The sequence below is a fragment of the Paenibacillus sp. FSL R7-269 genome, from assembly GCF_000517865.1.
Classification (GTDB): domain Bacteria; phylum Bacillota; class Bacilli; order Paenibacillales; family Paenibacillaceae; genus Paenibacillus_AQ.
In genome coordinates, this window is sequence record NZ_ASPS01000144.1 from 1 (window position 1) to 57,671 (window position 57,671).

Genomic DNA, 57,671 nt, shown 5'->3' on the forward strand with positions numbered 1-57,671 from the left:
TTTACAAGCTCCTCGTAATTGCGTCCTTGTAAAATTATGCTACGGTTATGCGTTGGAAGCAATATCTAGTTTTAAGACACGCCCTAGAGAAATCCTGCAAAAAATACAACAATGCTGCCACAAACCGATACAAGTGGTGGCAGAGAGTGATAACCATCAAAATTGGCCAGAGATAGGCGGAACATCGCCATGATGTGCAACTGTGGGGAATCGGGGCGAATGTATGCCGAAAACTACATACAATGTGCAACTGAAAGGGTGAACGGGGCGAATGTATGCTGAAAACAACATACAATGTGCAACTGCAAGGGTGAACGGGGCAAATGTATGCCGAAAACAACATACAATGGGTTCGAGTGAGGGTGAGTGAGCCGAAGCGAGTGGAAGGGTATTCTCCTATTCGATTATTTTGCATTCACAGCAAAATTGCATTAAAAGAAATATTGCGTGTTGCGCAAAAATATGGAAAGTGCTAAAATTTGGATAGAGGTTGGATTTCGCTGGACGCCAACACCCGGGCCCGGAATCGCGCCGTAGCCAAATTCCCTCTTCCGCTTCGCGGCTGTTCTGCTGCGGATGCTCTTGAAATCATAGATTTGAGAAGGAGGAGAAGGGTATGGTACAGGTAGACGGGCAAGAGACAAAGGTGGCTGCACGGTTGACGCACAAGGTATTCTTCGAGCGCGATGATATTGAATTCACGTTCCAGTGGCTGCTGTCGTTCGTACATTGCGGCGGTGTGTCGCAGGGTGAAGTATTTAAGCTTGCACGGAACATTGATCCCAGCTCTTTGACCAGCTGGAAGACTGAATTCGAGAAGGAAGCCGTTAAGATCGAGGCAACGGCAGAGCGCTGCCTGAAGAAAGGGCATCTGATCAGTGCCAGCGAGGCCTTTATCCGTGCCCACTCGTATTACCGGGCAGCCTTTTACGGGGCTTTTCCAGATGAACCGGATTTTGCGCGGTACCACGGCAAAAGTGTGGAATGCTTCCGCAAGGCGCTTGATGCGAAGTCTGAGCAGATTCCCCACGAGTGGGTCGAGGTGGAATACAAGGGGTATAAGTTCCCGGGATGCTTCCTGAAGGCGGAGCACGGGAATACGCCTAAACCAACGATTATTTTCCATAACGGCGGGGAAACGCACAAGGAAGATACCTATTTTCTCGGAGGGCAAGCGGCTATTGACCGGGGATATAACGCGCTGATCGTAGACCTTCCTTATGATGTATGTGTCCGGTTCTATGAGCCTGAGGCAACGGCCAAGAACTTCCCGCGCGAGGAGCTGCATAATGTCTACAGAGCCACCACGGATTTCGTCCTGGCCCGGCCGGATGTGGACCCTGAGCGGCTGGTCGTCAGCGGCATGAGCTATGGCGGGGCCAAGACAATGGTTCATGCAAGCTGTGACGACCGCTTCGCAGCGGCAGTGCCGAACTCACCGGTGTACTCCATGGCGTCCTTCATTGAACGAGGCATGCCCTCGTTTCTCAGGGGCAGTGCAGAAGAAGCGGCGGAGCAGACTAAGAAAATGCCGTACACCGGCCAGGTGCTGTTCGCCGGATTGGCCTGGTCCCATGGCTTGGACAGCATTGCCGGGTGGCATGGTTCAGCCGGAGAAGTGATGGAGGTTGACCCTAAGGACGTCAAGTGTCCCCTGCTCTCCATGTATTCGGAAGCGGAGCATCCCGAGATGCAGCGGCAAGCGATCGACACTTACGAGAAGGCTCCGAACAAGAAGAATGCGATCTTCAAGGGGACGGAGGAGGATGGTGCCGACCTGCATTGCCAGCTGAACAATCTGCCGCTCAGCTACCAGGTGATGTTTGACTGGCTGGATGAGGTGCTCGATTATAACATTCAGCTACAACCGGCGCAGTAAGCGATCTTCAGGATTAAGGCCGGATCTGCGGTGCTGAAATGACAGCAACGCAGATCTTGACTACATATAAGGATTGGAGCAATTGAGTGACATGACGAATGAAAAACAGGGCTTGAGAGAACGCAAAAAAGAAGAGACCAGGCGGACGCTGAGCGATGTAGCCTGCAGACTTGCCATGGAGAAAGGGGCCAGCCAGGTTCGGGTGGAGGATATTGCCGCAGCCGCGAATGTCTCCATGCGGACGTTCAATAACTATTTTGCGTCCAAAGAGGCTGCGATTGTCGGCAATGCGTACCAGCGTTCCGAGCGGATAGCGGCTACCCTTGCCGGCCGTCCGTCGGGGGAACCGCTGCAAGACTCGATCCGGGCTGCTGTGCTTGACGGATTCGCCGAGACAACAGACCGGCAGTGGTATGCGCGTATCGTCCTCCTTCGCGATGATCCGGCATTGTTCGGCGCCACACGCAAGGTGGAGATTGAGATTGAGCGGGAGCTGGCCAAGGTGATTGCGGAACGCACACATAAGGATGTGAAGCTCGACCTGTACCCGGACTTATTGGCCGCGCTGCTTATGGCAGCGATACGCACAGCGGTTTTCCATTGGGTAAGTGCACCTCCCGGAGGACGGACGCTGAACGACATGCTGGAACAGGCGATTGGGCAATTGAGGTTTGAGTAATATGCACACGGAGGCGCTCCTGCTACGATAACGAAATCGTGGACAGGAGCGCCTTATTTAAATATAAGAACTTATATGTTTCACATGATAAATTATCCTTCTATTTCTCGCTGAAACGGTACCGTCCTTAAAAGGACGGTAAAGCCGTTTCCACTTGTTGCCGGGTGACAGTTGTCACTTTGAATCGGTGACAGTCCATACTGATGCTTCTCTCCGGTCTCCGGTACTATAGCAATATAGCCAAGAGGGCAGAAGGACACGGAGGGATACATGATGGAACATGTCATTGAAATGAACAATGTCAGCCGCAGCTTCCAGGAGAAGCAAGCGGTGAAGCAGGTGAGCTTTACGATTAGCCGCGGCTCGATCACAGCGGTGCTTGGCCCTAATGGAGCCGGCAAAACCACTACACTGGCGATGCTTCTGGGCTTGCTTGAGCCCTCGGAGGGCAGCGTGAAGGTGTTCGGTCATAAGCCAACAGACGTCAGGGTGAAGCAGCGGACTGGAGCCATGCTCCAGGAGGTCAGCGTTATGGACCGGCTGAAGGTCCGGGAGATTCTGGCCCTGATCCGCAGCTATTATCCGCAGCCCATGGAGATGGAGGTGCTGCTTCAGGCGACGGGGCTGGGGGCGGCGGATCTGAACCGCTATGCGGAGAAGCTCTCCGGCGGGCAAAAGCGCAGTCTCAGCTTCGCGCTGGCGCTGGCGGGCAACCCGGATCTGTTGTTTTTTGATGAGCCGACGGTGGGGCTGGATACGACGGCGCGGCGGCATTTCTGGGATAGGGTGCGGGGACTGTCTGATCAGGGCAAGACGATTCTGTTCAGCACCCATTACCTGCAGGAAGCGGAGGATATCGCGGACCGGATTCTGTTGTTCAACCGGGGAGTGCTGGCGGCGGACGGAAGCCCGGACGAGATTAAGGCGAGACTGGTGAAGAAGTCGCTGTCCTTCCTGGCGTCCGGCGACCCGGCGCTGCTGCGCAATCAATTGCTGGAGCTGCCAACCGTGGAAGGCTGCTACGAGAAGGATGGGCGGCTGCATGTGACGACGGAGAATACGGATGAGGCGCTGCGGGCTATTTTCGTGAACGGGCTGGCTGTGCAGGATGTACGGATCGACCAGGGGAAGCTGGATGAAGCGTTCGAGCAATTGACCCTGAATCAAGAGGAGGCGGCAGTATGATGAAACCTATGTTGGCCCAGTGCAAGGCAGAGCTGCTGCGGATTATCCGCAATCCCTATTATGTATTCTGGTCGCTGCTCATGCCGATTATGTTCTACTTCATCTTCACCCGGGTGGTGAATACGGGCACGGACGATACGAAGCAGTGGCAGGCGCATTATCTGATGTCGATGGCGGCCTTCAGCGTGATGGGCTCGGCGATTATGACCCTCGGCATCCGGCTGGTGCAGGAGCAGACGCAGGGCTGGAATACGTTTATCCGCATTACTCCGCTGCCGTCCCCGGTATATTTTTTCGGCAAAATGTTCGGTCAGAGCGTCATGCATCTGTTCTCGGTTCTGTGTATTTTCCTGGCCGGGTATCTGATCAACGGGGTGTCGCTGACAGCAGCGCAGTGGCTGCTTAGTGGACTGTGGCTGCTTGCGGGCTCACTGCCTTTTCTCGCGCTGGGTACGATTATCGGGTCCATGAAGCGGGTGGATACGGCGAGCGGGGTGAGCAATGTGCTCTATATGGGGCTGGCGGTGGCCGGGGGTATGTGGATGCCTCTCGACATTATGCCTAAGCTGATGCAGAAGATCGGGCACTGGCTGCCGTCCTACAATTATGGAGATGGAGCCTGGGCGATTGTAGCGGGAGGTTCCCCGTCGTGGAAGGCTGTGCTGCTGCTGCTCGGTTACCTGGCCGTATTTATGTTATTATCGGTCTATATAAGGCGAAAACAGGAAGCGGTGTAATGTACAATGGCTAGTAAGCAGTTCCGGTTCTTTCCGCAAAAATTCGGCTTCTTCCCCTACATCTGGCTGATCTATCTGGTGTTCCCGATTCTTAACCTTCAGGGGTATAGCGGGGTCAAGCTGATGGCGGGTTATGGGCTGGTCCTGCTGTTCCTGGTGACGTACCGTCAGCTCTACTGGACGGAGGGTAGAACGTACACGGCCTGGATGGGAGTGCAGCTGCTGATTATTGTCGTGCTAACCGTAGTCTATAGCCCCTACAACATGTATATGGGCTTCTTCTCCAGTAACTTTATTGGCTGGTATACTGATACGCGCCAATTCAGACGGGCTCTTGCGGTGTTCACCGCTGTGCTGGCCGGACTGGGCCTATTCTACCTGCCGCAGGTGTATGGCCCGGATATCCTTTTCATGCTGCCATTTGCGATAATGATGCTGATCACGCCCTTCGGCATCCGCTCCATTAACCGGCGGCGGGTGCTGGAGAAGGAGCTGGACCAGGCTAACGAGCAGATCAAGGAAATGATCAAGCGCGAGGAACGGATGCGCATCGCCCGTGATCTGCATGACACGATGGGGCATACCCTGTCGCTTATTACCTTGAAGAGCCAGCTTGTTGAGAAAATGGTGGTGAAGAATCCCGAGCGGGCACAGGCGGAAGCCCGTGAGATCCAGCGGACCTCGCGGGCCGCGCTGCGCCAGGTCCGGGAGCTGGTCTCTGAGATGCGTGCAGTCTCAGTTGCCGAAGAGCTGGCTGAGGCGGCGGAGATGCTGCGCAGCGCGGAGATCGCGCTTGAGGTAGAGGGAGATGCAGCGCTGCCGGGTGTATCCGATCTGACGCAGAATATTCTCAGCCTCTGCATCAAGGAGGGGATTACCAACATCGTTAAGCATAGCCGTGCGGACCAATGCCGGATTAGCATCGTAATGACACCCGGCGAGGTACAGATCACACTGGAGGATAACGGCATAGGGGTAGAAGCGAGCGGTTCAGGGGGGACGGAGCGCCGGGACGGCAACGGCATGAAGGGGATGGGCGAGCGGCTGGCCCTGATTGACGGCTCGCTGACGCTGGCTCCGGGACCCGGCGGGGGAACCCGGCTAACGGTGGTTACACCAAGAGTAGTGAAGGATGGAAAGGGTGGGGAAACAGCATGATCAGGATCATAATTGCCGAGGATCAGCGGCTGCTGCGCGGCGCGATGGCATCGCTGCTCGATCTGGAGGATGATATTGAGGTGGCGGGCGAAGCCGGGGACGGGGCGGAGGCGCTGGCCCTGATCGAACGTGTCCAGCCGGATGTATGCCTGATGGATATTGAAATGCCGCTGATGAGCGGCCTGGAGGTGGCGGAGATACTGAAATCGTGGGGTTGTGCCACCAAGATTATTATCCTGACCACCTTCGCCCGTCCCGGCTATTTCGAGCGCGGAGTGAAGGCCGGAATTCAGGGGTATCTGCTGAAGGATGAGCCGGTGGATAAGCTGGCGGATGCCATTCGCCGCGTGATGGGCGGAGGCCGTGAGGTCTCGCCCGAGCTGGTCTTCGGCAGCCTGCGCGAAGAGAACCCCCTCTCCGACCGGGAGCGGGAGATTCTGAAGCTGGCCGCAGCGGGCCGCAGCGCCGGTGAGATCGCTGCGGCGCTCCACCTTTCCTACGGTACTGTCCGCAACTACATCTCGGAGATCCTCAGCAAGCTTGCGGTCAAGACCCGGATCGAAGCGGTGCGGCTGGCAGAGGACAAGGGCTGGATGTAGGACGGCCTGGGGTACTCTGTACAACTAAATCATCTGATGTACCGCCGAATCTCTATATAGCTGTATTTGGTGCAATTAAACTAACTGTTTATCCTGGATTTCACCCCTTTGGGGCTAACTTAGTTGTACCAATTGCAGCTACAGAAGACAAACTATGTTTTTGGCTGCTTTTAATCGCACGTAATACAGCTATGGGTGGAATGGTTAGCTCAATTGTATTTTATACAACAGATGTTCCCTGAATCCGCAGCAAATCCGATTCTGTTGTACTCTGTACAGCAGAAATCTGCGAAAGTGGTATTTTTGGGCAAATATACAAAATCTGCTGTACGAAATACAGCAGAAGTGAATTTTGTCCGGAATATTGAAGATTCTATTGCACTAAATACAATCAGGCAGAGTTATGCTGCTACAGGCAAGGCAGTGCCGAGTCACGAGGGCTGTTGTTATGTATAGCAGGGGGCGCCACGCCACCTTTCCTGCTAAGTCACCAGCGCAGCAACCCCTCTTAACTCTGGCTCTTCGCCTGCTCCTCGCGCATCCACTGGGAGAGCTGACGCCGCATCCGAAGGAACTCCGGCGAATCGGCGATCTCTTCACGGCGCGGGCGCGGGAAAGGGACCTCCACGGTGTGGAGGACGGAGCCGGGACGCCCCGAGAAAACATAGATGCGGGTGGAGAGCAGCAACGCCTCTTCGATGTTATGGGTGATGAACAGCACGGAGCGGCGGTTCTCCTCCCACAGCTCCAGCAGCCAGCGCTGCATCTGCTCGCGGGTCAGCGCGTCGAGTGCGCTGAACGGCTCATCGAGCAGCATCAGCTCCTGCGGCGCGAGCATGGCCCGCAGAAAGGCGGCCCGCTGCTGCATGCCGCCGGACAGCATGTGCGGGTAGGCCCGCTCGAAGCCGCCCAGGCCGATCTTCGCCAGCCAGTGGCGCGCAGTCTCGCGGGCCTCCCGCTTGGGGGCGCCTTGCAGCTCGCCGCCAAGCAGAACGTTGTCGAGCGTGCTGCGCCACGGGAACAGCGCGGGCTGCTGCGGCATATAGCTGATCTTGCCGCGCTGCCCGGTCACCGGGAGGCCGTTCATGCTCACCGTTCCGGTATCCGGCAGTGTAAGGCCGCCGATAATATGGAACAGCGTGCTTTTGCCGCAGCCGGACGGGCCGACAATGGAGACGAATTCCTGCGGCTCCACGGTCAGGGACACCTGATTCAGCACCTGCGTCTCCCGGCGGCGGTGCGTGAACGATTTGGAGATGCCGCTGACTTCGAGCGCAGGCGGCACACTCTGAGTGCGCAGGCGTCCGTCTCCGTCCGCCTTCTCCAGTTCAATCCTCGTAAGCTCAGACAATTCGCCCAGCCTCCCTCTGTTCATTATGGTTACTTCTGTTGTGGATGATCCTTCTGTACACATTAAGCATCCTTACGCGGCTTCCAGCGCACCAGCCATCTCTCCAGCAGGGCAATGAGCGCGAATAATACGAGACTCAGCAGCACGATGATGGCGATGGCCACGAACATCCGGTCCGCACGGTAAGAGGACTTTTGCAGCAGCATATAGTAGCCGATTCCCTTGTCGGCGCCGATCCATTCGGCCACGACTGCGCCCATCACCGCATAGGTGGCCGAGATTTTGAGCCCGGAGAACAGGGAGGGCAGGGAGCCGGGAAGCTCCAGCCGGGTGAAGATCTGCCACTTGCCCGCACCGGCCATCTTCATATAATTCATCATCACCCGGTCGCTTTGGGCCAGTCCGCCCATGGCTGCAACAGCTACGGGGAAGAAGCAGACGAGGGTGATCAGGATGATTTTGGGCAGCAGGCCGAACCCGAACCAGATCAGCAGCAGCGGGGCAAGCGCAATAGAAGGCACATTCTGGCTGAGGATCAGGAGCGGATAGAGCGCTCTCTTGAGCCAGGGCAGCAGATGCAGCAGCAAGGCGGTGAGCAGGCCAATGCCTGTGCCGACAGGGAAGCCGATCAGGGTCAGCCGCAGCGTAGCAGCGGTGTGCTCCCAGATCCCGGAGGCGTTGTTCTTCGACTCACGCGCGATATCCGCAGGGCTGGGCAGCTGGTAAGCCGGGATGTCGAACACCATGACCGATAGCTGCCATATCCCGACAAAAAAGAGGACCGCCACAAGGGGCGGCCACACTAGCTTCCAGGTGCTTCTCACGGCCGGTATTTCTCCGTCAGCTTATCCATGCTGATGCCGCCCGGATTATGGGCGATCTTGATCTGTGAGATCACACTCGGACTGCCGGAAGCGATCAGCGCCTCATGCATGTCACGCACAATATCCAACAGATCGGACAGCTCACCTTCCATCGTGGTCTCCAGCGGATTCACCTGATGCTTCACGCCTGACTTCTGAATGACCTCAATGGCCTTGTCCACGTATGGGATAGAATCCTCGTTGTTCGGTGTCTTCGGAATGACCTGAATGCTCAGCAATGTATTAGCCATGATGAATCCTTCCTCTCCAAGTTAAGTATAAGATTCCCGCCATGCGGGTTCATTATGATTCCGGCAAAAATTCATTCGTAAACGTACTCTCCGCATCCAGCGGCTTATCCAGCAGCTTCAGGCCGTACATCCAGTCGGCGTAATTCTTCCAGATCTCAAGCTTCTGCTCACCCCAGCGCGGGGCGTCGTCCTTGTATTTCGGGCTAAGCCATTTCTGGCTGGCCAGCACCAGCTTGGGGTCCAGATCAGGTACAGCATCCGACAGGACCGTCGCGGCTTCTTCCGGGTTATCGATAGCGTACTGATATCCCTTGGACGTAGCCTTAAGGAAGGCCTTCACCACTTCAGGATGCTCGGCGATCTCCTTCTCGCTGGTGGTCAGCACCGGGGTGTAGTAATCGAGCTGCGGAGCGTAATCCTTCAGATACAGCATATCCAGCGGCTCCCCGCGCAGCTCGGCTTCTACGCCGGTCCAGGCATAGAAGATCCAGGCGAAGTCAATATCCCGCTTCACGGCTGTGAAAAAGTCCGCTTCACCGATATTCACCAGCTTCACCTTGGAGACATCCCCGCCTTCGGGGTCCATGATGGCTTTCATGGCAGCCTGCTCCGCAGGGGAGCCCCAGCCTCCGTAGGTTTTGCCTTCGAAATCCTTCGGCGTCTTAATGTTGCGGTCCTTCGGAGCCGCGAAACCGGAGGTATTATGCTGAATGATTGCAGCGATCGACACCAGCGGTACATCCTGCAGACGGGCCAGGGTCAGCGCCTCTTGGGCACTGATGCCGAACTGGGCTTCACCGGAAGTGACCATCGTATCAGATCCGGCAGCGCCAGGCTGTACAATCTGCACGTCAAGACCTTCCTCCGCGTAATAGCCCAGCTCCTTGGCGGCATACAGGCCGGTATGATTGGTGTTCGGCGTCCAGTCCAGGGCAATCTTGACCGGGGTCAGCACCTTAGGTGCATCCGTGGGTGCGGCTGCGGTTGCATCAGGTGCAGCCGTGCTGTTCCCGGCAGCAGGGGCGCTGGCTCCCGCATTCCCGCTGTTGTTCCCGCCGCCACATCCCGCTACAGTGAGCAGCAGCATGGAGCTGAGCAGTAGTGTGACTGTTTTTTTGACTCCCATTTCTCTTTCTCTCTCCTTCCAGCAACCCCTAGTCTTCAGAGCTTACAGAAACCTTATTCCTGTACATCCTTAGAATCAAAAAAGCGTCCCGATGATCGGGACGCCAGTGACTTGCGTGAGGGGACTTCAGCTTCAGTACTGCTTAAGGCACTGTGCCGAATGAAGATTCCTACGCTGGCATTATCCAGATCAGGTATAAGGGTCAGTATCTTGTGGGATACAATCTCAGCCGGCCAATTCCAGCACCCCTGGTTCTATAAAGTTCACGGGTATTGCTATGTTCTTACGGTGTATTATAGACGGCAGCTTCGCCGTTGTCCACCCTCTGTATCTTAATCCCTCGTATAATGCCGCTTCTTGCGGCGGCTGCGGATACCGTTCCAGAGCTCTCTCAGCGTTAAGCCGACACTGACGGTGATCCCCGAGAAGGTCAGGAACAGAGCGAGATACTCGAACGCGGAGTACTCCAGCATTTTGCTCCAGTCGATCTGGCCCTTCAGATCCTCGATTACCTGATTCATCCCGTAGATTCCGCTGATGACCGTAAATACCGTGAGCACCATCAGGAGCGTATCCCGCCGTTTGGCCTGGAATTTGTCCTGATACTGGAATAGGTCATTCAGGGTCATTTTCACCTCATCGAACAAGGCATCATTGCCATACACCTTACGCAGCTGAAAAAAAATCTCACGCCCCTGCGACTGCGAAATCAGCTCCAGGAAGTAGAATTTGGCCGAGAATTTGTTGATCAGGAAGATCAGATTCTCGATCTCGTCGTTATCGTGGTTGATGCGCAGTCGGGAGTGGAGGTTGGCGAGCTTCAGCAGTACGATTTTATGAAAAATACTCAGCAGCATTCCGTAATAATACTCGCCGTACATCTGGCTGATCAGGCCTGCGGCAATCGCAGGCGTAGCCCGGCTCACGCAGCAGAAGGTCTGCTCATTGGTCATATAATAGGTGTCCGGCCCCCAGCGGCTATAGCAATGCTCCCGGGTGTACTGCTTGATATAGTCCGGATCACTCGCACTCATGTAGGGGGTGCCGTCAATGTTCAGACCGTCCACCTGGGAGGCCCGGTAGAGCATTTCAACACTGATCTCTTCCTCATCCTCCTGGAGATTAACGCCGTAGAAGGCCTGCACCAGCATCCGTTCATCGACGAAGAAGGGCAGGGTCTCGAAATAATTGCCATTCGTCTCCGCAGGATCGAGATACGGCTCAAGCCCCGCTGCCAGATGCCTGAACACGAAATCCTCCACCCGGGCAAAAGACTTCTTATGACAATGAATGAAAGTATGCTCATCCTGAACACTGACATCCTCCAGATTGCGGAACCGGTCGGCGAATTCCAGCACCATGCTGAAGGGGAGGTTCTCCTCCTCAATAGCCACTCTTACCGTCAGGAAGCCCAGCTCGAACGGGCAGAGGAACACATCGGTCGAGAGCACGCGGAAGGGAACCGTCCGAAAGGGCATTTGCAGCCCGCACAGCAGATCATTGGCCCGGGAAAAGCGGCGAAAGGAATCCTTGTCCTTCTCACGCGGAAACAAGACATGGGCGGCAAACGGAAGATAGCTTCGCTCCATTTTCTCATGGGATACACAGTGATTCTCCCCGTAATAAGCATGCTCCAGTTCCTTGTTCTCCAGAAAAAAACGCGTAAATCCATCCTCCTGCAGACTCTCAATCAGCTCTTGATCGACTTCCGCCTTAATTGAAAAGGGGAAAATGAATTGCAGCAAGGCGGTATGCAGAGTGGGCTCAGAATGCAGTTCAGCCATGTGTGGGTTCCATCCTTATTCACAGAATATGGACCTTGTCAGCTATAATTACCCGATTCTCCAGGCTGTCACGCTCAGCACGAATAACAGTGCGGCAAAAGCGGCCAAAAGTCCCGAGGTCTGGGCGATCTGCAGATGATCCATGGACCAGCCGGTCAGCAGCGGCAGCACCGCGCCGCCAATTCCGCCGGAGGCGATCATAATGCTGGGCGTCGATTCTTCTGCGCCGGGCAGGAGCTTGCTGGAGAAGACCAGCGCGATCGAGAAGATGCCGGACATGAACAGGCCAAGCAGCAGAATGATCGCAAAGGCGGCAAGCCGGTGACCGGCGAACGGGAAAATGATAAGCAGCAGCAAAGCGGCAAAGCAGCTGACGAGCACATAGATACGGTAGGAAATCTTCTCGGCAATGACACCGGCGAACAGTCTGCCTGCCGACATAGCAAGCCAGAAGAAGGTCACCGTGAGCGCAGCCGTGGCCTCGCTCATGCCCAGCTTCGCGATGAAGATCGCCGGCATGAAATTCACCAGGCTCATCTCGGTGCCTACATAGAGGAAGAAGAACAGAATGAACAAGCCAAGCACGACCCACTGCTTGCCTTTGTAGGGCAAGGATAATCTTCTGGCGGTTCCCGCTGCCGCAGCGCGGTCAGGGCGGGCAGGCCGCTCATCCAGCGCGCTGTCCAGCGGGCCGAATCTGCTCTTCGCCCAGAAGAGCAGCGAGAGGAGGGAGAAGGCTGCAACGATCAGGAAGGCCAGCCGCCACTGCCCTGCGGCAATCAGCGGACTGGCCGCCAGCGGCATGAGCAGCGCCCCGACACCGAACAGCACCTCCAGCCGGCTCATGGCAACTGCTGTTCCTTCGGTGACTGCGGCTATAATAATCGTGCCGATGACGGCTTCGATCATCCCGAAGCCGAACCCTGCGGCTACGGCAATTACGTACATCCAGCCCCAGGGCGGGAGGAAGGCATAAGCAATCTCGGCGCACAGCAGCAGGCCGGTGGCAATCATAATGCCGCCGCGCTTGCCGAACCGCCGGTTCAGCAGCGGCGAGACCAGTACGCCGGCCAGGAAGCCCGCGAATTGGCTGAAGATCAGCTCGCCCCCTGCACTGTAGCTGCGGTCATAATGCTGGAGCAGCACTGGCAGAATGGAGCCCAGGACGACATGGGCAAGGCCGATTACGAAATAGGAGAGACAGCCGATCCAGATTAGTTTTTTCAAGGATAAGACTCCTTATGAATCAATTTATGAGCAGATGGCGGGATTCAGAATGAACGGGAAGGGTACACTATATTAGGCACAGGTTAATCATAAATCCAAACCGCGGACGTGAATATATAAACTTATATTCACATGAATTTGAAGGGAGCTGTGACGTCAATGGACAACAAAGAGCTGGAGAAAACAATCATACAGGTGCTGGACGAGAACAGGTTCGGTTCCTTCGGCACGATTGAGGCCGGTAACAAGCCTAAGGTGCGATACATGGCGGTATTTCATGACGGGCTGTCCATCTATCTCGCAACGAGCCGCAAGACTCATAAGGTAGAAGAGCTTCAGGATAATCCGAATGCTTGTCTGCTGCTTGGTTATGAACAGGGCGGCGGCAAGGAAGTACTGGAGATTGAAGCTACGGTTGCTGTGACGAAGGATGATAGCTTGCGCTCTAAGGTATGGAATGAGTCCCTGGAGAAATGGTTCAAGGGACCGGATGATCCCGATTATGTCATTCTTGAGCTGTCACCTTCACGGATTGAATATATGGGCAAGAACGGCGAGCATGGGGTATGGCAGTCTTAAGCGGGTGTCTCCGGTAAAAGGATGGCCGTGTCCGGTAACGGGTGAGTTCTGCCAAAGCCTGAGCACTATATAGTCTGGCAACCCGAGCCTCTTATGGACCTTCATGGTTCAAAAGAGGCTCTTTCTGCTGCTTCTTTCCGGATTGTGCCGGAGGAATCATGCTATAATGGCCTCAGGTTATCGACATCATGAGGCGGAGGGGATTGCCATGAACTGTGTTGATTGTGCTGACATCGACCCGATAGAGGATCAAGGGGAGTTGAAGCTCCGCCCCTGCTCAGCTCCGCTGGCTGCTGCCATCCGAAATGCCGGTTATGAAGTTTATCAGACAAGCAAGACCTGTATCATTCCATATCATCGTAAGGAAGAGCTGTTGAAGCTTATTGAAATACTGGTGGCGGCTAAGGACATAGCGGATACCTTAACCGTATGCGTTAAGAGTAAAGGTGCCTCTGCGGCCCCGGACCGGTGGCTGACCTTTGAGCAGCTGAAGGTCCGCTTCGCTAATGAGAATCTGGTATCCATCATTATGAGCCATGATTTCTGTAGCCATATGCAGCCGATTGTGAATTTCAGCGAGGAGATTGTCGGTTTTGAATTTCTGCTGCGGCCGCTGGCCCAGGGCAGTTACTTTCAGCCCTATGAGCTATTTGAGATTGCCCGCCGTACAGGGTTTCACTCCTTCCTGGACCGGGCCGCCCGGATCTCGGCGATAGAGACCAGCAGCAGGCTGCTGCCCAAGGGCATCAAGCGGTTCATTAACTTCCTGCCCTCTTCTATTTATAATCCCAAGTATTGTCTTACGCATACCTTCGAGGCGATCCGCAGGCTGGACCAGGACCCGGAGGATTATGTATTTGAAGTTGTGGAGACGGAGCAGATCAGCGATATTCCGCATCTGCGAGCCATCTTCGCCGAATACCGCCAGCAGGGGATGCGGGTTGCGCTGGATGATGTGGGCGCGGGCTATTCGACCATTGAACTGATGTCCAGTCTCCAGCCGGATTATGTCAAGGTTGACCGCAGTCTAATCAGCTTCTGTGACCGGGATGAAGGGAAGCAGCGGATGCTTGGGGAGATTATCTCCAGGGCCGGAGAATTCGGTGCAAGCCTGCTGGCCGAAGGCATTGAACGCCGTGAGGAATTCCTGGTCTGCCGTGATCTGGGCATGGATCTGGGACAAGGCTATCTGTTCGGGCTGCCGGAGGATAAGCCGCCGGGACGGTTCGGAATTATGGCCTGAACAGCAAGTATGAACCTCCCCGGATGCAGGCAGACCTCAAGACTGCTGGTATCCGGGAATTTGTGATGCCATTTGGAAGGAAGAAAGGATGGAGAACAACGTGAGTGTAACCCTATTGTACGTAGAAGATGACCGGGAGATCGGCAGTGCCTTGGCGGCTGATCTGCGGGAACGGGAATATGCTGTGCGCTGGCTGGAGAGCGGGGACGGGGCGCTTGAAGCCGCAGAGGGCTGCCAGCTTGCGATTCTGGATGTGATGCTGCCGGGGCTGGATGGCTTCACCGTCGGCCAGCGGCTGAAGCGGGCGTATCCGGAGCTGCCGGTTCTGATGCTCTCGGCGCGCACCTCCATTGACGATAAGCTTCAGGGGCTGGACTTCGCCGATGATTATCTGACCAAGCCATTTCATCCCGATGAGCTGGCGGCGAGAATAGAGGTGCTGCTGAGAAGAAGCGGTGCTGCTGCGCCCGCCCAGCTCACGCTTAAGCATCTGGTTGTCAGACCGGGAAGCAGTGTGGTCACGGAAGCTGCGACCGGACGGGAGATTATGCTTACCGGCAAGCAGTTCCAGATCTTCTCTTATCTGCTGCGGCATTTGGGCCAGATTCTAACCAAGGAGCAGATCTATGAGGCGGTCTGGGGGGAGAGCTATATCGAAGGCGACAAGACACTGATGGTACATATCCGTTATCTGCGCGAGAAGCTGGAGCTTGATCCTGCAGCGCCGGAGATTATTGAGACGGTCCGGGGGATCGGCTACCGGGTGAGAGGGTGAAGGGGACAGGGCGTTTCCAGCTGCTGCACCGTTCGCTGCTTTTTCGTTATCTGCTGATTATTGTAGCTGCACTGCTGTTCGTGCCCGTTGTTATTCCGCTGACGATTGCTGTGTACAGTATCTTCGGGGGGCTTACTCATACTAGTCCACCTAAGGAGTATGAGCAGTATTCCAGTATAGATAAGCTGGAGATTATGTGGCATGAGGAGGCCCGCAAGCTCCTTGACCAGTCTCCTGCAGATATCACCCGGCGGTTGTCGGCCTTAAGCGAAGCCTATCCGCTGGCGAGAATATTCTGGGTCGATCCTGCGGGGGAAACACAGCTGGTTAGAGAGCTTTCAGGACCGCCGCTGCTTTTGACGGGAGAGGCTCCGGCCGTTCCCGCCCAGTGGAGCGCCGCTGAAGCGGTATCCTTCATGAAGGACAGTGTAGCGCTGAAGCCGCTGGCGATTGTCGCTTTCATAGGGGACCGGGCAGAAGCCGCTGAGGGCTTCATGGTTATGCAGATTCCTGAGGATATTACGAAGAGCAAATATACCGCAGGTCTGGATAAATGGTATACGATTGCCATGCTGGTGTTCTTCCTTCTGTTCATCACCAGCTCCTGGTTCTTCTTCATCATGATCCGCAGAAGGCTGCTGCGGCTGCAGACCGCTATGGTGTTCACCGGGCAGGAGGGCTTACCGCAGATTGTTCCGCCGGGGAAGCCGGATGAGATCGGACGTCTGGAGGAAGCCTTCAATACCATGGTGACGGAGCTTAAGGCAGGCCGTGCCCGAGAGGCGGAAGAAGAGGCGCTGCGTAAGCGGCTGGTGGCCGATCTGTCGCATGATCTGCGGACTCCGCTTACCGTCATTCGCAGCCATCTCCATGTACTGGGCAAGGAGCCTTTGTCACCGAACGGGCAGTCCTCCCTTGACTTGATGGATCAGCGGATCGAGAGCCTAAGCATCCTGATTGAGAACCTGCTGTCCTACAATCTGCTGAACAGCGGGCGCATTGCGCTGCACCCGGAACGCCGGAATGTGCTGAGACTGGTGCGGGAGAGCGCCGCCGCCTGGTATCCGGTGTGGGAGAGGGAGGGGTACCAGATCGATATTGATCTGGAGGCTGTGCCGCTGTACTGGGAGATCGATGACAGCTGGTTCCGCAGAGTGCTGGATAATCTGTTCCAGAACATTCTGCGTCATGCACGCAGCGGATTGTATGTAGGAATACTTACGGAGATCCGTGAGGGCAACCGGGTGATTATCATCTCGGATCACGGCGGCGGCCTTGCGCAGAGCACTGACTCCGCAGGAGCAGGCCTGGGCCTGTCGATTGTTGATCTGCTGCTGAAGCGGATGGACCTGGAATGGAGCATGGAGAGCACGGCGAAGGGAACCGAGGTTGTGATCTGGAAGCGGAACGCCTGAACAATTTAAACGAAATTTAAACTTGCTGCTTCCGTGCTTTTAACCTTGGGGCGTTATGCTGTTACCGAGGTGAAGAGAAGAATGAAGGATACAGTGATAGAGACAAGAGATCTGCTTAAGGAATACCGCGGCCGTGCAGCTGTGAAGAACCTGAATCTCAATATTACAAAAGGGGAAATCTACGGCTTCCTCGGACCGAACGGTGCCGGTAAAACAACAACCATCCGAATGCTGCTCGGTCTGATTAAGCCGACCTCCGGCAGCATTGAAATCTTCGGCAAGGAGCTGCGTGCGAACCGGATGCCCATTCTGCGCAAGGTAGGCTCACTGGTGGAATCGCCGTCCTACTACGGGCATCTGAGTGCATGGGACAACCTGGAAGCGATCCGCCGCATTCTGGCTGTGCCGAAGGTGCGCATTGCCGAGGTGCTGGAGATCGTCTCACTTACCGGGGAGGAGACGCGGCCGGTCAAGGGCTTCTCGCTGGGCATGAAGCAGCGGCTGGGGATTGCGGCAGCTCTGCTGGGCAGCCCGGAGCTGCTGATTCTCGATGAGCCGACCAACGGGCTGGACCCGTCAGGCATACAGGAGATCCGTTCCCTGATTAAGCGGCTGCCCGGAGAGCAGGGGATTACGGTGCTGGTCTCCAGCCATCTGCTGAGCGAGATTGAGCAGATGGCCGGTACGGTTGGCATTATCCGCGAGGGACAGATGGTCTACCAGGATACCATTGCCCATCTCCAGCAGCAGGCGGCCGGCCATCTGCGCCTGGCGTTATCCGAGCCGGAGACTGCGCTGATGACGGCGGTGCGGCGCGGCTGCGGCGGCGAGCTGCAGGAGGGCCGGCTGGTTTTGCCCCGGATGAGTGATGCGAGAGTATCGCTGCTGGTCAAAGAGCTGGTCGAGGAGGGTCACGCGATCTACAGGGTGGAGGAGCACAGGCAATCTCTGGAGGAATTCTTCCTGCAGGTGGTTGGGGGAGGGGAGCTATGATGTGGCGTGCGCTGTCGGCGGACTGGCTTAAGATCCGCGGCAAAGGCATATGGTTCCTCACCTTTCTCGGTCCACTGGGCCTCATCGCCATGCAGGGACTGAATTTTGGCCTCCGCTATGACTATCTTCGCGGGCAGTACCGCGAGGATCTGTGGGGTGGCCTGCTCAGTGAGGTCATACCTTTCGTACCGATTGCCCTTTATCTTGGAGGCACACTAATCTGCTCTCTGATTGCGAATGTCGAGCATCAGACCAGCGCCTGGAAGCAGCTTTTGGCGCTGCCTGTCTCCCGTACGGCAGTATTCATGGCGAAGCTGCTGCTCTGCCTGCTGCTGCTTATCGTGTCCTGCCTGCTGCTGTCGGCGGGAACCGTCATTCTCGGACTGCTGCTCGGCTTCGGTACTCAGCCGATACCGCTCGCAGATGTCCTGCGGATGGGCTTCGCCGCCTATGCTGCGGCCATGCCTATCATTGCACTCCAGCTGTGGCTGTCTTTAACCAGCCGGAACCAGACCCTTCCGGTATCGGTGGGATTGACCTTGTCGCTGGTCAGCCCGTTCGGTTCGTACTTCACGCAGTGGTTCCCGCTCTCCTGGCCGGAATTAGCCTGGAGTGATCCGCGTCCTTGGCTGTTCAGCGGAGCCGGCCTGGTGCTTGGACTCCTGGTAATCCTGCCTGGAGCCATCCATTTCGCGCGAAAGGATGTGGACTGAATATGAGGAATTTTCTGCGAATCATGTCTGCGGAGTGTCTGAAGATAGCCGGATTCCGCACCTGGCTGTTGATTCTGCTCAGTCCGCTGGTCTCCCTGCCGATTGGTGCGCTTTCGGACATGCCGGGAAATCAGACAATCACCTGGCAGGTTCTGCTGAGTACGATGTCAACGCTACATGCGCTGCTGTTTCTTCCGGTGCTCTCAGGACTCTTCGCTGCCTTAATCTGCCGCAATGAGCATAGTGACGGCGGTTGGAAGCAGCTCCTGGCGCTCCCGGTTACGCGGACTTCAGTATACTTTGCCAAATATGTATTGATAATAGCGCTGCTGGGTGCGGTGCAGCTGTTATTTGTTGGAGGGGTTCTGGGGGTCGGATGGTATCGGGGTGCAGAAGGGGGAGTTCCCTGGGAGCTGCTGCTGAGCAGCCTGTTCGGAGGATGGTTTGCCTGCCTGCCCCTGGCTGCCCTGCAACTGGCGGTATCCCAGGGCTGGAGCAGCTTCGGCGCTCCGCTGGCGCTGAATGTCTGCTTCACCATTCCCAATATACTGATTGCCAATTCTGCCACCTACGGACCTTATTACCCATGGGTACAACCGATGCTGGCCATGTCCCCCTTTGGAGAAGAACGGTTCGGCGCCTTCAACCTGCCGCTGGAGAGCCTGATGATTGTCGTGTCGGGCAGCCTGCTTCTGTTCCTGGGTGCTGGCTTGATAGGCTTTTGGCGTAAGGCGGTATAAGGTTAGCAGGTATAGGAATGCGGCTGGTGGGAAATGTTAAATACTAATCCAATGACTACAACTAACACGGAATATTCGAAGCGAACCCGAACGCAACGCTATACACCGCCGCATGTTTGAGTGAAATCCCTTACGCATTTCCCTTCTCCATGGACATTCGACGCCATTTTTCCTATAATTAATCGTAGAAGATACTATTAAGCGCCGGCGATGCCGGATGAGTATATGGAGGAGGGCGGGAGCATGGAACCAGCGGCACTTGAAGAATGCGACAACACCTGTAATGGTTCCGAACTGGAACCGGAATCTATGGCCTTGATTCTGCCGGACCGCGAGACTACAGATAAGATGGCGGAAATGTTCAAGGCACTGGGCGATCCGACAAGAGTTCGGCTGATTTACGCGTTATCCCAGCAGGAGCTATGTGTGCATGACTTGTCCTCCATACTGGATATGGGACAGTCGGCAGTCTCCCATCAGCTCCGCTATCTGCGGAATCTGCGGATTGTGAAGCGCCGCAAGGAAGGCAAGACCGTATATTATTCGCTGAATGATGCACATGTGGAGCAGATCTTCCTGCAGACTCATGAACATATCCGGCATGAATAGATTGTTATGACAGCAAAAGGGCTGTCCCCAAGCCAGGTAATGGCTTGGGGCAGCCCTTTTATATTATGTTGTGCGGTAAACCAAATATATATGTGCCAGTGCGCCGAATGTATGTGGAAAACAGCATATATTCGGCAGGCCTACAGAATCGTTAGGTTTCCTCCGACTATCCCGGACTCCCTTGGACTCGCATACTCCCTCACCCTTCTCCGCGTACCACCTCTTCCTCAAACCGGAAGGTGACCGTGCTTCACAGCAGAATTCTCAATCTGCAGTGTGGTATGCTGGATGCCGAAATTCTCTTCCACTAATTGAAGTGCCTGCTGCAGTACCTGCTCCGTATTCACCCCGTCTCTGATCAGCAGATGACCGCTGAGGGCATCCAGGCCGGAGGTGATGGTCCAGATATGCAGATCATGCACATCTTCAACCCCTTCAATGCCCAGTAGCGCCTTCTTCACCTCTTCAGCATTCACGTTAAACGGAGTTCCTTCCATAAGAATATGGAAGGCTTGCTTGATGACACCCCAGGCGCTGCGCAGGATCAGCAGGGCAACCAGCACACTGATGATAGGATCTGCGACATACCAGGAGAACAGGTTCATAATTAGACCAGCCGCCAGCGCGCCCACGGAGCCGAGAGCATCGCTGATTACATGCAGGTAAGCGCTGCGGATATTGATATTGTCTTTAGCCCCGCTTTTGCGCATCAGTGACCACGCACTGACGAGATTGGCCAGCAATCCGACACTGGCAATCAGCATCATCGTTCCGCTGGCTACCACCGGAGGGGCGGAGAAACGCTGGAAAGCTTCATACATAATGAATCCGGCAATGACGAACAGAGTCACCCCGTTGAATAAGGCCGCCATAATCTCGAACCGGTGGAAGCCGTAGGAGTTCTTGGAGGATGCCGGCTTCACCGCGATAATCATTGCCACAAGGCTAAGGGCAAGGGAGGCGGTGTCACTGAGCATATGGCCTGAATCGGACAAAAGAGCCAGACTTCCCGTAAACAGACCGCCGAAGAATTCAAGGAACATAATGCCGCCGGTGATAATTAAGGCGATTAGCAGCCCCTTTTTATTATCCGGTGCGTGGGAATGTGAATGTGCATGTGAATGAGAGTGGGAATGCCCGCCAGATTGCGAATGAGCATGTGCTCCAGTATGTGTCCCAGAGTGTGAGTGAGCATGTGAGTCACTATGCGTATGCTCTGCATTCTCATGACTTGCGTGCTCCGATCCACTGCTGTTCGAAGCTGTTACATTCGGATGCTGCCCGGAAGGTTTAACGTTGTTCATTTTGGAATTGTTCATTAGATAGGACCTCTTTTCAGTTAACATATGAATGTTTGCTCATATGTTAATATTATGGCGTCTGCAGGTAAATTACAAGCTTTTCTTATTTTTATTTTGCCACAATCTGTGGGCTGAATGCATTGACACTGTATGTTTCAGGAGAATATAATAGGTGTAAGTTAACATATGAACAAATACTCATATATAGGGACGATCAAGGGAGATGAGTCATTTGAGTACGTTAGAAGACAATGTGAAGCGGAAATGGGTACTGGATGGGCTGGACTGCGCGAACTGCGCAATGAAGATCGAGAATAAGGTCAAGAAGATTGAAGGTGTGTCCTCCTGCACCGTCAACTTCGCCACCAAGACCATGACACTGGAGACAACGGCTGCTGCTGCGGATGAGATCGCCGGGCAGGCTGAGCAGACGGTAACCAAGCTGGAGCCGCATGTGAAGCCACGGGCGGTTCAAGCTTCGCGGGCTGTTAAGAAGCCCTTGTCTGCGGAGGATGCAGCTCAGGTGCGCGGCGTAGCAGTTCAAGGACAGGGCCATGTTCATAGCCACGGCGAACCGCACGGTCATGAGCATGCCCACGGAGAAGTGCATTCCCATGAAGACGGGCACAAGCATTCACATGCTGCTGAGCACAGCCACAGTCATGAGGATTCCCATGGCCACGGACACAGCCACGAGCATGGGGAGGGCGATACGCGCCGCATCCTGATGCGGCTGGGCGGTGGTGCCATTCTGGCCGCTGCCGGGATGTTCCTGCCAGTCAGCGGGATCACCGAGCTGCTGATCTTCCTGGCAGCCTATCTGATTGTCGGCGGTGAGGTTGTCTTCTCTGCTGCCCGGAATATTGTAAGAGGCCAGGTGTTCGATGAGAACTTCCTGATGGCCCTTGCGACCATCGGTGCCTTCGCTATCGGCGAATATCCTGAAGGCGTCGCGGTTATGCTCTTCTATCAGGTGGGTGAGCTGTTCCAGGGAATGGCTGTGAACCGTTCACGCCGTTCGATTACAGCGCTGATGGATATACGGCCGGAGTTCGCTTATCTGAAGGAAGGCAATAATCTGCGCAAGGTGTCCCCCGAAGAGGTTAGCGTAGGGGACAGCATCGTGGTTAAGCCCGGCGAGAAGGTTCCGCTGGACGGGATTATTCTTGAGGGCAGCGCGATGATGGATACCTCGGCGCTGACCGGAGAATCGGTACCCCGCTCGACACAGCCGGGAAGCCAGGTGCTGAGCGGATTCATTAACCGCAATGGTGTGATTACCATTGAAGTGACCAAGGACTTCGGCGAGTCAGCAGTCTCGCAGATTCTGGAGCTGGTGCAGAATGCTACGAATAACAAAGCGAAGACAGAGAATTTTATCACCAAATTCGCCCGCGCCTATACGCCGGTTGTAGTGATAACAGCGCTGCTGCTGGCAGTGGTTCCGCCGCTGGTTCTTAGCGGAGCCACCTTCTCGGACTGGATCTACCGCGCACTGGTCTTCCTCGTTATTTCTTGCCCTTGTGCGCTTGTCGTGTCGATCCCCCTTGGGTTCTTCGGTGGTATTGGTGCCGCGTCCAAGAACGGGATTCTGGTGAAGGGCAGCAACTATCTGGAAGCCTTGAATGATGTGAAGATCGTTGTGTTCGATAAGACAGGAACCTTGACCAAAGGCCAGTTCACGGTAACCGGCAATATTCCGGCGGAAGGCTTCACCGGGCAGGAACTGCTGCGGGTAGCGGCTTATGCGGAGAGCCATTCCAGCCATCCGATTGCGGAATCCATCCGTGCAGCCTATGGCGAAGCGATTCCCGGCGAAGCGATTACCGACTATAACGAAATCTCCGGCCACGGCATCGCCGTTACCGTGGAGGGGAAGGCAGTGCTTGCCGGGAATGCGCGGCTGATGGAGCGTGAAGGGATTGCCAGCGTAACCCCGCAGGAGTACGGGACGATCGTTCATATTGCTGTAGATAAGCGCTACGCAGGTTATCTCGTCATTGCAGATGAAGTGAAGGACGATTCTCTTAAGGCTATTCAGGCTCTGAATGCACTGGGAATCCACAAGACGGTTATGCTGACTGGTGACGCCGCTCCGGTAGCCGAGTCTGTCGGCAGACAACTGGGTATTCAGGAGATCCATGCAGAGCTGCTGCCGGGGGATAAGGTCGCGGCGATTGAACAGCTGGAGCGGGAAAAGGGACCGAAGGAGAAGATCATTTTTGTCGGGGACGGGATTAATGATACTCCGGTGCTGGCCAGAGCGGATGTCGGGATTGCCATGGGCGGACTTGGCTCGGATGCAGCCATTGAGGCTGCGGATATTGTAATCATGACGGATGAACCTTCCAAAATCGCCTCCGCCATCGGCATCGCCAAGCGGACACGGACCATTGTCTGGCAGAACATTGCTTTTGCGCTGGGAGTTAAAGCGGTCTTCCTGCTGCTGGGAGCGTTCGGAATTGCCACCATGTGGGAGGCCGTATTCTCAGATGTCGGAGTTACTGTACTTGCTGTACTGAACAGTATGCGAGCTTTACAGCCGCCGAAATCGGTATAATGGTGTAATATGATGCGATAATGAAATAATTATGAAAAGTATAAGCCTTAATGATCCTAATTTTTGGGTCTTAAGGCTTATTTTTATTGCATGTATTATGCTTTTTGTCTATTTATGCCGATATATCAATATATATTTACAGCATATGGAAGACCACAAAGGGTTTCTAGGGGGATTTTGCGGTGAATGAGGCAAGTGTACGGTCCAAATTGAAAATGAATGCAAAGAATGGAAAATCATTGTCGCTACAAAGCAAGTATTCGCTTGTTATTTTGGCAATTGCTATTGTACCTCTGCTTGGTGTCACGATCTTTTTCATGCAGTACTTCGGGGGTGTAACCAGAGACGACAGTGAGGAGCTCGCCCAGAATATTCTGGAGATGAATACCACACGGATCGCAGAGTGGCTGAATACGCGGACATCTGCGGTCCAGGAGCTGATTGCACAGCATCCTGAATTTGATACCTCGAGACCGGATACTATTTTTCCTGTGGTCAAGGTACTCGAAGAGAGCGATACTCAGTCCGAAGGTTACAGCGTCATTAACAAGCAAGGCATTCTGGCCAATTCCCTTAAGCTTACGGCGGATGTAGGCCAATCGGCATATTTCCTGCAGGCAAAGGAGAGTCTTGCTCCGGCTGTAGCGGAGATGTCTTATCTGGAACAGCTCAGTAAATATATTATTCCGGTATTCGTTCCGGTCGTGGACAAGAACAAACAGTTTGGCGGCGGCATCGCCTTCTCGGTGACACCGGACATTCTGATGGAGATGGGCAAAAATATCCACGTGGGCGACACCGGCTACGGATACGTAATCTCGGGCAAGGGTGATTATTACGCCTACTCCGAGACCGAGCGGATCGGCAAGAATATCGCGGATTACGCCAAGACAACAGAGATGAAACAGGCTGTAGAGCATATTCTCGGCAAGGAAGCAGGCTCGGAAGCCTACAGGGGAGAGGACGGCAAACAGGTGATTACCTATTTCCGTAGCGTTCCGGGCACAGACTGGAAGCTGCTGATTACGGTTCCCAAAAGCGAGATTACCGCCAAAGTCACCTCAGCCCAGCGGATATCCACCTTGTTCATTGTAATCATCATTTTAGCGGTCATTGCCTTGGCCTTGTATCTGACCCGTCTGATTGTGAAGCCGATTGCAGCGATCTCCGGGGTGATGAAGAAAGTGGCGGACGGCCATCTCAGCGAACGGGTGACCGTACGCTCCAGTGATGAGATCGGCCAGATGAGCCAGAGCATTAATGATATGATCGGATCATTATCCGGCATTGTCGGCAAAATCGATGCTACAGTGGCCCAGGTTGCTGTCTCAGCAGAAAGTGTGCTGAAGTACGCCAATCAGACCTCGAATACGTCGGCTGAGATTGAGACGGTCGTCCAGGAAGTCGCCCAGGGCATGGGCGAGCAGTTCAAGGGCTCGGAACAGGCGGCAAGAGCTACGGAGGAGATGGCGATCGGGCTGCAGCGGATTGCGGAATCCTCCGTCAATGTGTCCGACCAGGCAGAGACGGTCAGCACCGAGGTCGAGAACGGATATGTAGAGATTCAATCCACACTTAAGCAGATGACTGTCATCAGCGGCGCTGCGGAGGAGACCTCGGCTCTGATCAGCAATCTGAGCGGACAATCTGAACAGATTGGCCAGATTGTTGATGTAATCTCTGAAATCTCCAACCAGACGGGGCTGTTATCCCTCAATGCGTCGATTGAAGCGGCCAGAGCAGGCGAGCATGGGCGCGGGTTCGGCGTGGTGGCGAATGAAGTGAAGAAGCTGGCGGAGCGCACGAACAGCGCCATTGTGAATATTGTGGAGCTGATCCGTCAGATTCAGGAATCCACCAGAGCGGCTGAGGTCTCTATGGGGAAGAGCATTGCTGAGATCGGAGACGGAATGGGTAAAATGCAAAACGTAGGCACCTCCTTCGACCATATCCGCTCGTCCATCCGTGAGGTATCGGTTCAGATCCAGGACGTCTCTGCCGTCAATGAACAGATGTCCGCCGGGACAGAGGAGATTACAGCCTCCATCTCCGATATGCTGATCATTGCCAGAGATTCTGCCGAGAGTGCCGAGATGGTGGCGGAGGCTTCCACCGAGCAGCGGAATCTGATGGGCCGGGTCGTCACCTCAGCCGAATCCCTCAACCAGTTAATGAGCGAATTGCGGAGCGAGATCGAGAAGTTTCAATAATATCAGGTGAAATCATCGCAAACACCCCTCTGTCGCACAGGTTACTGTGTGAAGCAGAGGGGTGTTTACTGTATAGGCTATGCTGTTAAGCTTAGTGCTGCTCCTCTAGCGTGAGGCTATCAATTCCCGCGCGGATGATGCTACAGGAGGCGGTGAATTTGGCCATCTCCGTATCGCTGAGGTTCAGCTCCAGCAATTCCTGAATGCCGCTGCTGCTGATAATAGCCGGTACTCCGGCACATACGCCGCTTTGTCCGTATTCCCCGTCCAGGATGGCGGAGACGGCGATGATTTTGTGCTCGTCATTCAGAATGGAGCGGGTGATATAGGCGAGGGCACTGCCGATCCCGAAGTGAGTGGAGCCCTTGCGCGTAAAAATCTCCCAGCCTGCATCTTTCGTCTTGCGGGCGATATCCTCCAGATCCAGGCTGCTGAAGCGCTCGCGGTGCTGCTCCATAATCTGCAGAATCGGCTTGCCGCCGATGGTCACATGGGACCAGGCCACGAACTGCGATTCCCCATGCTCGCCAAGGGCATAGCCGTTGACGCTGCGCGGATCGATCGTGAATACTTCCGACAACAGTGTCTTCAGCCGGGAAGAGTCGATGGAGGTGCCTGTGCCGATTACCCGGTGCCGCGGCAGGCCGGAGATCTGCCAGACCATATAAGTCACAATATCTACAGGGTTCGCAGCGACGACGAAGATACCATCGAAGCCGCCCGCCATAATCTCGGTTATGATCTCCCGGGTAATTACAGCAGCAGCATCCAGTACATCCAGCCGGGTCTGCCCCGGCTTGGGATTGGCGCCTGCCGTCAGAATGACGACATCCATCCCCGCACAGTCGCTGGCGGTGCCGGCATAGACCTTGGTGCGTGTTCCGGTGAAGTCCATGCAGTGCGAGAGATCAAGCGCTTGTGCCATGGCGCGGTCGTAGGTGCGGTCAATCATCATGATCTCATCGCATACGGCTTGATTCACCATGGAATAGGCAACACTTGAGCCGACCATGCCGGAGCCGACGATTGCCACTTTTCTCGATTTACTTTTCAATTGCCCCGTCCCCACTCTCTACAAGTATGGTACTATTCTAACCGATCTCATCGCAAGTTACCTGACATAGCACCGAAAATGCCCGCTGCCCCCGTCCGTTATTTAGCCACAATTCACATGGAAGGTTAGAGTGTCAGGGTTCTTATGAACTATAATATGCAGCTGATGGGCATTTGGGAAGGCAGAAGGAAAGGGTGCCTCCGGCAGTCATCCCTAAGGCTGCCGGGGACACCCCCTGTTAATTGAAAATCATTCGTCCCCGCTTCGTCCTAGACCCGGGGCTGCGGAATCTGCGGCTCGGCAGGCAACATTCCGGTATAGTGCTTATACATGAACAGTCTCCAGTGGAGGATCATGCCGAAGGCCAGAATGAAGAATAATCCGCCGGACTGAGGAACAGATACATACCGGTTGATGAACTCGTGGAGCAGAGTGCGGACCAGCAGCAGTCCAAGCAGAATGAACGCGAAGCTCTTGGAGCGCTGGGCATAGATCAGCCCTTCACGTTCTTCGAACCGCGTACTGCGGATTAGCGGATAGGCAAAAATAAACCAGCCGACCAGGAAGGCCGCGGCCGCCCACCACCAGGGGAAGCGCACTTCCGGTACGACGAACATGGCGAAGCCAGTGGACATGCCAAGCGGCGGAATCCATATTTTGCGGATCGTTACCGGGCGGGCACTGGCCTTCATGCGGATGAAAATCACCATCAGCGCCATGAATACGGCCCCCAGCGTAGAGCCCACATGCAGAAGTGAGGGGTTGATGTTACCCATAATTCACTGTCCTCTCTGTGATTTTGGTCACTATTGTCTTCATTATAGCAGATAATGATTGGATTTCAGAATGAGGTACACACAACAAACCCGCCAGGAGTCTAACCCCGGCGGGTCTGCTTGCTAAGTATAGTTCAGCAGCTTCATCGAAGAATGCTGCCATAGAGCTTAAGAACGGCTACGTCCGCCAACCGAACGCAGAATCAGGCTTACGATAAAGATCAGAATCACAGCACCGATTAGTGATGGGAAGACATAGAAGTCGCTGACCTTAGGTCCCCAGCTTCCCAGCAGCATGCCGCCCAGCCATGAACCGAGAATACCAGCGATAATGTTGCCAATAACTCCGCCCGGAATGTCCCGGCCCATAATCAACCCGGCCAGCCAACCAATTACGCCACCAACAATCAACATCCATAGTAAACTCATTTACTTCAGCTCCTTTTGTGTTTGTTGTCTTCGATGGTTACTATTAACCTCATGCTCAGCGTTTAAACCAGTGTTAAATTTTGCCGGCACACATTTATTTAGTATTCCAGTCTGTCCAAATTTATGCTGTTTAACCCTGATAAGGCCGCGGGTACATAAAGATGTTATAGTGAATTAATGGATCACCCTCTGAGTGAGAATAGGGGTGTACAGGTTATATAAGATTATATACTTTAGAACAAAAAGGAGCCGCAGCCATGCACCAGCCTAATGAAGTATTATTCTATATTGGAACGTACAACAGTAAGGAGAAAGAGGCCATCCTGCTCGGTGCGCTGGATAAGGAGACCGGAGAAATGAGGCTTATGGGCGGTACCCGGGGGACCCAGAATCCCTCCTATCTGGCGGTCAATGCGGCGCAGACTGCATTATATGCAGTGAGCGAGCAGGATGAGGGTGAGATTCATGCCTATGCGATTGAACCCGGCAGCAAAGCCCTGCATCCGCTGGGCAGCAGAGCAACCGGAGGCGGCGCACCTTGTTATGTCTCGGTTGCTCCGCAGGGAGATTACATAGCCGTGTCTAACTATATGGGGGGCAACGTCAATGTGTTCCCGCTGAACCCGGACGGGTCCTTGCAGGAGATGTCTTCCCAGGTGAAGCATGAGGGCTCGGGAATCCGAAGTGACCGACAAGAGGCTCCCCACCCCCATTCGGTGATTCCGGATAAGACGGGTGAACATGTGCTGGTCTGTGACCTTGGTCTTGACCAGATTGTGATCTACCGGGTGGAGGAAGGGAAGCTGGTCACTCACCGGGAGGCGGACCTTCCTCCAGGTTCAGGACCGCGCCATCTGGCGGTTCATCCTTCGCGGCAATGGATCTATCTGGTCAATGAACTGAGCAATACGGTCACCGTATTCGCCAATGATGAGCCTCAGGGTAATCTGAAGCTCCTGCAGAGCATCAGCAGTCTCCCAGAGCACTATACGGCCGGAAGTGATGACACGGCTGCTGACATCCATGTATCGCCATGCGGGCGTTACCTCTACGTATCCAACCGTGGACACGACAGCATCGCACTATTCCACATCGATAAGGCTACAGGTCTGCTGGAAGCGGAAGACTGGGTAATCTCCGGGGGTCGGACACCGCGCAATTTCGCTCTGATCGGCGGCATGCTGCTCGCCGCTAACCAGAACAGCGGCAATATTGCCTCCTTCCGCATAGACAGTGAGACCGGGCGGCTGATCCCTACCGGCAATGAGCTGGAAGTACCAGCCCCTGTCTGCCTTGTAGCCCTGGACTAACCTGGACAAGTATCTTTGTGCAGGAACGGCAAAGCCCCCTGAACGCCGGAGTATGGCGGGCAGGGGGCAATTTGGGCTTTTTATAGATAGAATGATGTCCGGTTAATACACTCCTGTCAGCGGGTCCCCCCGCTCGTAGAAGCCGATGTCGTCCAGCATAATCTTGTCTTCTGAGCCTTGCAGATAAAAAGTGATATCAGTCAAACTGTCCGGATCAAGCTCCGGTTCTTCCTCAAGGAACAGCTCGAAGGGCAGCTTGTAGGTCTGGTAGACGGCTTCCGAGAGGTTGCTGAATTTGCCGTCACTGATCCGCTCCTCCAGCCACGGACTAAGCGTGAATTCAGTCTGCGGGAGCGGCAGAATATCCATCACCTCGTCCAGAGGGATTCTTGCGGCGGTGCCGTTGCTGTCAGTCAGCTCCACCTCCACATCCGGAGAGAGCTCAGCTTCCGGCATCGGCCCGGCATCGCCGTCCTGGTTAGGATCGGAGTTATGGTTCGCCAGGGAGAAGGTGAGCCCCTCTACAGCAGGGGATTTCGCAAGCGTCCGGGTCAGCGTATCGCTGAGCCTAATGCTGTAAGCCGCCTCGGCGTCCGCAGACTCCTGATCCGGGCTTGCGCTGCGCTCCAGCAGGATACCGTAAGAGGGCTTATTGTTCCGTTCACGGTCCTTCGCGGCCTCTTCGCTCCAGTGAAGCCCCGTAGTCGTAGAGACGGTCCCGCCCTGAACGATGCCTCTGTTGCGATCTTCATCATAGTCCGCTACCGTGATATAGGACCCGCTCTGGAAGCGGTTATAATAGGCGGTATCCGGCAGCCACCGGGCGCCGCTGCGGTAATCGCGGAACAATTGCCGGTACTCGGTTCTCCCGTGCAGCGTGTTCTCCAGGAAGGCAGAGACATAGACCTTGGCGATTCTCCGCTGCTCCTCCCCGTCCATGATCCGGGAACGCTTCAGGAACAGGCCGGTCGGCAGCGTCTGGTCATAAAGCCCCCAGTCCGTATTGAACTGACTATGGTTGGCATCAGCGATGTAGAGCGAGCTTTTGAAGCCGGGGGTATTGCCGGTGTAGGAAGAACGCATATATTGCCGGTCCCCGTAGAAATCATGCACATCGCCGTCACGGGCGCCCTGCAGCGTCAGATAGCTCACATCCGTTAGACGGGCCTGCTTGCTGTCGATCATTTTATCCGTAGGGGCCAGGGCAATGACTGAAGTAATATGGAACTGCTGAATAGCCTCCAGAACCGGATCACTGCTGAACCAGAGCGATGCATCCGCAGCCATGGCTACAGCCTGGCCGCCCCGGCTGTGGCCGAGCAGCGCAACAGAGTCATAATCAACCTTCTGGTAGAAGGGGGTGCCGGGATGCTCCGCGAAGCTTCCGATCTGCTGCAGATGCTTTAGAATCATTAAGGTCCTTACCTTGAAGTCGTTGTCTGGAATACCCGACCAAGCTGAATAATTCAGGAAATTCTCATCCAGGGCGACCGCGATGAAGCCCCGGCTGGCCAGCAATTCACCAAGATAGGCGTAGCCGCCCTCGGAGAAGTCCTCCATCATATGGTTGCCATGCACCATGAGCACCAGCGGATACGGCCCGTCCCCGTCCGGCATCCATACTCTGGCGTTCAGCGGGAGGGAAGCGGGATCGAATCCCCAGAACAGGGTCCGCAGCACAGGCCAGGAAGAGATATACCCGGTAGCATCCACGGAAGCAGAGGTTAGCAGGACATCCTTGCTGTACTCCTTGCGCTGCAGATCCTTGCCGCTTCCATAGGTGAAGCTGTGGAATGTATAGCCGCCCGGCTGTGCGGGATCGTCTGCAAGTAAGGGAAGCACCTGTCCGTCTGCCGCCAGACTCTGAAGCGACGGTACCGATACCGGGCTGCTCCCCGTCCCGGAGCCATAGGCCAGTGCGAAGGGGGAGAGGAGGAGTGCCGCTGCCAGCAGACTGCCGCTGAGCATTCTGCGGGTCCGCAGCAGGCCGGCCGCAAGTCCCCCTAACCCGCAGGCCAAGGCTGCGATACCGGCGATAACGGCTGCAGCTTCAAGCTCCAGATCGGAAAAATATAAGATTAGCAATACAGCCCCATAAGTGCTGAGCAAAGAGCCTGCGAACAGATGCGGAAGCCGCAGTCCGGTTAGAGAGAGCAGCACAGCCAGCAGATTGCTGGCCAGCGCCATAACAAGCGTTCCTGCGCCAACTGCCAACATAATATCTGCTGCGCTTCCGAGTCCGGTAGGAATACCCATAATAACTATAGAAAAAGCCAGAATGCATAGCGTCCAAGGGCCGCTGAGCGCAGTCCTCCATAAAGTAGTATCATACCTGTACGTTTCCAGAATGCGTCTGCCCAGTTCTTTGAGTACGCGCCTGTGCAGCCGCGGTCCCTGCGGCGCGGGGCCATACTCCAAATCCATTCCCATGATTATTTCCCCCGGTGCGTTTTCCACTCTATTTTTTCACTCTATTAGATGTAAGCAATGATATTACTTTGGGGCAGCAATAACAAGTGGAGCTTACAGGAACGGGCGCCACTTCCTGCCCGGGGCCCGTGGATCGCCGTCTTTCATTCAAAGTGAAAAAAAGGTTTGACAGCGCGGGAAGCGTTCAGTATTATATCTGTATAACCTACTAAATGGGTAGGAATAATCGAATAAGTTCTTACCGTACAGACGGAGGAACGCCTGCTTCAGGCTCGCAGATACGTGTCTATAAGACCGGTTTGACTTGCCGCAAGCGGGCTTTCCTGCGTCTATTGCTTGTTACCAGACTAATATGGGGGAGTGGGCTAAGGATGACACAAGGGATCAAGAAGGGGCTTCTCGCCGGAGTTGCATTGATATTGACGGCAGGGCTTACGGCTTGCGGGAACAGTAATGCAGGGAACAGTGCGGGTGCAGGAACGGCGGCCCCGGCCGTGGCAGAAGCGGCGGCGAAGGCGTCTTCAACACCGGAAGCCACCCAGACACAGGCCAAAGATCCAGTCGAGCTGCTGAATGTATCCTATGATCCAACGCGTGAGCTGTATGAGAACTACAACAAGGCCTTCGCCGCCTACTGGGAGCAGGAGACCGGCCAGAAGGTAACAGTCAAGCAATCGCATGGCGGATCGGGCAAGCAGAGCCGGGCTGTGCTGGATGGCCTGGAGGCAGATGTCGTTACGCTGGCACTCGGATATGACATTGATGCGCTTCAGGAGGCCGGGCTGATCGGCGCGGACTGGCAGAGTAAATATGAGCATAACAGCTCCCCGTATACCTCCACCATCGTCTTCCTGGTCCGCAAAGGCAACCCGAAGGGCATCAAGGACTGGCCCGATCTGCTGAAGGAGGGCGTAGAGGTCATCACCCCTAACCCCAAGACCTCTGGCGGCGCCCGCTGGAACTACCTGGCTGCCTGGGGCTATGCGCTGGACCACAATAATAATGATGAAGCCAAGGCTCAGGAATTTGTGCAAAAGCTGTTCAAGAATGTACCGGTCCTGGATACCGGAGCGCGCGGCTCAACCACTACCTTCGTGGAACGCGGCATCGGGGATGTGCTGATTGCCTGGGAGAATGAGGCGTATCTGTCTATCAAGGAGCTGGGTCCGGACAAATTCGAGATTGTGAATCCGTCAGAGAGCATTCTGGCAGAGCCGCCGGTTGCGGTGGTGGATAAGGTGGTTGATAAAAGAGGAACGCGCGAGGTAGCAGATGCCTACCTGAAATATCTCTACACCGAGGAAGGCCAGAAGATTGCTGCCGAGAACTATTACCGTCCGACACTGGATAGCGTGAAGGCCGAGTTCAAGGATCAATTCCCGGAGATTAAGCTGTTCACCCTGGCCGATAAATTCGGAACCTGGAAGGAGACCCAGGCGAAGCACTTCAATGACGGCGGGATTTTCGACAAAATCTACGTACCGGGCAGCTGATAGCGGAGTCTTGAAAGGATGAATGGGCAGATGAGTGTCATGACCAAAGCTGCTGCAAGGACGGTGTCGCGGCGCAAGCTGCTGCCGGGGTTCGGAATTACGATGGGGTTCAGCGTACTGTATCTGAGTCTTGTGGTCCTGCTGCCGCTGTCCGCGCTGCTCTTCAATTCAACGGGGCTGAGCTGGGCCAAGTTCTGGGATGTGGCTACGGATGCCCGCGTCCTGGCCTCCTACCGTGTCAGTCTGAGTACGGCGGGCGCTGCGGCCCTGATTAATGTTTTTCTGGGACTGCTGCTGGCCTGGGTGCTGGTGCGGTATGAATTCCCCGGTAAAAGAATCTTCGACGCCCTGATCGACCTGCCGTTCGCGCTCCCTACAGCCGTGGCGGGCGTATCGCTGACCGCCCTCTATTCCCAGAACGGCTGGATCGGCTCCCTGCTGACGCCGCTGGGCTTCAAGGTAGCCTTCACGCCGCTGGGCATCACGCTGGCGCTGATGTTCATCGGCATTCCCTTTGTCGTCCGCACGGTGCAGCCGGTGCTGGAGGATCTGGACAGGGACATGGAAGAAGCCGCAGCTACGCTTGGGGCAGGCCGCGGGCGTACCTTCCTGCGGATTGTCCTGCCGGAGCTGCTGCCTCCGCTGCTTACGGGCTTCGCTCTGGCGTTCGCCCGGGGCATCGGCGAGTACGGTTCTGTCGTGTTCATCTCTGGCAATATGCCGATGCGCACTGAGATCGCCCCGCTGCTGATCATGTCCAAGCTGGAGCAGTTCGATTACGCCGGAGCCACTGCCGTGGCGCTGATTCTGCTGCTGCTCTCCTTCCTGATGCTGCTGGTCATCAACAGCCTTCAGCATTGGGCTCGGCGGAGCTCGCGATAAACACATTAATTTAGGAGGAATTAGAATGGCCGGTACGGTTCCCTTGCATGTCCCCGGGCCGCGAACAGGCGCGTCATCGCCTTCTACGACGGAGTCACAAGTGGTGAAATGGGTGCTCATCTCCCTGGCTGGACTGGTCCTGCTCTGGCTGATTGCGCTGCCGCTGATCATTGTTCTGGTGGAGTCGCTGAAGCGGGGGCTGGATGTCTACTGGGCCGCATTGACCGACCCGGACGCCGCCTCGGCGCTGAGACTGACGCTGCTGGTCGCCGCGATTACGGTTCCGCTGAATACGGTCTTTGGAGTAACGGCGGCGTGGGCGGTGACCAAGTTCCGTTTTCGCGGCAAGGGATTTCTGATTACGCTGATCGATCTGCCCTTTGCGGTATCACCGGTGATTGGCGGACTGATCTTCATTCTGGTGTTCGGCTCGCACGGCTGGTTCGGCCCCTGGTTAAGCGACCATGATATCAAAATCGTCTTCGCCCTGCCAGGCATCGTGCTGGCTACGCTGTTTATCACGTTCCCGTTCGTAGCCCGCGAGCTGATTCCGCTGATGGAGGAGCAGGGCACACAGGAGGAGGAGGCTGCGATTACGCTAGGTGCGCACGGGTGGCAGATCTTCTGGCGCGTCACGCTGCCGAATATCAAGTGGGGTCTGCTCTACGGCATTATTCTCTGCAATGCACGGGCCATGGGCGAGTTCGGCGCCGTATCGGTGGTGTCCGGGCATATCCGCGGGGAGACGAATACGTTGCCGCTGCATGTCGAAATTTTGTACAACGAATATCAGTTTTCGGCATCCTTCGCGGTGGCTTCTCTGCTGCTCCTGCTGGCACTGGTGACGATGATTGTAAAAAGCGTACTTGTACGCAAAAATGCTCATTGACAGCTATTGGGAGCCGTGCTAAGTTAATTCATAGTATACAAGGTGGTAATAACGGAATTTAGGCAGAGTTACTTCCCTAACCGGGAAAGGGAGGCTTGCGAATGGCGAAACCACTAAAGGTGGATGAGGTATGGCTTGCGCGGATAACGGAACTTCTCGACGATATGGAATTCGGCTCCTTGCACATCGTAGTGCATGAAGGTCAAATCGTACAGATGGAGCGCACGGAGCGCAAACGTTTCGAGAACAGCACAGCAAATTCACGTGGTAGTGGAGAGACCGGAAGCCGGCGGACCGATACCCGTACTGGGGGACGAGGATAATGCAGAAAGACCTTCCATTGGGCAACCAATGGGAGGTCTTTTGTAAAAATATAAGAATTTATATGTCGCACACGATAAATTATACTTCTATTTCTCGCTGAAACGGTACCGTCCTTTAAAAGGACGGCAATGCCGTTTCCACTTGTTGACTATCAGTAACGTGGATTGCGCCGTGATCCGCTCAGTCCTTCTACGAGCAGAATGATAGCGGTAATGGCATGCATCACCCAGCCGACAAAAGGAATCAAGGCAACCACCGAGGTGACCACACCCACTGCATTCCCGATAATCGGACCGCGCTCTCTCAGCAGAATGATAATGGCTACAGCATGCAGCAGAAAAGCGACCCCAAGCGGTACCCAGGCATTTGCCACAACAAAGCTTCCCCCGATAATCGGCAGCGCCAGAAAAGCCTCATAAGCGAAAGTTCCCCATTTAAATAGTTTCCCTGTAGGAGACATAATTACTTCACCAACCTTCCAAAATAATAGTGTTGCCTGTCTATCCACAGTTTACCCAAGGACACGGGGTAAGAATAACCTGCCCGCCCGCAGAGAGCAAGTGCTGTGTTTTGAGTTATTGTACGCCGGAGGAGTCGGGGCGTTTCAATTTTGAACAAATACATATATATTGGTATCAGTATGGCAGCGGGATCTGCTTGCAGATTGCAGGATACAGGAGGAGAATTATGACAAATTCAGTACAGCCGGAGATCCGGCAGGAGCTGCCCTCAGTTGAGGATTATCTGGCGCTGCGGCAGGAAGCCGGGCTTAGTCCGATGAGCATAGAGGGGGCGTCCGCCGGACTGCCTAACTCTGCTTTTGCCGTGACGGTGTATGCAGGGGAGCAACTAGTGGGCATGGGCAGGGTTATTGGGGACGGGGGATGTTTTTTTCAAGTGACGGATATTGCTGTGAAGCCTTCCTTCCAGGGACGGGGTCTCGGAAAAAGCATCATGCAGGAAATCCGCACGTTCCTGGACAGTGTGCCGGAAAAGGCGTATATCAGTCTCATCGCTGACGGGGAAGCGGCCAAGCTATATGCCAGATACGGGTTCGCGCCGGTAATGCCTGCTTCACAGGGAATGTTCCTGCGGCGATAAATCGTATGAATTCGTGTAATGATAAAGGATAGCAGATTAGGAAAGCGAGGCAGCGGGAGAATGGATATTGTAGTGTTTGGGGCATCGGGCAGAGTTGGAAGTGCCATCGTACAGGAAGCATTAAAAAGAAAACATGAGGTCACGGCTGCGGTACGCAGACCGGAAGCCTTCAGCCTTCAGCATGAGCGGCTGCAGGTGACCGCTGCTGATCTGCTGGACCCGGCCTCGGTAACGGCAGCCGTGCGCGGGCATGAAGAGGTAATCAGTGCCTTTGGTCCGGCGGCGGGGCATGAGAATGATTTGCTGCGGGTGGCGGATTCACTGCTGGAAGGGATGCGGGCGGCCGGACTTGAGCGTCTGATCATTGTCGGCGGAGCGGGCAGCCTGAAGACAGAATCAGGAGAATGGCTGATGGACACCGCCGGATTCCCCGAGGACTACCGCGCGCTGGCTTCGGCTCATGCCAATGCGTATGAGATCTATAGAGGGTCAGAGCTGGATTATACGTATCTCAGTCCGCCTGCCGCTCTGGTAGAAGGGCGCCGCACCGGCCAATTCCGTATCGGCCTCGACCGGCTTATTGTAGATGAAGACGGCCGGAGCGGCATCAGCATCCAGGATTTCGCTGTGGCGGTCATCGATGAGCTGGAGGAAGGCAATTTCAGCAGGGCCAGGTTTACTGTAGGGTATTGATGAGGGTGGGGGTGTACGCGGAGGCGGAAGGTGAAAATGCAGAGGTAGAGTCAGCGGCAGGTTTAACGCACTCTGTACAACTAAAACGCCTGATTTTACAACGATATCCTTAACTATCTAACATAAAGAGTCCTCCTCGTAGCGGGAGGGCTTTTTTCTTTTTAAGCAGATCGTTACTAGTTACTCGTTGGACGCTATGAGCTACCTGGGTTATTTGCTTGCTGAAACGGGACTTAGTACAATCGAAGCAACTATGAAGGAGGTCTGGACCAATGGATGTGGTGACAGCGGAGGAGATGCGGGCATTCGACCGCGACACGATTGAGCGGCTGGGCATCCCGGCCATCGCCCTGATGGAAAATGCCGGACGGGCCATTGCCGAGGAGGTCATCGCCTTTTGCCGCCGCCGGGCAAGTGAAGCTGGTATGGCTGGTGTGGCTGGTGTGGCTGGTGTGGCTGGTACGGCTGGAGGTGGAGTGTGGAGTAATGAAGCGGGAGTGCTAGGTGGCGAAGTACCCGGAGCGGGAGCGATTGTTGATGGTGTACGTAGTGATGGGTTCGGCATGGCTGGAGGTGTAGTGCGGAGTAGCGGAACGGTAGCAACTGGTAGCGTAGCACATGCGTCAAGCGGGCGCGTGGCGCCAGGCTTCGGCGCTGATGCTGCGGGCTTCTCTGTCAGCGGAGATGCAGCGCTGACGTTTGCCGGTGCCGGCGGAGAGCATTGGCTCGTCCTCGCCGGCAAGGGCAACAACGGCGGCGATGGCCTCGCCGCCGCCCGGCACCTGCGTGAGGCCGGCATCGCCGTCACGCTGGTGTACGCGGCCGCGCCGGAGTCGCTGGCCGGCGAAGCCGCGCTGCAGCGTGATGCCGCTGCAGCCATGGGCATCCCTGCCGTAGTCTACGGCAGGGACGCCCTGGACCTTGCCGCATGCAGCGGCATCTTGGATGCGCTGCTCGGCACAGGCAGCGCGGGAGCCCCGCGCGGTGCCTATGCGGAGCTGATTGCCGCTGCGAATGCCAGCGGCAGAGCCATTGTGTCCGCGGACATCCCCAGCGGGCTGGATGCGGACACGGGGGAGACGCATGAGCCCTGCATTCATGCGTCAGTGACCGTCTGCCTCGCGTTCCTGAAGCGGGGGCTGCTGCAATATCCCGGCGCAGAGGCAGCCGGGCGGGTCGTGGTCCGCTCCATCGGCATACCCGCTGCACTTGCCCGGGAGGGCGTCAAGGTCAGCCTCCTGACGCCGGAAGTACTGACGGCGCGCTTGAAGGTTGACCTGGCGCGCCGCCGTTCGCCCGAGGGCCACAAGGGTACCTACGGGCATGTCCTGCTTGCAGCAGGAAGCCTGCGCATGAGCGGCGCAGGCCTGTTGTCTGCCCGCGCTGCACTGCGCGCAGGCTGCGGGCTGGTAACCTGGGCGCTGCCGGAGAAGCTGCTGCCCTATGTGATCGGTTCCGTACCGGAGCTGATGCTGGCCCCGGTCACCGGAGGCGACGGGGAGTGGAACGCGGGTACGGCCGCTGAAGTGCTGCGGCTGAGTACCAGCCGCGATTGTGTAGCCATCGGCCCCGGCCTGGGCCGGTTCGAAGGAGATACGGAGTGGCTCCGCAGACTGTGGGAGGAGTCGGACAGGGCTATGGTTATCGATGCGGATGCGCTGAATATACTGGCAGATGCCGGATATCGGAGCTGGAGCCGCCGCCATCCGGTTATTCTGACCCCGCATCCGGGGGAGATGGCCCGTCTGGCGGGGATATCTACAGCGGAGGTGCAGCGGGACCGGATCGGATTGGCATTGTCCTATGCAGTTCAGCATGGGGTAATCCTTGTACTCAAAGGAGCCCATACCGTAATAGCAACGCCCGAAGGGCAAGCCTATATCAATATCACCGGGCATCCCGGTATGGGTACCGGCGGTGCGGGGGATGTGCTGACGGGCATCATCTCCGGTCTGCTGGCCCAGGGCCTGGAGGCGGATCAGGCCGCAGCATTCGGAGTCTACCTGCACGGGTTGGCCGGAGAACGCGCCGCCAGGAAGCGGGACCATCCTGCCGCCCTGATCGCCGGGGATATTATCGAAGCGCTGTAAGTGTAGGCACCGGCTTGATTTCTCAAAACCAACAGCGCCAGCCTCCGGCAACATTCTATTAACAAGTTCAAGTTCTTGCTCGCTCTGGCGCACGGTCCTACTTTGGGCTCAAAGTCTATGTTAGTTTGCTTTAGCGGATAATAGGTGGATTTTGTCCACCTGCTGATGAACGGATGAGCTCTGGCGGGACGTTAGTTGGATAAACGACACTTAATTTGGCACATTTCACTCCAGACGGCAAAACTAACTTTATTAGTAGTTTTGCCACCTGATTTCCTATTCCAATTGTATGCTGCGGGCATCCAATAGCGCGCGATGCACCAACGCCCCCGCCTGAATCCGTCCAGGTCAGAATAGAACCAGACAGACCAGCGGAATAAACAGAGCGAAGAAGGGAAGCAGGATCGGGAAGCGCTCGCCCGCGGTTTGAGCGATGCGGAACAGCAACAGTACTGCGAGGCCGGTAAGGCCGGAGACGAGGGCGTCGCCGCCCTGCTCCGCAGCGAGCCACAGGCCGGCGCCATAGCCGGCAATGGCGTACAGGACCAGCGCAGGGCTGAGTGAGGTGGAGCGGAACATGCGCAGCAGCGCATCAGCGAGGATGGCAGCCGGTAGGCCGTAGGCGTAGATAGCATAAGGAACCGATACTGGCCAGCCGGACGGAATTCCGTTCTCATAGCCATGGATCAGCATGAACAGGGAGATCAGGATGAAGGTCAATCCGGCGGCCGACAGCTTGGTCAGAGCGTACATGCCCGCATTGAGGCGGACAGAAGGCAGGTTGAAATCCTTGTGTTGATTCATTGCTATACATCCTTTCAGGTGGGGGATGAATACGGCCGGAGTGACCGGCTGAAGCTTGGACATGGATAAGCTGGTAACCATGTCTCCGCCGTTAAAATGAATGCAGGTGCCGGTTACATAAGAAGCATCATCGCTGGCCAGGTAGACTTAGGCTCCTGCCAGTTCGTAGGGCTGTGCCGCACGCTTGACGGAGTCTCAGTACCGAAGACACTGACCTCCTCCGCAGAGAAGAAGCTGGCGGGAATCAGCGGCGTTCATACCGGACCGTGAGCTCCGCTGTTGACACGGATGCCGCTGCCGGCGAGAGATAAGTCGAGCGAACGTGTGAAGGAGACGATAGCGCCTTTGGTGGATGAATAGTCAATCAGCTCCTCGTGTCCCCGGTATGCGGTTATGGAGGCGGTGTTAATGATGCAGCTCCCTGGATGAAGATGCGGAAGCGCCGCCTGAGTCAGGAAAAAGGACTGCCTTGCGGCTGCTCGCTGATTGGAGGCGGCTGCATTACGCTCGCCAGCCCGGGCTGGCGGTCCTGGTGCTGAGGGGGAAAGCGACAGGCTGCACATGACAGACCGTCTTTTCAAAATATAAGGAACTTATAGGTTTCACACGATAACTTATCCTTCTATTTCTCGCTGAAACGGTACCGTCCTTTCAGAGGACGGCAAAGCTGTTTCCACTTGCCATAATAAGGATGCACGGGGTTCATCGGCGGTTACTCCTCCTTGCCTGCTCAGCTCTTCCGTATATGGGTATGCATGCGCCCAGAAAAGCGTGCGGCGTGAAGTGGAGTCTTAAACATAGAAATGGGGAGAATGAATGATATATAGAGCAATGACAGGGGACGATTACGAGGCGGCTTACCGGTTATGGGAGAATACGGACGGAATGGGTCTCAGTGAAGCCGACTCGCGTGAGCACATCATCCGTTATCTGGAGCGGAATCCGGGCATCAGCCAGGTCTGCGTGAAGGAAGATGGCACCCTAATGGGCACAGCGATGTGCGGGCATGACGGACGCAGAGGCTATATGTATCATGTGGCTGTCGACAGCGGCAGCCGGGGAAGCGGTGCAGGCCGTGAGCTGGTGAGGCGTTGCCTCGCGGAACTGCTGGAAGCGGGCATAACGAAGTGCCATCTCATGGTGATCGAAAATAATGCCCCGGGCCGCAGCTTCTGGACCCGTATCGGCTGGCAGGAGCGGGACGGGCTGGTGCTGTTCTCAAAATAAGAATTTATAGGCTTCACGCTATACATTATCCTTCTATTTCCCTCACAATTCATGTAATAGTGTAGCTTTGGTGCGGACGCAGTATAATATATAGGTGCTGTACAATGAACAGATGAATAATATTCGCTGTGCATGGCCGAATTTAGATAGCGGGAGACCAGAACTATGAGATTTAAAGATGTATTCTCAATTATAGGTCCGGCCATGGTCGGGCCTTCCAGTTCTCATACAGCGGGAGCCGCGCGGATCGGGCGGGCCGCAAGGCAGGTGCTTGGTGAGCTGCCGGGAGAGGCCGAGGTTACGTTCTTCGGTTCTTTTGCCGCGACTTATCAGGGACATGGGACAGACCGGGCAATCGCCGGAGGTCTGCTTGACTTCGCCACGGACGACCACCGGCTGCCGGATTCCATTGAGCTTGCGGCCGAAGCCGGGATGAGCATCTCTTTCGGTCAGGGAACGGGGCTGTTTCCCCATCCCAATACGGTCCGTCTGCGTCTTGTAGGCAGGGAGAGCGGGACGGAGATGACCCTAACAGGCACATCCATCGGCGGCGGAAATATTGAGATTGTGGATATTGACGGCTTCAGTGTGAAGCTGACCGGCATGTACCCTACAGTGCTGATTCAGCATATGGATTATCTGGGTGTGCTGGCCAGTGTCACGGATGTCATGCGGGAGGGCCAGTTCAATATCGGACATATGTCACTGGACCGGAAGAACCGCAGCGGGGCGGCCTTGACGGTACTGGAGCTGGATGAGTCAGCCACGGCGGAGCTGCTGGAGAAGCTGCGGGCGCTTCCGGCAGTGAAGAGCGTCAAGGTAGTCGATTTGAACGGCAATGCACAAGAACAGACACAGAAGGGGAAGGACATCACAACATGAATTTTCAAACACTGAGCCAGCTGGCTGTACTATGCGGGGAGCGGGAGCTTGGGATCGGCGCTCTGATGCTTGAGGAGCAGAGCGCAGAATCCGGCCGTTCCAAAGAGCAGGAATTCGCCACCATGCGCGAGTATTACGGGGTGATGAAGGAAGCGGTGCAGCGCGGCATGACCGAAGATACCACCTCACGCAGCGGCCTGACAGGCCTGGATGCCCAGCGGGTGGCCGCCTATAATGCAGCGGATGAGCCTTGTCTCGGGGGACCGGCAGGCCAGGCGATGGCGTATGCCCTTGCTGTCTCTGAAGTGAACGCCTCCATGGGCCGGATTATTGCCACACCGACTGCCGGCTCCTGCGGAATTATCCCCGGTGTGTTCCTGAGCTGTCAGGAGCGCTTCGGCTGGGACGATGACTACATGGTCTCCGGTTTGTTCGCGGCTGGAGCGATAGGGTATGTTATTGCTAATAATTCTTTTGTATCGGGTGCGGAAGGCGGCTGTCAGGCCGAGGTGGGTTCAGCGATCGGCATGGCGGCCGGAGCGTTGACCGAGATGCGCGGCGGGACTCCGGCACAGGCTGTACATGCGGTAGGTCTCGCGCTCAAAAATACACTGGGACTGATCTGTGACCCGGTAGGCGGACTTGTGGAGATTCCGTGTATTGTCCGCAACGGCTTCGGTGCCGTTACGGCGCTTGCGGCGGCGGATATGGCCCTGGCTGGCGTCCGTAGCGTGATTCCGTCCGATGAAGTGATTAAGGTCATGCTGGAGGTCGGCTCTGCGATGCCTGAGAAGCACCGGGAGACGGCCGGGGGCGGGCTGGCCCAGACCCCGACCGGCCGCCGGATTATGAAGGATCTGCGGAACCCGAAATAACCGCCCGGTCACAGGCGCTCCTCAGTCTGCCGTTCATCATAGAATTCAGAGCATACGGAAGCGTTCCAGGTGCTCCCATAAGCCCTCCTGCCGGAGAATCTCCGCCTGCTTCGGGCCCATGAGGTCGAAGTGGGGGAACGGCTGGCGGTTATGAATATACCGCGCCGGGAGACCGTGCTTCCTGCACCAATCCCGCAGGCGGGGCAGATCGCTGCAGCCCACCTTGGTGACTGTGGTGATCCCGGGGTAGCGTTTATCGATCCAGTAATGGGTCAGGAACGCAATCTCCCCTGCAGAGACGGCCTGTTTCCAGCGGGTTAATTCCGCCCGGTTGATTCCAAAAGCCATGGCTGTTCATCCTTATCTGTAAGAGGAAGTAGACGACATATAACGCAAATATTAACGGAAGGAGAGTGTATTATGAACGGACAAATAAGAGCGGATATCCGCCCCGGCATTCAGGTAGACATCGTACTGAAGCAGGATCAGGCGACCGGCAAGCTCACGCATGGCACAGTGAAAGACATCCTGACCAACTCGCCCCGCCATCCGCACGGGATCAAGGTACGTCTGGCGGACGGCCAGGTAGGACGGGTCAAGAACATTACCGGCTCATGAATTGCTCCACCGACTGGTCAGCCTTCGTCTGATTGCATAAATTGCAGGCACAGACGCAGTTGTCCGGCGTAGTATGCCCGCCCTTGGCGCGGGGGAGCAGATGATCAATGGTATCCCCGTATTGGCCGCAGAAATAACACGTATAGCGGTCCCTCGTCAAAATATAGGCGCGGAAGTCCTTGTTGCTGTATATGCGGCGGATCGTACGCCGGTTCACAACGACGGCCGCATGCTCCTTGACCAGCGTCATGGCAAGCTCAAGGTCGATCTCCTGATGCCAGCGGCGGCCCTTATCGCTGTGCCCGCGCATGAGAATCATGCCCTTGGCAGAAGGAATCAGGGCAGAGGCATCCTGCGGATCGGGCCTCGGCCCGCGCTGCTGCGGAAGGCTGCGTCCGGTCTCGGCGGCATGCCGGGGACGTGCCTTGCCCTTAAGACCGGCCGCTCCCGCGTTGCCTCTGGCGTCCCGGGCACGTTCCGGCCGGGAGGCCGGACGGGGCTGGGTTATGGGCGGCTGTGCCTTCCCGGGCGCAGCTGCCCCGGAGATAGAGGCCGGCCCCTTGTCACGCTTGAGGGGCCCTGCCGGGCGCTCCGGCAGGGCAGGCGCTACGCTTGCCCGCACTGGCGGCAAGGAAGCTTCAGCCTCGCGGAGCTTGCGGCATTCCCGGCAGGCTCCGCGCCGGGACACGCCCTTGGCGCGCTTGCCTGTGCGCCTGCGGAATTCAGAGAGCGGCTTAAGCTGATGGCAGTACGCGCATTTTTTGGATGGAGGTAGAGTTGTGGTCTCAGTCATAAATGTACTTGGCAGAAGCAGCCTTAAGCCGCAACCGTCCAATCCCTTCTGTATTGTGAATGATAAGTGCATCTGCTTACATGCGTCTGCTTTAATGTCAGTAGTTGTCCTAATTGATACTAGTATAGCGTAAACTGCAGACATTCACACAGCAGGCACATCCTGCGAATTTTCCGGAGTGTGATTTCTTTCCCGGCAATCTTGAGGAGAAATCTGTAAAATCTCAATAAAGCATAGGCGCTAACCAGAAATAGCCCGAGGCTGTAGCCGGAAAAAAATGTGCCTGAAATGAGGAATGAGGATGAATGCTGCTAAAAAAATGCCAGGTGCTGTGAGGGTGCTGATTGTACTTCAAGGTTTTTTGAGCTTGGGGGCCATTGCCGGCGGGCTGGCGCTGCTGGCTGATCCCAGCGGGGAATTACTCGGCATGCCGGTCTCGGCAATGGTACGAATGCCCTTTCACAGCTTTGCCATCCCCGGGCTGCTGCTCCTGTCTGTATTCGGCCTGCTCCCGCTGCTTGTACTGTACGGCCTCTGGAAGCAGCCGCAGTGGTCTTGGAGCTACGCCTTGACACCGTTCAAGGAGCGGCATGCGGCCTGGAGCTTTTCACTCTATATCGGCTTCGGCCAGATTATCTGGATTATGGCGCAGACCTACATGTGGAACATGGTCAGCTTCATTCATGTGTTCTATATGTCGCTGGGAATGCTGATTCAGATCGTGACGCTGCTGCCTGAGGTCCAAAGATATTTTATGCTGGACGGCCGTGCCGAAAGAAGTTAGAATGTCAGTGAACATAAAAGGGCTTTCATTGAGCTGCGGGAGTGAACCGGAATGACCACGATATATGATATTGCCAAAAGGACCGGCTACTCACCAACCACAGTGTCCAAGGCGTTCAATAACTATTCCGATGTGCGGGCGAAGACACGTGAGGAGATTCTGCGTACCGCCCGGGAGATGGGGTATCTTCCCAATGCGCATGCACGTACACTGACGACTAAGAAATCCTGGACCATCGGTGTGCTGTTTGTTGAGAATACGGGGGCGGGAATCCGCCATCCCTTTTTCAGCGCAGTGATTGAGAGCTTCAAGCAGGTTGCCGTAGCCAAGGGCTATGCCCTCATGTTCATCTCGAAGGATGTCGGCGGCAAGCAGAGCGGATATCTGGAGAACTGCCGGATTCGCGGCGTCGACGGGGTGGTAGTGTTCCTCTCTGATTACGATGACCCGTATTTCCGGGAGCTGCTGGAGAGTGATATTCCGACCGTGGTGCTCGATTTCGAGACGGAGCTGTCGCATACAGTCTGCTCGGATAATATGACGGGTGCACTGCAGGCGGTAGAGTATCTGGCCCGTCTTGGACACCGCCGGATTGCCCACATCTCGGGAGGCGGGAACACCTATCCGGGACAGCAGCGGGAGCTGGGGTACAGAACGGCGATGGAGCAGCAGGGACTTGAGGTGCCGGATGAATACGTGGCCGAGGGAGCCTTCTACGCGCTGGAGAACGGTTATGGTGCAATGAAGCGTCTGCTGGCGCTGCCACAGCGGCCAACGGCTGTTTTTGCTTCAGGTGACTTGCTGGCCCTAGGTGCAGTAATGGCAGCTAAGGATCAGGGGCTTGCGGTGCCGGAGGATGTCTCGGTGATGGGCTATGACGACATCGAACTTGCCAGATACGTTACGCCTGCGCTGACCACTGTACGCCAGAATACCGGACTGCTGGGGACCCGGGCGGCGGAGCTCCTGCTGGCATCTATGAACGGTCCAGGTACGGCTCAGGAAGCACTTGTGCTGCCTGTAGAGATTATTGTGAGGGATTCCTGCGCACCGCCGCGCATGTGATGAAGATGCGTTCATTCAGGAATACCTTTTTTTTCGGCAAAATCGAAACCGGTTTCGATTTCTTTCGTTCCTGCTGTAACCTGGCAAAATAATAGAGGAGTGATGGACATGACAACAGTACAAACCGTAGTCACCGCCAAAGATACAGGGGATCGTCTGAGTCCCAAGGATGGCATTCAGTTCAATGCGGACAGCGCCGCGGCAAAAGCAGATATCGTGCTGCGGCCGGAGCAGGCGTATCAGACCATTATTGGTTTTGGCGGCGCATTCACAGAAGCAGCGGCGTATACCTTGTCCCGGATGAGTCCGGCGAAGCGCACAGAGGTCATCCGGCGGTATTTCGACCCGGTGGATGGGCTGAATTACAGCATGGGCCGTGTCCATATCCATAGCTGCGACTTCGCACTCGGCAATTATACGTATGTGGAGGATGGGGATACGGAGCTTAAGACCTTCGATATCTCACGCGACCATAAGTGGGTTCTGCCGCTGATTAAGGATGCCATGGAGGCCCGGGGCGGACCGTTCACCATGCTGGCCTCTCCGTGGAGCCCGCCTGCCTGGATGAAGACCAACGGGGAGATGAATAACGGCGGCTCGCTGAAGCCGGAGTATGCGCCGGTCTGGGCACGGTATTATACCAAATTCATCGAGGCCTACCGCAAGGAAGGCGTTCCGGTCTGGGGTGTCTCTGTGCAGAATGAGCCGGCAGCAGTACAGACTTGGGATTCCTGTGTGTACAGTGCAGAGGAAGAGCGTGATTTTGTCAAAAATCATCTCGGCCCCGTAATGCACGAAGCTGGAATGGGCGATGTGAACATCGTAATCTGGGATCATAACCGCGACATTATGGTCGAGCGCGTGACCCCGATTTTGTCGGACCCGGAGGCTGCACAGTATGTCTGGGGGACTGGAATTCACTGGTACGGCGGCGAGGAGTTCGGCAACGTGGAGCAGGTGCATGAGCTTTTCCCGGATAAGCATGTGCTGTTCACTGAAGGCTGCCAGGAGGGCGGCGTGCGTCTGGGGGAATGGTTCACGGGTGAGCGCTACGGCCGCAATATGATCGGCGATCTGAATGCCTGGACCGAAGGCTACCTGGACTGGAATCTGGTGCTGGATGAGACGGGCGGGCCGAACCATGTAGGCAATCTCTGCGATGCTCCGGTGATTGCCGATACGGCTGCAGACGAGGTCCACTACAACAGCTCGTATTATTACATCGGGCATTTCAGCAAATTCATTGCTCCGGGTGCGGTGCGGATCGGCCTGGATTCGGCAGCGGCAGAGGTGCTGTCGGCAGCGTTCCGCAATCCGGACGGCAGCCTCGCTGTGGTGCTGATGAACGAAGGCGGGGAAGCACGTACGCTGACGCTGGGACTGGGCGCCGAGACCGCCGAATGCACGCTGCCTGCGCACTCTATTGCGACCCATCTGATCACACAGGCTTAGGTCTATGCCGCAAGCATTTATTGATATTTTAGGAGGAGTAAAGATGAGCCATTATACTTTTGATTCAGGGAAATTTATTATCGAGCAGTTCCACGAAGGCAAGCCGTTCGCCAGCTTCCTGCCCGGCCTGGCCGGACTGAAGGGAATCCCGATGTGGACGTTCTATGTGAACCGCGGCCAAGGGATCAGCAGCTTCGGCGTGCGGGACAAAAACTCACCGATCATGGAGTTCTCGCCGGCCAATATCTCCTACAAGAATGTAACATCGACCGGCTTCCGCACCTTCATCAAGCTGAAGGGGGCAGCAGAGATCTATGAACCGTTCCAGTCGGCCCGCCCGGACCCTGAAGCCAAGCGGATCATGACCATTCTGCCGAACGGATTAACCATTGAGGAGACGCATACCGGACATGGGCTGAAGACCACGGTCCACTACTTCAATCTTCCGGGGGATGATTATGCCGCGCTGGTCCGTCAGGTGGAGATTCAGAACATCGGCGGAGCCGAACTTGAGCTGGAACTGCTGGACGGTCTGCCGGAGGTGCTTCCGTTCGGGGTGGCAAACGGCAACTATAAGGAGATGGGGAACCTGCTCCGCAGCTGGATGGATGTGTTCAACCTGGAGCACGGGATTCCGTTCTACAAGCTGCGCTCCGGCACGAATGACGATGCCGAAATTGGCAAGATCGAGAGCGGGCATTTCTATCTCTCCTCCACGGTGGAAGGGGAACTGCTCCGTCCGCTGGTAGACTATGAGGTGATCTTTGGCGGGAATACTTCACTGACCTATCCCGACCGCTTCGCCGCGCTTCCGCTGGCAGAGCTGCTGGCACAACCGCAGTATCCGGTTAACAAGGTGCCGTGCGGCTTCAGCGGCACAGCCCGGACCCTGGCCCCTGGTGCTTCGCTGAAGCTGAACACGATCATCGGGCATGTGAATGATATTGACCGGATTAATGAACGGACGGCGGAGCTGTGCCGTGAGGAGTATTTTGCCGCCAAATCCCTTGAAGCTGCCGCGCTGACCGAGGAGTTAACTGCAGATATCGCCACCCGGACGTCCTCGCCGATCTTCGACGCGTATTGCCGCCAGTCCTATCTCGACAATTTCCTGCGCGGGGGATATCCGTTTATTTTTGACAATGGGGAAGAGGGCTTCGTCGTCCATCTCTACTCCCGCAAGCATGGCGATATGGAACGGGATTATAATTTCTTCTCGCTGGCTCCCGAATATTATTCGCAGGGGAACGGGAACTTCCGCGATATGAACCAGAACCGGCGTAACGACGTCTTTTTCCATCCCAAGGTGGGCAGCTTCAATATCAAAATGTTCTATAGCCTGATTCAGGCAGACGGCTACAATCCGCTCAGTGTACAGGGCACCAGCTTCGAGATTCTGCCGGGTGCGGAAGAGCAGCTTAAGACCTGGCTGGCCGGAGCGCTTGCGGAGCAGCATGCGGGACTTACGCAGCTCCTGGCCGGACGCTTCACCGCAGGCAGTCTGATTAACTATATTGCCGATCAGCAGATTGCGTTAACCCTAAGCGAGCAGGAATTCCTCAGCGGGGTGCTAGCGTTGTCGCAGCAGAACATTGAAGCCGCCTTCGGGGAGGGGTTCTGGTCTGATCATTGGACGTATAACCTGGACCTGGTGGAAGGCTATCTGGATATTTATCCTGAGCGTCTTGGGGAGCTGCTGTTCGGGGATGAGACGTATGCGTTCTACGACTCTCCGGCGTACGTCTTGCCGCGCAGCGAGAAATATGTGATCAGCGGCGGCAAGGTGCGGCAGTTCGGAGCTCTGCTGGAGGATGAGGAGAAGCTGCACAAGCTGAAGCGCAAGGCATCCGGTACCGAGTGGCTGCGCACGCAAGGCGGGCATGGGGAGATCTACCGGACCAGTCTATTTGTGAAAATGCTGTCGCTCGCCCTGAACAAATTCGCTACGCTGGATCCGTACGGTATGGGTGTGGAGATGGAGGCGAACAAGCCGGGCTGGAACGATGCGATGAACGGGCTGCCGGGCTTGATCGGCTCGGGGATGAGCGAGACGCTGGAGCTGAAGCGGATGCTGGTGTTCATGGCGGAAGCGCTGGAGAACAGTGCCGGGCTTCCTGCGTCAGTGGCGCTTCCATCGGAGATAGCGGCGCTGCTGACACAGGTAGAGCAGGCTGTAACGGAAGTGCTGGACGGCTCGCTGGACCCATTCGCATACTGGGACCGCGTTGCCTATGCGCGTGAGGCTTACCGGGCGGAGATTCGCTTCGGGATTACAGGTGAGACCCGTGATGTCTCTCTTACGGTGATTCGCGAAATGCTGGAGCAGTGGCTGCGCAAGACCGATCAGGGGATCGCGCGTGCGGTGGAGATGGGCGGCGGACTGGTGCCCACCTATTTCCGTTTCGAGGCTACGCGCTTCCGGCCGGTTACGGATGCTGCCGGCGAGCCGGTCATCAGCGGCTATGGACTGCCGAAGGCCGTAGTGGAGGAGTTCGAGGCCTCGGCGCTGCCGTATTTCCTGGAAGGTCCTACCCGCTGGCTTAAGACACTGGAGGATCAGCAGACCGCCAAGGCTATCTACAGCAAGGTGAAGCAGAGCGGGCTGTTCGATCCGGTCACCTCGATGTACCGCACTTCGGTGTCGCTGGAGGAAGAGGGGCATGAGATCGGACGTATCCGGGCGTTCACCGCAGGCTGGCAGGAGCGGGAATCGAACTTCCTGCACATGTCCTATAAATACTTACTTGAGCTGCTGAAGGCGGGGCTGTATGAAGAATTCTACAGTGAGCTGAGAACGTCGCTGATTCCGTTCCTTGACCCTGAGGTCTACGGACGCAGCACGCTGGAGAACTCCTCGTTCATCTCCACGGGCGGCAATCCTGATCCGGCTACACACGGACGGGGATTTGTAGCCCGGTTGAGCGGCTCCACCGCCGAGTTCCTGAGCATGTGGAGAACGATGATGGCAGGCAGCAGCCTGTTCGCTATCTCAGATGGTGAACTAACCCTGGCGCTGCATCCGGCCCTTCCCGGCTGGCTGTTCGACGAGCAGGGAGAGGTCTCCTTCAAGCTGCTGGGCAGCACGGAAGTGACCTATGTGAATCCGCGTCATGCGGATACCTTCGGCGACAGCAAGGCGGTTATTCAGCAGATGAAGCTGGAATTCCGCAGCGGCGAGGAACGCAGTGTATCCGGAGGCTTGCTGCGAGGCGCGGATGCCGAGGCCTTGCGGCGCGGGGAGATTGCCGCGATCCGTGCGGTGATGGAATAAGCTGTGTCTGCATTACCAGTAGAATAAGCTATGGAGGAGGTCCGTTGGGGCCTCCTCTTTGGTGATTCGGGGAAGGGGAACGGAATGTACCTGGTGTAGACGCGCGGACCCAATGTAATCGAAAAACCGATTACATTGGGCTGAAGCTTAGGCCAACATAGACGCTAATTCAGTCAAGCAGAGAATTAGCTTATAATAATGGGGTATAGATTTGATAGCAGCACCCCAGCCGGAATGCGAGGTAGCGGATTGGATTGGGTTGGTCTGGATTGGTTGGGTTGGTTAGCTTGGCCTAGATTACCTTGAATTAGAGCAGCCAAACAAGAGAGGAGCAGGATGAAGGAATGAGCGAGCTTAAGATGGGACTGATTGAGAAATACTCTTTGATTGTTCCGGCTGCCCAGCGGGAGGCATGGGAGTCGAAGGGTTGGGTGGAAGAACCTGCATTCAGGGATTTCCACTATGAGGCGGACGAAGGCGAGGCGATGATGACCGCCAGACCCCGGACCCTGACAGAGATTGACACGGACTCGCTGCTGGGCAGCAGGGCGGTGAGATTCTCCACCCATCTGGGAACCTATGGCATGGGCGGTCCCGGGTTCTTCGGATTGCTGCTGGAGAAGGAGGGCATTAGGCAGTATCTTGTGTATGCCGTCTGGGCATCGGGCCAATATATTTTGCTGGACGGCAGAGTGATTGAATGCCACCTAAATTACAACAAGAGCCACCGGCCGTGGATATCCAGCTGGGCAGGGGAGCCTGAGGAAGAGCAATGGGATGAGCTGACGGCAAAAGTAACGGGGAGTGTGGTGTCCGCTGTCCGTCTGACCGGTGAGGAGTTGCGGCTTGAGCTGACTCAGGAGGGCACACGATCCCAGCTTGTATTCTACAAATACCATCAGGATCTGCCCCCGCTCGGAAACGGCCAGCCGCGCAAGCCTGCCTTTGAGGACGGTGTGACCGGTGATTATATTGTACTATCGGAGGAGCATGCGGTTCTGCATGTGTAACAGGCCCCGGCTTGGAGTGCTCAGAGGAACGCTCCAAGCCGAAAAATGAGCCCCTAAATACGAAAAATGAGGCCTTTTACCGAATACCTAAAACACATACAATACATACATAGAGATGAAAACGCTTCACAATAAAGATAGGTATTTTGGAGGTCCATACGATGGAGAACAAACGTAACACCAAGCCGAATCCGGCCATGGGGCCGCTCATTCCGGCGTCAATCGAAACCGGTTCAGGTCGCAAAAACACACTGTGGAGGAAGTTTGTAGCCCAGCGTCATCTGCAGACCATGGCCCTGCTCGGCGTAGTCTGGATGATCATCTTCAACTACATTCCGATTTATGGCTTGATTATTTCCTTCAAGGAATATAACATCGTCAAGTCGATTGCCGAAGCCCCATGGGTAGGGCTGGAGCATTTCAGGGAGCTGTTCGCTGACGAGGATCTGCCGAATGTCATCCGCAATACGCTCGGCATCAGCTTGATCAAGCTGTTCATCGGTTTTCCGCTGCCGATCATATTCGCCCTCTTCCTCAATGAGGTCCGTTCCATCAGATACAAGAAGGCTATTCAGACGATTTCCTATCTGCCGCATTTCCTGTCCTGGGTTGTGCTTGGCGGGATTCTGGCCACCTGGCTGGCTGATGTAGGGATTATCAACAATATTCTGCTTGCACTCAATCTGATTGACAAGCCGATTACCTATCTGGCTGAGCCCAGTTACTTCTGGACCATTATTATTACTTCTGACATTTGGAAGGAGCTTGGCTGGTCTGCCATTATCTATCTCGCGGCCATCGCCGGCGTATCTCCGGAAATGTATGAAGCAGCAACGATTGACGGAGCGGGACGCTTCCAGAAAATGTGGTTTGTCACACTGCCGGCTATTCGGGCAACGATCAGCATTCTGTTTGTTCTGGCCGTCAGTGGGGTACTGAATTCCAACTTCGACCAGATTCTGGTTCTGCGGAACTCGCTCAATGACAGTGCTTCTAACGTAATTGACTACTATATCTATCAGACGGGTATTATCTCCAACCGCTTCTCCTATTCTGCGGCGGTCACCCTGGTCAAAGCGGTTATAGCACTGATTCTGCTGCTGATTGCCAACCAGGTATCCAAAAAAATCAACGACACGTCGCTGTTCTAGGACAAGGAGGACCTATATATGTTTGCTCTAAAACGTAAAACCAAAGGTGAAGCTATCTTTGATATCGTCAATAATCTGGTCATGCTCTGTGTCTGCTTCCTGACGCTGTATCCTATCTGGTATGTGCTGGTCAATTCCTTCAATGACGGGAACGACGCCATGCTGGGCGGCATCTACTGGTGGCCGCGGATGATCACGCTGAAGAATTTCGAAGCGGTATTCGCAAGCCCGGGCATTATGCTCGCCATGGGAATTACGGTAGCCAAGACAGTGCTTGGTGTCGCTGTCCATGTATTCTTCACCGCAATGGTGGCGTATGCTTTATCCCGCAGGGATCTGGTAGGCGGAAAAATCTACATCCTGATCGGCACCGTTACGCTGTTCTTCAACGGCGGTCTGATTCCGACCTTCCTGCTGAACCGCGACCTTCATCTACTGGATAACTTCCTGGTCTATATTATTCCAGTGATGTTCAGCTTCTTCGATCTCATTATCTTCATGACCTTCTTCCGGGAGATTCCCGAGGGTCTGGAAGAGGCCGCCCGGATTGACGGGGCCAACGACTGGTCCATCTTCCTGCGGATCATCCTTCCGGTCTCCATGCCGGTTATTGCGACCATTGCGCTGTTCCACGGCGTGTATCAATGGAATGATTATTTTGCCGGGATTATCTATATCAACAATGTGGACCTGCAGCCGATTCAGACCTATCTGTTCCGTGTAGTCGCCCAGTCAAGCTCCAATACTATGATGGTGGCTGTCCAGGGTAACGCGGCAACAAGGTCGGTAACGTCCCAGTCCATCAAGCTGGCAACCATGGTTGTCACTACGCTGCCTATCGTATTCGTCTATCCGTTCCTGCAGCGTTATTTCGTCAAAGGCATGATGATCGGCTCGATCAAGGGCTGATCATCTCCTTGCTACCAGGTAACTCCTCCAGCGCCCGGGTGTCTTATGGGCAACGGGGTTGAGCTTATAATTATTATTTTCTAGAAAAGGGGTAAACAAATGGGCATGAAACATAAGCCAAAGAAAATGGGTCTGCTGCTTGCAGGACTAATGCTGACCTCCTTGGCGGCAGGCTGCTCCAGCAGCAATAACGCAAGCGGGAGCAACACTCCGGCGAATACGGAAGCTACCAAAGCACCAGCCACAGAAACAACAGCACCTGCACTGAACGCAGATGAGCCGGGCTGGAAAAGCGATACTTCACCGATTACCTTCGACTGGTACCTGAACTTTGCCTGGTTCGCCAACAAGTGGGGCGTTGACCCGACTTCGCAATATATTACCAAGAAGACTGGCGTTAACGTGAACTTCATCGTTCCTGCCGGTAATGAGAATGAAAAGCTGAATACGCTGATTGCTTCCGGCAAAATGCCTGACTTCATCACGCTCGGCTACTGGGAAGATGCGATCAAAAAAATGGTGGAAGGCGAGCTGGTGCTTCCGCTGAACAAGCTGGCTGAGGAATATGACCCGTACTTCTTCAAGGTCTCGGATAAAGATAAGCTGGGCTGGTACACACAGCCGGACGGCAACGTCTACGGCTATCCTAACTCTTCCTCTTCTCCTGCCGACTACGAAAAATATGGCGATACTTATGTTTCCAACCAGACCTTCGCGGTCCGCAAGGATATCTATGAAGCGATCGGCAGCCCGGATATGCGCACACCTGAAGGCTTCCTTGGCGCCCTGAAGGCAGCCCAGGAGAAATTCCCTGAAGTGAACGGACAGCCGCTGATTCCGCTGGGTCTGCATGAGTTCACCGAGAACGGCAATGATTCCCTTGAAGGCTACATTCAGAACTTCCTGAACATTCCTTGGGAAAAAGACGGCAAGGTCTACGACCGCGAGAGTGACCCTGAGTATGTCCGCTGGATGAAGACCCTCCGCCAGGCGAACCAGGACGGACTGCTTGCGAAGGATATCTTCATTGACAAGCGTGCTCAAATGGAAGAAAAGATCGTACAGGGCCGCTACTTCGCAATGCTCTATCAACGTACGGACTTCGGTTCCCAGCTCGGCACTATCTTCCAGAAGAACCCTGAGCAGGTGTACATTGCAGTAGACGGTCCGGCTAACACCAAGATGGATCAGCCTGCACTGAACGGCCCTGGGATCTCCGGCTGGACCGTAACCCTGATCTCGAAGGATGTTAAGGATAAGGCGCGTGCGATTAAATTCCTCAGCTATCTGAACAGTGAAGAAGGCAATAAGGATCTTTATCTGGGCGAAAAAGGGGTCAGCTATGATACAATTGACGGCAAGGACCAGTTCCTGCCTGAAGCGCTGAAGCTTATGAACTCCGACCGTGCAGCCTTCGATAAGCAATTCGGCTCTTCCTTCACTTTCTGGATGATGCAGAATACGAATATTACCGACCAGTGGAAACCGGAATCCGTGGAGCCGTTCAAGCAACTGGAAGACTGGACCAAGGGCAAATCGATCAATACTTCGGAGTTCCAGTTAATCGATCCTACGGGTAACTCACCGGAAGGCATTATCGCCACCAAGCTGAAACAGCTCCGCGGCAAAACGATGCCGAAGCTGCTGATGGCTGATTCCGATGCGGAATTCGACAAGATCTGGACGGAATATATTGCGAAAAAGGATAAGGAAGGCCAAGCGACCTTCGATGCCTACCGCCAGACGAAATATGAAGAGAATAAGAAAAAACTCGGAATGTAAGTTTTTAAATATATGACCCAATGGCCCGCATACTGCGGGCTTTTGGGCTATTTTCAAGAGGTGGGCATGAAAGAGAGAACAGGGGCATTATGGCACTCCTTCCACTACTGGTGGGGGCGGAGATCACTGCAGAGCCGGCTGATTGCGGCCTATATCTTCATTATTCTGGGACCCAGCCTGCTGGTGTCCTTCTATTCGTATCAGGAAATCAACAACACCTATATGCGGGATTCGATCGAGAAGAACAGCTATCTGCTGCAAATGGAGAGAATGCATGTACTCAACCAGATCGAGGCGATGGAGCGGGCTCTGCAGATGGCGTATAATGATAAAAGTGTCAGAGATTACCTGATCAGTGAGGACGATCCGACCCTGGGTGAGCTGATTGACTTCAATACGACTACCTTTTTGAATTTCAGCCAGATTCAGTTCAACAACCCGAATATCGAGCATCTGTATCTGTTCTCTGCCAGTCCGAATGTGTATGAGCTGTGGCCTGTTATTTTTCGTGAATCCCGGGTCTCTATGGAGCCCTGGTTCCAGCAGGCCATGAGACTGGAAGGAAGGCGGAATCTCTGGTCCTTTCAAAATACGGACATTGATCTGATGCAGCGATTCTCTGGGGGAGCCGGGGAAGGCCAGCCGAAGGTATCCGTGCTGCGGGAGATCAGTATCCCGGCAGGGAATCATATCGGAATGGTTCAGGTAGATATGTTGCTGAGCAAGTTCACGCCCAAGACTTATACCTCTGTGCAGGATAACGAATCCCAGATGGTCATTGTGGATGATGCGCTGAATCTGTTCACGCGCACCGATAACTCCTTCCTGACCACTGATTCCGGGCTGAGCGCAGCGATCAAGGAACGGCTGGCCGCCTACCGCAAGACCGGGGAATGGGAGATGGATTACAAGGAGAACGGGAACTCGTTCCTGCTGATTCAGGCGCCGGTGGAGCAGATTGATGCCTCCCTGGTCACTGTTGTCTCGATGAAAGGCCTCATGAAGGATATTTCGCGGACCCGTAATTTGATTATCGGGGTAAATATTGGATTTATTTTCCTGGTTACGGCGATTACGTATGTGCTGAATGCATTCATTCTGAAGAATCTCCGCCGCCTGACAGAGACGATGAAGAAGGTGCGCCGGGGCGAGCCGTATGGCAGTATTAAGGTCAGCGGGGGCGGAGAGGTCGGAGAGCTGGCGCATCATTTCTCCAAGCTCATGAATACAATCAATACGCTGGTTGCCCAGGCGGTCTATAAGCAGGCGCTGTCCAAGGAGGCAGAGCTGCGGACCCTGCATAATCAGATCGATGCCCATTTCCTCTACAATACGCTGGAGAATATCAAGATGCTGGCCGAAATCGAGAACCAGCGGACCATCTCGGATGCACTGACCCGGCTTGGCGGAATGATGCGTTATAATTTCAAATGGACCGGGGAATATGTGAAGCTGAGAGACGAGCTTCGCCACATCGAGAATTATATAGAAGTCATGAATATCAGGTTCGAACACACCATTCAATTGGAGCTTCATATTGACAGCGCTTATCTTGAAGTGGAGGTGCTTAAGATGTCATTGCAGCCGATTGTGGAGAACA

At 55.4% G+C, this 57,671-nt stretch carries 53 protein-coding genes, 1 pseudogene and 1 riboswitch (1 of these 55 running past the window's edge); of the genes and pseudogenes, 38 read left to right on the forward strand and 16 right to left on the reverse strand.

Going from position 1 to position 57,671, the window contains the following annotated elements:
- From C162_RS37255 to C162_RS32615, 7 genes are all read left to right on the forward strand, one after another.
- Window positions 1–193 (forward strand): hypothetical protein (locus tag C162_RS37255; protein ID WP_235218600.1); only part of this gene is annotated, 193 nt, incomplete at its 5' end.
- Between the two features lie 423 nt (window positions 194–616).
- On the forward strand, window positions 617–1,879 hold the full coding sequence (locus tag C162_RS32590) for an alpha/beta hydrolase family protein (protein ID WP_036702046.1): 1,263 nt from the start codon (window positions 617–619) through the stop codon (window positions 1,877–1,879).
- A 91-nt stretch (window positions 1,880–1,970) separates the two neighbouring features.
- Window positions 1,971–2,558 (forward strand): TetR/AcrR family transcriptional regulator, encoded by a 588-nt coding sequence (locus C162_RS32595; protein WP_036702048.1) that lies wholly within the window; start codon window positions 1,971–1,973, stop codon window positions 2,556–2,558.
- 273 nt (window positions 2,559–2,831) lie between these two features.
- On the forward strand, window positions 2,832–3,743 hold the full coding sequence (locus C162_RS32600) for an ABC transporter ATP-binding protein (RefSeq protein ID WP_036702050.1): 912 nt from the start codon (window positions 2,832–2,834) through the stop codon (window positions 3,741–3,743).
- Window positions 3,743–4,480 carry an ABC transporter permease gene (locus C162_RS32605; protein ID WP_036702137.1) on the forward strand — a complete coding sequence of 246 codons (738 nt, stop codon included), beginning with the start codon at window positions 3,743–3,745 and terminating at the stop codon, window positions 4,478–4,480. Before C162_RS32600 ends, C162_RS32605 begins: the two co-directional genes overlap by 1 nt.
- 6 nt (window positions 4,481–4,486) lie before the next feature.
- Window positions 4,487–5,638 carry a sensor histidine kinase gene (locus tag C162_RS32610; RefSeq protein ID WP_036702052.1) on the forward strand — a complete coding sequence of 384 codons (1,152 nt, stop codon included), beginning with the start codon at window positions 4,487–4,489 and terminating at the stop codon, window positions 5,636–5,638.
- Complete coding sequence (locus tag C162_RS32615; protein ID WP_036702054.1) at window positions 5,635–6,237, forward strand: response regulator transcription factor; 603 nt, start codon at window positions 5,635–5,637, stop codon at window positions 6,235–6,237. The genes C162_RS32610 and C162_RS32615 overlap by 4 nt, the downstream gene beginning before the upstream one ends.
- A 508-nt stretch (window positions 6,238–6,745) precedes the next feature.
- On the opposite strand, the gene C162_RS32620 is transcribed toward C162_RS32615, so the two are convergent.
- The 6 genes from C162_RS32620 to C162_RS32645 all read right to left on the reverse strand — a co-directional run bounded on the left by C162_RS32620 (window position 6,746) and on the right by C162_RS32645 (window position 12,839).
- Complete coding sequence (locus C162_RS32620; protein WP_084649117.1) at window positions 6,746–7,612, reverse strand: ABC transporter ATP-binding protein; 867 nt, start codon at window positions 7,610–7,612, stop codon at window positions 6,746–6,748.
- Window positions 7,613–7,650: 38 nt separating this feature from the next.
- Window positions 7,651–8,412, reverse strand: a complete 762-nt coding sequence (locus C162_RS32625) for an ABC transporter permease (protein ID WP_036702056.1) — start codon at window positions 8,410–8,412, stop codon at window positions 7,651–7,653.
- A complete protein-coding gene (locus C162_RS32630; RefSeq protein ID WP_036702057.1) occupies window positions 8,409–8,702 on the reverse strand; it encodes a thiamine-binding protein in 294 nt (97 codons plus the stop codon). Before C162_RS32630 ends, C162_RS32625 begins: the two co-directional genes overlap by 4 nt.
- 52 nt (window positions 8,703–8,754) lie before the next feature.
- Window positions 8,755–9,828, reverse strand: a complete 1,074-nt coding sequence (locus C162_RS32635) for an ABC transporter substrate-binding protein (protein WP_036702059.1) — start codon at window positions 9,826–9,828, stop codon at window positions 8,755–8,757.
- 149 nt (window positions 9,829–9,977) lie between these two features.
- A riboswitch (TPP riboswitch) is annotated at window positions 9,978–10,088 on the reverse strand.
- A gap of 72 nt (window positions 10,089–10,160) precedes the next feature.
- The gene (locus C162_RS32640) at window positions 10,161–11,612 is read right to left on the reverse strand and encodes a hypothetical protein (protein WP_036702060.1); all 1,452 of its coding nucleotides are present in this window, start codon (window positions 11,610–11,612) and stop codon (window positions 10,161–10,163) included.
- A gap of 48 nt (window positions 11,613–11,660) precedes the next feature.
- Window positions 11,661–12,839, reverse strand: coding sequence for an MFS transporter (locus C162_RS32645; protein ID WP_036702062.1), 1,179 nt, complete (start codon window positions 12,837–12,839; stop codon window positions 11,661–11,663).
- Window positions 12,840–12,998: 159 nt separating this feature from the next.
- Here C162_RS32645 and C162_RS32650 point away from each other — a divergent pair, with 159 nt between their 5' ends.
- From C162_RS32650 to C162_RS32685, 8 genes are all read left to right on the forward strand, one after another.
- Window positions 12,999–13,418: a pyridoxamine 5'-phosphate oxidase family protein gene (locus tag C162_RS32650; RefSeq protein ID WP_036702064.1), complete on the forward strand. Its 420-nt coding sequence runs from the start codon at window positions 12,999–13,001 to the stop codon at window positions 13,416–13,418.
- Between the two features lie 208 nt (window positions 13,419–13,626).
- Window positions 13,627–14,661, forward strand: a complete 1,035-nt coding sequence (locus C162_RS32655) for an EAL domain-containing protein (RefSeq protein ID WP_036702065.1) — start codon at window positions 13,627–13,629, stop codon at window positions 14,659–14,661.
- An 88-nt stretch (window positions 14,662–14,749) separates the two neighbouring features.
- Entirely contained in the window at window positions 14,750–15,436 is a 687-nt protein-coding gene (locus C162_RS32660) for a response regulator transcription factor (RefSeq protein WP_372238092.1), read from the forward strand.
- Window positions 15,433–16,851: a sensor histidine kinase gene (locus tag C162_RS32665; RefSeq protein WP_051494110.1), complete on the forward strand. Its 1,419-nt coding sequence runs from the start codon at window positions 15,433–15,435 to the stop codon at window positions 16,849–16,851. The genes C162_RS32660 and C162_RS32665 overlap by 4 nt, the downstream gene beginning before the upstream one ends.
- A gap of 81 nt (window positions 16,852–16,932) precedes the next feature.
- Window positions 16,933–17,844 (forward strand): ABC transporter ATP-binding protein, encoded by a 912-nt coding sequence (locus C162_RS32670; protein ID WP_036702067.1) that lies wholly within the window; start codon window positions 16,933–16,935, stop codon window positions 17,842–17,844.
- Complete coding sequence (locus C162_RS32675) at window positions 17,841–18,557, forward strand: ABC transporter permease (protein ID WP_036702069.1); 717 nt, start codon at window positions 17,841–17,843, stop codon at window positions 18,555–18,557. Before C162_RS32670 ends, C162_RS32675 begins: the two co-directional genes overlap by 4 nt.
- A gap of 2 nt (window positions 18,558–18,559) precedes the next feature.
- The gene (locus C162_RS32680; protein ID WP_036702071.1) at window positions 18,560–19,297 is read left to right on the forward strand and encodes an ABC transporter permease; all 738 of its coding nucleotides are present in this window, start codon (window positions 18,560–18,562) and stop codon (window positions 19,295–19,297) included.
- Window positions 19,298–19,540: 243 nt separating this feature from the next.
- Entirely contained in the window at window positions 19,541–19,906 is a 366-nt protein-coding gene (locus tag C162_RS32685) for an ArsR/SmtB family transcription factor (protein ID WP_036702072.1), read from the forward strand.
- A 227-nt stretch (window positions 19,907–20,133) separates the two neighbouring features.
- Here C162_RS32685 and C162_RS32690 read toward each other — a convergent pair whose 3' ends face one another.
- On the reverse strand, window positions 20,134–21,225 hold the full coding sequence (locus C162_RS32690) for a cation diffusion facilitator family transporter (protein ID WP_235218601.1): 1,092 nt from the start codon (window positions 21,223–21,225) through the stop codon (window positions 20,134–20,136).
- Between the two features lie 214 nt (window positions 21,226–21,439).
- On the opposite strand from C162_RS32690, the gene C162_RS32695 reads away from it, so the two are divergent.
- Window positions 21,440–23,767 (forward strand): heavy metal translocating P-type ATPase, encoded by a 2,328-nt coding sequence (locus tag C162_RS32695; RefSeq protein ID WP_156949767.1) that lies wholly within the window; start codon window positions 21,440–21,442, stop codon window positions 23,765–23,767.
- Window positions 23,768–23,949: 182 nt separating this feature from the next.
- Window positions 23,950–25,977 (forward strand): methyl-accepting chemotaxis protein, encoded by a 2,028-nt coding sequence (locus C162_RS32700; RefSeq protein ID WP_235218602.1) that lies wholly within the window; start codon window positions 23,950–23,952, stop codon window positions 25,975–25,977.
- Between the two features lie 91 nt (window positions 25,978–26,068).
- Here the strand turns inward: C162_RS32700 and C162_RS32705 are convergent, their stop codons facing one another.
- The 3 genes from C162_RS32705 to C162_RS32715 all read right to left on the reverse strand — a co-directional run bounded on the left by C162_RS32705 (window position 26,069) and on the right by C162_RS32715 (window position 28,236).
- Window positions 26,069–27,031 (reverse strand): L-lactate dehydrogenase, encoded by a 963-nt coding sequence (locus C162_RS32705; RefSeq protein ID WP_036702075.1) that lies wholly within the window; start codon window positions 27,029–27,031, stop codon window positions 26,069–26,071.
- A 269-nt stretch (window positions 27,032–27,300) separates the two neighbouring features.
- Window positions 27,301–27,807 (reverse strand): CcdC family protein, encoded by a 507-nt coding sequence (locus tag C162_RS32710; RefSeq protein ID WP_036702077.1) that lies wholly within the window; start codon window positions 27,805–27,807, stop codon window positions 27,301–27,303.
- A 168-nt stretch (window positions 27,808–27,975) separates the two neighbouring features.
- Window positions 27,976–28,236, reverse strand: coding sequence for a GlsB/YeaQ/YmgE family stress response membrane protein (locus C162_RS32715; RefSeq protein ID WP_036702079.1), 261 nt, complete (start codon window positions 28,234–28,236; stop codon window positions 27,976–27,978).
- Window positions 28,237–28,493: 257 nt separating this feature from the next.
- On the opposite strand from C162_RS32715, the gene C162_RS32720 reads away from it, so the two are divergent.
- On the forward strand, window positions 28,494–29,546 hold the full coding sequence (locus tag C162_RS32720) for a lactonase family protein (RefSeq protein ID WP_036702081.1): 1,053 nt from the start codon (window positions 28,494–28,496) through the stop codon (window positions 29,544–29,546).
- A gap of 102 nt (window positions 29,547–29,648) precedes the next feature.
- Here the strand turns inward: C162_RS32720 and C162_RS32725 are convergent, their stop codons facing one another.
- Complete coding sequence (locus C162_RS32725; protein ID WP_051494111.1) at window positions 29,649–31,976, reverse strand: poly(ethylene terephthalate) hydrolase family protein; 2,328 nt, start codon at window positions 31,974–31,976, stop codon at window positions 29,649–29,651.
- Window positions 31,977–32,347: 371 nt separating this feature from the next.
- Between C162_RS32725 and C162_RS32730 the strand changes: the two genes are divergently transcribed.
- The 4 genes from C162_RS32730 (at window position 32,348) to C162_RS32745 (ending at window position 35,563) form a co-directional block, all read left to right on the forward strand.
- A complete protein-coding gene (locus C162_RS32730) occupies window positions 32,348–33,469 on the forward strand; it encodes a sulfate ABC transporter substrate-binding protein (protein WP_036702083.1) in 1,122 nt (373 codons plus the stop codon).
- Between the two features lie 18 nt (window positions 33,470–33,487).
- Window positions 33,488–34,351 carry a sulfate ABC transporter permease subunit CysT gene (cysT, locus tag C162_RS32735; protein ID WP_442792489.1) on the forward strand — a complete coding sequence of 288 codons (864 nt, stop codon included), beginning with the start codon at window positions 33,488–33,490 and terminating at the stop codon, window positions 34,349–34,351.
- A 25-nt stretch (window positions 34,352–34,376) separates the two neighbouring features.
- Window positions 34,377–35,240: a sulfate ABC transporter permease subunit CysW gene (gene cysW / locus C162_RS32740; RefSeq protein ID WP_036702085.1), complete on the forward strand. Its 864-nt coding sequence runs from the start codon at window positions 34,377–34,379 to the stop codon at window positions 35,238–35,240.
- 101 nt (window positions 35,241–35,341) lie between these two features.
- On the forward strand, window positions 35,342–35,563 hold the full coding sequence (locus tag C162_RS32745; RefSeq protein ID WP_036702087.1) for a YezD family protein: 222 nt from the start codon (window positions 35,342–35,344) through the stop codon (window positions 35,561–35,563).
- A 152-nt stretch (window positions 35,564–35,715) separates the two neighbouring features.
- Here C162_RS32745 and C162_RS32750 read toward each other — a convergent pair whose 3' ends face one another.
- The gene (locus tag C162_RS32750; protein WP_036702089.1) at window positions 35,716–36,024 is read right to left on the reverse strand and encodes a hypothetical protein; all 309 of its coding nucleotides are present in this window, start codon (window positions 36,022–36,024) and stop codon (window positions 35,716–35,718) included.
- 227 nt (window positions 36,025–36,251) lie between these two features.
- On the opposite strand from C162_RS32750, the gene C162_RS32755 reads away from it, so the two are divergent.
- From C162_RS32755 to C162_RS32765, 3 genes are all read left to right on the forward strand, one after another.
- Window positions 36,252–36,665: a GNAT family N-acetyltransferase gene (locus C162_RS32755; protein ID WP_036702090.1), complete on the forward strand. Its 414-nt coding sequence runs from the start codon at window positions 36,252–36,254 to the stop codon at window positions 36,663–36,665.
- 60 nt (window positions 36,666–36,725) lie between these two features.
- The gene (locus tag C162_RS32760; RefSeq protein ID WP_036702092.1) at window positions 36,726–37,358 is read left to right on the forward strand and encodes an NAD(P)-dependent oxidoreductase; all 633 of its coding nucleotides are present in this window, start codon (window positions 36,726–36,728) and stop codon (window positions 37,356–37,358) included.
- Between the two features lie 272 nt (window positions 37,359–37,630).
- Window positions 37,631–39,448 carry a bifunctional ADP-dependent NAD(P)H-hydrate dehydratase/NAD(P)H-hydrate epimerase gene (locus tag C162_RS32765; protein ID WP_036702093.1) on the forward strand — a complete coding sequence of 606 codons (1,818 nt, stop codon included), beginning with the start codon at window positions 37,631–37,633 and terminating at the stop codon, window positions 39,446–39,448.
- A gap of 348 nt (window positions 39,449–39,796) precedes the next feature.
- On the opposite strand, the gene C162_RS37260 is transcribed toward C162_RS32765, so the two are convergent.
- A complete protein-coding gene (locus C162_RS37260) occupies window positions 39,797–40,252 on the reverse strand; it encodes a hypothetical protein (RefSeq protein ID WP_235218603.1) in 456 nt (151 codons plus the stop codon).
- A gap of 75 nt (window positions 40,253–40,327) precedes the next feature.
- A pseudogene (locus C162_RS37265) lies at window positions 40,328–40,713 on the reverse strand (SDR family oxidoreductase); the annotation flags it as partial.
- A gap of 355 nt (window positions 40,714–41,068) precedes the next feature.
- Here C162_RS37265 and C162_RS32775 point away from each other — a divergent pair.
- From C162_RS32775 to sdaAA, 3 genes are all read left to right on the forward strand, one after another.
- On the forward strand, window positions 41,069–41,479 hold the full coding sequence (locus tag C162_RS32775; RefSeq protein WP_036702094.1) for a GNAT family N-acetyltransferase: 411 nt from the start codon (window positions 41,069–41,071) through the stop codon (window positions 41,477–41,479).
- A gap of 165 nt (window positions 41,480–41,644) precedes the next feature.
- Window positions 41,645–42,361, forward strand: a complete 717-nt coding sequence (sdaAB, locus tag C162_RS32780; protein WP_036702095.1) for an L-serine ammonia-lyase, iron-sulfur-dependent subunit beta — start codon at window positions 41,645–41,647, stop codon at window positions 42,359–42,361.
- Complete coding sequence (gene sdaAA / locus C162_RS32785; RefSeq protein WP_036702096.1) at window positions 42,358–43,236, forward strand: L-serine ammonia-lyase, iron-sulfur-dependent, subunit alpha; 879 nt, start codon at window positions 42,358–42,360, stop codon at window positions 43,234–43,236. The genes sdaAB and sdaAA overlap by 4 nt, the downstream gene beginning before the upstream one ends.
- 45 nt (window positions 43,237–43,281) lie before the next feature.
- Here sdaAA and C162_RS32790 read toward each other — a convergent pair whose 3' ends face one another.
- On the reverse strand, window positions 43,282–43,584 hold the full coding sequence (locus C162_RS32790; RefSeq protein ID WP_036702097.1) for a hypothetical protein: 303 nt from the start codon (window positions 43,582–43,584) through the stop codon (window positions 43,282–43,284).
- Window positions 43,585–43,656: 72 nt separating this feature from the next.
- Here C162_RS32790 and C162_RS32795 point away from each other — a divergent pair, with 72 nt between their 5' ends.
- A complete protein-coding gene (locus tag C162_RS32795) occupies window positions 43,657–43,854 on the forward strand; it encodes a YwbE family protein (RefSeq protein ID WP_036702099.1) in 198 nt (65 codons plus the stop codon).
- On the opposite strand, the gene C162_RS35800 is transcribed toward C162_RS32795, so the two are convergent.
- On the reverse strand, window positions 43,841–44,647 hold the full coding sequence (locus C162_RS35800; RefSeq protein WP_036702152.1) for an HNH endonuclease: 807 nt from the start codon (window positions 44,645–44,647) through the stop codon (window positions 43,841–43,843). The two genes, C162_RS32795 and C162_RS35800, sit on opposite strands and share 14 nt — an antisense overlap.
- 301 nt (window positions 44,648–44,948) lie before the next feature.
- Between C162_RS35800 and C162_RS32805 the strand changes: the two genes are divergently transcribed.
- The 9 genes from C162_RS32805 to C162_RS32845 all read left to right on the forward strand — a co-directional run.
- Window positions 44,949–45,431, forward strand: coding sequence for a hypothetical protein (locus C162_RS32805; RefSeq protein ID WP_036702101.1), 483 nt, complete (start codon window positions 44,949–44,951; stop codon window positions 45,429–45,431).
- A gap of 51 nt (window positions 45,432–45,482) precedes the next feature.
- On the forward strand, window positions 45,483–46,496 hold the full coding sequence (locus C162_RS32810) for a LacI family DNA-binding transcriptional regulator (protein WP_036702103.1): 1,014 nt from the start codon (window positions 45,483–45,485) through the stop codon (window positions 46,494–46,496).
- A gap of 108 nt (window positions 46,497–46,604) precedes the next feature.
- The gene (locus C162_RS32815) at window positions 46,605–47,948 is read left to right on the forward strand and encodes a glycoside hydrolase family 30 protein (protein WP_036702105.1); all 1,344 of its coding nucleotides are present in this window, start codon (window positions 46,605–46,607) and stop codon (window positions 47,946–47,948) included.
- 43 nt (window positions 47,949–47,991) lie between these two features.
- On the forward strand, window positions 47,992–51,219 hold the full coding sequence (locus tag C162_RS32820) for a hypothetical protein (protein ID WP_036702107.1): 3,228 nt from the start codon (window positions 47,992–47,994) through the stop codon (window positions 51,217–51,219).
- A 344-nt stretch (window positions 51,220–51,563) separates the two neighbouring features.
- Complete coding sequence (locus C162_RS32825; protein ID WP_036702109.1) at window positions 51,564–52,229, forward strand: hypothetical protein; 666 nt, start codon at window positions 51,564–51,566, stop codon at window positions 52,227–52,229.
- Window positions 52,230–52,390: 161 nt separating this feature from the next.
- A complete protein-coding gene (locus tag C162_RS32830) occupies window positions 52,391–53,380 on the forward strand; it encodes an ABC transporter permease (RefSeq protein WP_036702111.1) in 990 nt (329 codons plus the stop codon).
- An 18-nt stretch (window positions 53,381–53,398) separates the two neighbouring features.
- On the forward strand, window positions 53,399–54,289 hold the full coding sequence (locus tag C162_RS32835) for a carbohydrate ABC transporter permease (RefSeq protein ID WP_036702113.1): 891 nt from the start codon (window positions 53,399–53,401) through the stop codon (window positions 54,287–54,289).
- Between the two features lie 99 nt (window positions 54,290–54,388).
- A complete protein-coding gene (locus C162_RS32840) occupies window positions 54,389–56,071 on the forward strand; it encodes an extracellular solute-binding protein (RefSeq protein ID WP_083678085.1) in 1,683 nt (560 codons plus the stop codon).
- A gap of 66 nt (window positions 56,072–56,137) precedes the next feature.
- Window positions 56,138–57,671, forward strand: partial view of a cache domain-containing sensor histidine kinase gene (locus tag C162_RS32845; RefSeq protein ID WP_036702115.1) — the 5' portion only. 365 nt of this gene lie beyond the right edge of the window; only the first 1,534 of its 1,899 coding nucleotides appear in the window; the start codon lies at window positions 56,138–56,140; the stop codon falls past the right edge of the window.

Coding starts and splice junctions, on each gene's coding strand:
- C162_RS32610 (WP_036702052.1), top strand. CDS start 4,487: ATGGCTAGTAAGCAGTTCCGGTTCTTTCCGCAAAAATTCGGCTTCTTC.
- C162_RS32640 (WP_036702060.1), bottom strand. CDS start 11,612: ATGGCTGAACTGCATTCTGAGCCCACTCTGCATACCGCCTTGCTGCAA.
- C162_RS32630 (WP_036702057.1), bottom strand. CDS start 8,702: ATGGCTAATACATTGCTGAGCATTCAGGTCATTCCGAAGACACCGAAC.
- C162_RS32745 (WP_036702087.1), top strand. CDS start 35,342: ATGGCGAAACCACTAAAGGTGGATGAGGTATGGCTTGCGCGGATAACG.
- C162_RS32760 (WP_036702092.1), top strand. CDS start 36,726: ATGGATATTGTAGTGTTTGGGGCATCGGGCAGAGTTGGAAGTGCCATC.
- C162_RS32660 (WP_372238092.1), top strand. CDS start 14,750: ATGGAGAACAACGTGAGTGTAACCCTATTGTACGTAGAAGATGACCGG.
- cysT (WP_442792489.1), top strand. CDS start 33,488: ATGAATGGGCAGATGAGTGTCATGACCAAAGCTGCTGCAAGGACGGTG.
- C162_RS32615 (WP_036702054.1), top strand. CDS start 5,635: ATGATCAGGATCATAATTGCCGAGGATCAGCGGCTGCTGCGCGGCGCG.
- C162_RS32830 (WP_036702111.1), top strand. CDS start 52,391: ATGGAGAACAAACGTAACACCAAGCCGAATCCGGCCATGGGGCCGCTC.
- C162_RS32685 (WP_036702072.1), top strand. CDS start 19,541: ATGGAACCAGCGGCACTTGAAGAATGCGACAACACCTGTAATGGTTCC.
- C162_RS32840 (WP_083678085.1), top strand. CDS start 54,389: ATGGGCATGAAACATAAGCCAAAGAAAATGGGTCTGCTGCTTGCAGGA.
- C162_RS32650 (WP_036702064.1), top strand. CDS start 12,999: ATGGACAACAAAGAGCTGGAGAAAACAATCATACAGGTGCTGGACGAG.
- C162_RS32750 (WP_036702089.1), bottom strand. CDS start 36,024: ATGTCTCCTACAGGGAAACTATTTAAATGGGGAACTTTCGCTTATGAG.
- C162_RS32765 (WP_036702093.1), top strand. CDS start 37,631: ATGGATGTGGTGACAGCGGAGGAGATGCGGGCATTCGACCGCGACACG.
- C162_RS32690 (WP_235218601.1), bottom strand. CDS start 21,225: ATGAACAATTCCAAAATGAACAACGTTAAACCTTCCGGGCAGCATCCG.
- C162_RS32680 (WP_036702071.1), top strand. CDS start 18,560: ATGAGGAATTTTCTGCGAATCATGTCTGCGGAGTGTCTGAAGATAGCC.
- cysW (WP_036702085.1), top strand. CDS start 34,377: ATGGCCGGTACGGTTCCCTTGCATGTCCCCGGGCCGCGAACAGGCGCG.
- C162_RS37260 (WP_235218603.1), bottom strand. CDS start 40,252: ATGAATCAACACAAGGATTTCAACCTGCCTTCTGTCCGCCTCAATGCG.
- C162_RS32675 (WP_036702069.1), top strand. CDS start 17,841: ATGATGTGGCGTGCGCTGTCGGCGGACTGGCTTAAGATCCGCGGCAAA.
- C162_RS32655 (WP_036702065.1), top strand. CDS start 13,627: ATGAACTGTGTTGATTGTGCTGACATCGACCCGATAGAGGATCAAGGG.
- C162_RS35800 (WP_036702152.1), bottom strand. CDS start 44,647: ATGACTGAGACCACAACTCTACCTCCATCCAAAAAATGCGCGTACTGC.
- C162_RS32590 (WP_036702046.1), top strand. CDS start 617: ATGGTACAGGTAGACGGGCAAGAGACAAAGGTGGCTGCACGGTTGACG.
- C162_RS32600 (WP_036702050.1), top strand. CDS start 2,832: ATGGAACATGTCATTGAAATGAACAATGTCAGCCGCAGCTTCCAGGAG.
- C162_RS32710 (WP_036702077.1), bottom strand. CDS start 27,807: ATGGGTAACATCAACCCCTCACTTCTGCATGTGGGCTCTACGCTGGGG.
- C162_RS32815 (WP_036702105.1), top strand. CDS start 46,605: ATGACAACAGTACAAACCGTAGTCACCGCCAAAGATACAGGGGATCGT.
- C162_RS32820 (WP_036702107.1), top strand. CDS start 47,992: ATGAGCCATTATACTTTTGATTCAGGGAAATTTATTATCGAGCAGTTC.
- C162_RS32730 (WP_036702083.1), top strand. CDS start 32,348: ATGACACAAGGGATCAAGAAGGGGCTTCTCGCCGGAGTTGCATTGATA.
- C162_RS32835 (WP_036702113.1), top strand. CDS start 53,399: ATGTTTGCTCTAAAACGTAAAACCAAAGGTGAAGCTATCTTTGATATC.
- C162_RS32715 (WP_036702079.1), bottom strand. CDS start 28,236: ATGAGTTTACTATGGATGTTGATTGTTGGTGGCGTAATTGGTTGGCTG.
- C162_RS32595 (WP_036702048.1), top strand. CDS start 1,971: ATGACGAATGAAAAACAGGGCTTGAGAGAACGCAAAAAAGAAGAGACC.
- C162_RS32790 (WP_036702097.1), bottom strand. CDS start 43,584: ATGGCTTTTGGAATCAACCGGGCGGAATTAACCCGCTGGAAACAGGCC.
- C162_RS32805 (WP_036702101.1), top strand. CDS start 44,949: ATGAATGCTGCTAAAAAAATGCCAGGTGCTGTGAGGGTGCTGATTGTA.
- sdaAA (WP_036702096.1), top strand. CDS start 42,358: ATGAATTTTCAAACACTGAGCCAGCTGGCTGTACTATGCGGGGAGCGG.
- C162_RS32605 (WP_036702137.1), top strand. CDS start 3,743: ATGAAACCTATGTTGGCCCAGTGCAAGGCAGAGCTGCTGCGGATTATC.
- C162_RS32620 (WP_084649117.1), bottom strand. CDS start 7,612: ATGAACAGAGGGAGGCTGGGCGAATTGTCTGAGCTTACGAGGATTGAA.
- sdaAB (WP_036702095.1), top strand. CDS start 41,645: ATGAGATTTAAAGATGTATTCTCAATTATAGGTCCGGCCATGGTCGGG.
- C162_RS32755 (WP_036702090.1), top strand. CDS start 36,252: ATGACAAATTCAGTACAGCCGGAGATCCGGCAGGAGCTGCCCTCAGTT.
- C162_RS32670 (WP_036702067.1), top strand. CDS start 16,933: ATGAAGGATACAGTGATAGAGACAAGAGATCTGCTTAAGGAATACCGC.
- C162_RS32635 (WP_036702059.1), bottom strand. CDS start 9,828: ATGGGAGTCAAAAAAACAGTCACACTACTGCTCAGCTCCATGCTGCTG.
- C162_RS32725 (WP_051494111.1), bottom strand. CDS start 31,976: ATGGGAATGGATTTGGAGTATGGCCCCGCGCCGCAGGGACCGCGGCTG.
- C162_RS32775 (WP_036702094.1), top strand. CDS start 41,069: ATGATATATAGAGCAATGACAGGGGACGATTACGAGGCGGCTTACCGG.
- C162_RS32795 (WP_036702099.1), top strand. CDS start 43,657: ATGAACGGACAAATAAGAGCGGATATCCGCCCCGGCATTCAGGTAGAC.
- C162_RS32810 (WP_036702103.1), top strand. CDS start 45,483: ATGACCACGATATATGATATTGCCAAAAGGACCGGCTACTCACCAACC.
- C162_RS32720 (WP_036702081.1), top strand. CDS start 28,494: ATGCACCAGCCTAATGAAGTATTATTCTATATTGGAACGTACAACAGT.
- C162_RS32825 (WP_036702109.1), top strand. CDS start 51,564: ATGAGCGAGCTTAAGATGGGACTGATTGAGAAATACTCTTTGATTGTT.